The sequence below is a fragment of the Billgrantia montanilacus genome (assembly GCF_003336675.1).
In the GTDB taxonomy this organism is placed as follows: Bacteria; Pseudomonadota; Gammaproteobacteria; order Pseudomonadales; family Halomonadaceae; genus Halomonas; species Halomonas montanilacus.
In genome coordinates this window covers 1-55984 of sequence record NZ_QPII01000008.1, presented here as the reverse complement: position 1 = coordinate 55984, position 55984 = coordinate 1, and the positions used below count along the sequence as shown (strand labels likewise).

The 55984-nt window shown below is 63.1% G+C and carries 53 protein-coding genes and 1 pseudogene (1 of these 54 cut by a window edge); 31 read left to right on the top strand and 23 right to left on the bottom strand.

All coding sequences use genetic code 11. The annotated features are described in order from the left end of the window. The 4 genes in view from DU505_RS12155 to DU505_RS12140 are tightly spaced (at most 45 nt apart) and all read right to left on the bottom strand, a layout consistent with a single transcriptional unit that may run on beyond the window. On the bottom strand, window positions 1-46 hold the beginning of the coding sequence (locus tag DU505_RS12155) for a MarR family winged helix-turn-helix transcriptional regulator (protein ID WP_245947921.1). Its footprint begins 473 nt before the window's first position; only the first 46 of its 519 coding nucleotides appear in the window; it begins with the start codon at window positions 44-46; the stop codon falls past the left edge of the window. Between the two features lie 45 nt (window positions 47-91). After that, window positions 92-1387 (bottom strand): TRAP transporter large permease, encoded by a 1296-nt coding sequence (locus tag DU505_RS12150; RefSeq protein WP_114479256.1) that lies wholly within the window; start codon window positions 1385-1387, stop codon window positions 92-94. Continuing rightward, window positions 1384-1935, bottom strand: a complete 552-nt coding sequence (locus DU505_RS12145) for a TRAP transporter small permease (RefSeq protein ID WP_114479255.1) — start codon at window positions 1933-1935, stop codon at window positions 1384-1386. The genes DU505_RS12150 and DU505_RS12145 overlap by 4 nt, the downstream gene beginning before the upstream one ends. A gap of 24 nt (window positions 1936-1959) precedes the next feature. Next, entirely contained in the window at window positions 1960-3015 is a 1056-nt protein-coding gene (locus tag DU505_RS12140) for a TRAP transporter substrate-binding protein (protein ID WP_114479254.1), read from the bottom strand. Window positions 3016-3389: 374 nt separating this feature from the next. Here DU505_RS12140 and DU505_RS12135 point away from each other — a divergent pair, with 374 nt between their 5' ends. From DU505_RS12135 to DU505_RS12100, 8 genes are all read left to right on the top strand, one after another. Beyond that, a complete protein-coding gene (locus DU505_RS12135; protein WP_114479253.1) occupies window positions 3390-4358 on the top strand; it encodes an MBL fold metallo-hydrolase in 969 nt (322 codons plus the stop codon). 98 nt (window positions 4359-4456) lie between these two features. After that, entirely contained in the window at window positions 4457-6193 is a 1737-nt protein-coding gene (locus DU505_RS12130; protein WP_114479252.1) for an FAD-dependent oxidoreductase, read from the top strand. Next, window positions 6180-6410, top strand: a complete 231-nt coding sequence (locus tag DU505_RS12125) for a DUF2783 domain-containing protein (protein WP_114479251.1) — start codon at window positions 6180-6182, stop codon at window positions 6408-6410. Before DU505_RS12130 ends, DU505_RS12125 begins: the two co-directional genes overlap by 14 nt. Window positions 6411-6436: 26 nt before the next feature. Beyond that, entirely contained in the window at window positions 6437-7747 is a 1311-nt protein-coding gene (gene hmgA / locus DU505_RS12120; protein ID WP_114479250.1) for a homogentisate 1,2-dioxygenase, read from the top strand. 104 nt (window positions 7748-7851) lie between these two features. Next, a complete protein-coding gene (locus tag DU505_RS12115) occupies window positions 7852-8886 on the top strand; it encodes a fumarylacetoacetate hydrolase family protein (protein WP_181872811.1) in 1035 nt (344 codons plus the stop codon). 19 nt (window positions 8887-8905) lie between these two features. Beyond that, window positions 8906-9550 (top strand): maleylacetoacetate isomerase, encoded by a 645-nt coding sequence (gene maiA, locus DU505_RS12110; RefSeq protein ID WP_114479249.1) that lies wholly within the window; start codon window positions 8906-8908, stop codon window positions 9548-9550. A gap of 134 nt (window positions 9551-9684) precedes the next feature. Continuing rightward, entirely contained in the window at window positions 9685-10896 is a 1212-nt protein-coding gene (locus tag DU505_RS12105; protein ID WP_114479374.1) for a multidrug effflux MFS transporter, read from the top strand. A 2-nt stretch (window positions 10897-10898) separates the two neighbouring features. Continuing rightward, entirely contained in the window at window positions 10899-12107 is a 1209-nt protein-coding gene (locus DU505_RS12100) for an MFS transporter (RefSeq protein ID WP_114479248.1), read from the top strand. A 52-nt stretch (window positions 12108-12159) separates the two neighbouring features. Here the strand turns inward: DU505_RS12100 and DU505_RS12095 are convergent, their stop codons facing one another. Continuing rightward, a complete protein-coding gene (locus DU505_RS12095) occupies window positions 12160-12324 on the bottom strand; it encodes a DUF1127 domain-containing protein (RefSeq protein ID WP_114479247.1) in 165 nt (54 codons plus the stop codon). A gap of 167 nt (window positions 12325-12491) precedes the next feature. Here DU505_RS12095 and DU505_RS12090 point away from each other — a divergent pair, with 167 nt between their 5' ends. Together DU505_RS12090 and DU505_RS12085 are read left to right on the top strand one after the other, a co-directional pair. Beyond that, on the top strand, window positions 12492-13916 hold the full coding sequence (locus DU505_RS12090; RefSeq protein WP_114479246.1) for an aminotransferase-like domain-containing protein: 1425 nt from the start codon (window positions 12492-12494) through the stop codon (window positions 13914-13916). A 122-nt stretch (window positions 13917-14038) separates the two neighbouring features. Beyond that, the gene (locus DU505_RS12085; protein WP_114479245.1) at window positions 14039-14494 is read left to right on the top strand and encodes a hypothetical protein; all 456 of its coding nucleotides are present in this window, start codon (window positions 14039-14041) and stop codon (window positions 14492-14494) included. On the opposite strand, the gene DU505_RS12080 is transcribed toward DU505_RS12085, so the two are convergent. Together DU505_RS12080 and DU505_RS12075 are read right to left on the bottom strand one after the other, a co-directional pair. Continuing rightward, entirely contained in the window at window positions 14487-14690 is a 204-nt protein-coding gene (locus DU505_RS12080; protein ID WP_114479244.1) for a DUF2783 domain-containing protein, read from the bottom strand. The two genes, DU505_RS12085 and DU505_RS12080, sit on opposite strands and share 8 nt — an antisense overlap. Window positions 14691-14692: 2 nt before the next feature. Further along, window positions 14693-16414: an FAD-dependent monooxygenase gene (locus DU505_RS12075; protein WP_114479243.1), complete on the bottom strand. Its 1722-nt coding sequence runs from the start codon at window positions 16412-16414 to the stop codon at window positions 14693-14695. Between the two features lie 112 nt (window positions 16415-16526). On the opposite strand from DU505_RS12075, the gene DU505_RS12070 reads away from it, so the two are divergent. Both DU505_RS12070 and DU505_RS12065 read left to right on the top strand, forming a co-directional pair. Beyond that, complete coding sequence (locus tag DU505_RS12070) at window positions 16527-17312, top strand: helix-turn-helix transcriptional regulator (protein ID WP_114479373.1); 786 nt, start codon at window positions 16527-16529, stop codon at window positions 17310-17312. Window positions 17313-17388: 76 nt separating this feature from the next. Beyond that, a complete protein-coding gene (locus tag DU505_RS12065) occupies window positions 17389-18636 on the top strand; it encodes an NAD(P)/FAD-dependent oxidoreductase (protein WP_114479242.1) in 1248 nt (415 codons plus the stop codon). A gap of 164 nt (window positions 18637-18800) precedes the next feature. On the opposite strand, the gene nhaC is transcribed toward DU505_RS12065, so the two are convergent. After that, complete coding sequence (gene nhaC / locus DU505_RS12060) at window positions 18801-20345, bottom strand: Na+/H+ antiporter NhaC (protein ID WP_245947919.1); 1545 nt, start codon at window positions 20343-20345, stop codon at window positions 18801-18803. A gap of 205 nt (window positions 20346-20550) precedes the next feature. Here nhaC and DU505_RS12055 point away from each other — a divergent pair, with 205 nt between their 5' ends. Then, window positions 20551-21033, top strand: a complete 483-nt coding sequence (locus DU505_RS12055; protein WP_114479240.1) for an Lrp/AsnC ligand binding domain-containing protein — start codon at window positions 20551-20553, stop codon at window positions 21031-21033. A 42-nt stretch (window positions 21034-21075) separates the two neighbouring features. On the opposite strand, the gene amaA is transcribed toward DU505_RS12055, so the two are convergent. Next, window positions 21076-22356 (bottom strand): L-pipecolate oxidase, encoded by a 1281-nt coding sequence (gene amaA, locus DU505_RS12050; protein ID WP_114479239.1) that lies wholly within the window; start codon window positions 22354-22356, stop codon window positions 21076-21078. A 76-nt stretch (window positions 22357-22432) separates the two neighbouring features. Further along, window positions 22433-23926 carry an L-piperidine-6-carboxylate dehydrogenase gene (gene amaB / locus DU505_RS12045; protein WP_114479238.1) on the bottom strand — a complete coding sequence of 498 codons (1494 nt, stop codon included), beginning with the start codon at window positions 23924-23926 and terminating at the stop codon, window positions 22433-22435. Window positions 23927-24049: 123 nt separating this feature from the next. Between amaB and DU505_RS12040 the strand changes: the two genes are divergently transcribed. Continuing rightward, the gene (locus DU505_RS12040; RefSeq protein ID WP_114479237.1) at window positions 24050-24979 is read left to right on the top strand and encodes a LysR family transcriptional regulator; all 930 of its coding nucleotides are present in this window, start codon (window positions 24050-24052) and stop codon (window positions 24977-24979) included. Window positions 24980-25036: 57 nt separating this feature from the next. Here DU505_RS12040 and DU505_RS12035 read toward each other — a convergent pair whose 3' ends face one another. The 3 genes from DU505_RS12035 to DU505_RS12025 form a co-directional block, all read right to left on the bottom strand. After that, window positions 25037-25471 carry a hypothetical protein gene (locus DU505_RS12035; RefSeq protein ID WP_114479236.1) on the bottom strand — a complete coding sequence of 145 codons (435 nt, stop codon included), beginning with the start codon at window positions 25469-25471 and terminating at the stop codon, window positions 25037-25039. Window positions 25472-25639: 168 nt separating this feature from the next. Next, window positions 25640-26695, bottom strand: a complete 1056-nt coding sequence (locus DU505_RS12030) for a TRAP transporter substrate-binding protein (RefSeq protein ID WP_114479372.1) — start codon at window positions 26693-26695, stop codon at window positions 25640-25642. A 74-nt stretch (window positions 26696-26769) separates the two neighbouring features. Beyond that, on the bottom strand, window positions 26770-29112 hold the full coding sequence (locus tag DU505_RS12025) for a cytochrome P450/oxidoreductase (protein WP_114479235.1): 2343 nt from the start codon (window positions 29110-29112) through the stop codon (window positions 26770-26772). A gap of 184 nt (window positions 29113-29296) precedes the next feature. On the opposite strand from DU505_RS12025, the gene DU505_RS12020 reads away from it, so the two are divergent. From DU505_RS12020 to DU505_RS12000, 5 genes are all read left to right on the top strand, one after another. After that, window positions 29297-29974 (top strand): IclR family transcriptional regulator, encoded by a 678-nt coding sequence (locus tag DU505_RS12020; RefSeq protein WP_114479234.1) that lies wholly within the window; start codon window positions 29297-29299, stop codon window positions 29972-29974. 88 nt (window positions 29975-30062) lie between these two features. Beyond that, on the top strand, window positions 30063-31094 hold the full coding sequence (pyrB, locus tag DU505_RS12015) for an aspartate carbamoyltransferase (protein ID WP_114479233.1): 1032 nt from the start codon (window positions 30063-30065) through the stop codon (window positions 31092-31094). Window positions 31095-31277: 183 nt separating this feature from the next. Then, the gene (locus DU505_RS12010; RefSeq protein ID WP_114479232.1) at window positions 31278-31925 is read left to right on the top strand and encodes a hypothetical protein; all 648 of its coding nucleotides are present in this window, start codon (window positions 31278-31280) and stop codon (window positions 31923-31925) included. A gap of 267 nt (window positions 31926-32192) precedes the next feature. Further along, a complete protein-coding gene (locus DU505_RS12005) occupies window positions 32193-32948 on the top strand; it encodes an ABC transporter ATP-binding protein (RefSeq protein WP_114479231.1) in 756 nt (251 codons plus the stop codon). Beyond that, window positions 32941-33669 (top strand): ABC transporter ATP-binding protein, encoded by a 729-nt coding sequence (locus DU505_RS12000; protein WP_114479230.1) that lies wholly within the window; start codon window positions 32941-32943, stop codon window positions 33667-33669. The genes DU505_RS12005 and DU505_RS12000 overlap by 8 nt, the downstream gene beginning before the upstream one ends. 6 nt (window positions 33670-33675) lie before the next feature. Here DU505_RS12000 and DU505_RS11995 read toward each other — a convergent pair whose 3' ends face one another. Then, the gene (locus DU505_RS11995; protein WP_114479229.1) at window positions 33676-34521 is read right to left on the bottom strand and encodes a helix-turn-helix transcriptional regulator; all 846 of its coding nucleotides are present in this window, start codon (window positions 34519-34521) and stop codon (window positions 33676-33678) included. Between the two features lie 107 nt (window positions 34522-34628). On the opposite strand from DU505_RS11995, the gene DU505_RS11990 reads away from it, so the two are divergent. From DU505_RS11990 to DU505_RS11965, 6 genes are all read left to right on the top strand, one after another. Beyond that, a complete protein-coding gene (locus tag DU505_RS11990) occupies window positions 34629-35858 on the top strand; it encodes an ABC transporter substrate-binding protein (protein ID WP_114479228.1) in 1230 nt (409 codons plus the stop codon). 73 nt (window positions 35859-35931) lie between these two features. Beyond that, window positions 35932-36819, top strand: coding sequence for a branched-chain amino acid ABC transporter permease (locus DU505_RS11985; RefSeq protein ID WP_114479227.1), 888 nt, complete (start codon window positions 35932-35934; stop codon window positions 36817-36819). A 2-nt stretch (window positions 36820-36821) separates the two neighbouring features. Beyond that, complete coding sequence (locus tag DU505_RS11980) at window positions 36822-37805, top strand: branched-chain amino acid ABC transporter permease (RefSeq protein ID WP_114479226.1); 984 nt, start codon at window positions 36822-36824, stop codon at window positions 37803-37805. Window positions 37806-37821: 16 nt separating this feature from the next. Next, complete coding sequence (locus DU505_RS11975) at window positions 37822-38649, top strand: phosphoenolpyruvate hydrolase family protein (RefSeq protein ID WP_114479225.1); 828 nt, start codon at window positions 37822-37824, stop codon at window positions 38647-38649. A 21-nt stretch (window positions 38650-38670) separates the two neighbouring features. Then, window positions 38671-39111 carry an SRPBCC family protein gene (locus DU505_RS11970; RefSeq protein WP_114479224.1) on the top strand — a complete coding sequence of 147 codons (441 nt, stop codon included), beginning with the start codon at window positions 38671-38673 and terminating at the stop codon, window positions 39109-39111. Window positions 39112-39169: 58 nt separating this feature from the next. Beyond that, window positions 39170-40390: a Tm-1-like ATP-binding domain-containing protein gene (locus DU505_RS11965; protein WP_114479223.1), complete on the top strand. Its 1221-nt coding sequence runs from the start codon at window positions 39170-39172 to the stop codon at window positions 40388-40390. A 35-nt stretch (window positions 40391-40425) separates the two neighbouring features. Here the strand turns inward: DU505_RS11965 and ruvX are convergent, their stop codons facing one another. From ruvX to gshB, 4 genes are read right to left on the bottom strand one after another with little or no spacing between them, the layout of a single operon-like run. Beyond that, window positions 40426-40881, bottom strand: a complete 456-nt coding sequence (gene ruvX, locus DU505_RS11960) for a Holliday junction resolvase RuvX (RefSeq protein ID WP_114479222.1) — start codon at window positions 40879-40881, stop codon at window positions 40426-40428. Continuing rightward, complete coding sequence (locus tag DU505_RS11955; protein ID WP_114479221.1) at window positions 40881-41453, bottom strand: YqgE/AlgH family protein; 573 nt, start codon at window positions 41451-41453, stop codon at window positions 40881-40883. The genes ruvX and DU505_RS11955 overlap by 1 nt, the downstream gene beginning before the upstream one ends. Before the next feature lie 38 nt (window positions 41454-41491). Continuing rightward, on the bottom strand, window positions 41492-42415 hold the full coding sequence (locus DU505_RS11950) for a cell envelope integrity TolA family protein (protein WP_114479220.1): 924 nt from the start codon (window positions 42413-42415) through the stop codon (window positions 41492-41494). Between the two features lie 43 nt (window positions 42416-42458). Further along, window positions 42459-43448 (bottom strand): glutathione synthase, encoded by a 990-nt coding sequence (gene gshB / locus DU505_RS11945; RefSeq protein WP_114479219.1) that lies wholly within the window; start codon window positions 43446-43448, stop codon window positions 42459-42461. Window positions 43449-43613: 165 nt separating this feature from the next. Between gshB and DU505_RS11940 the strand changes: the two genes are divergently transcribed. After that, window positions 43614-44159, top strand: a complete 546-nt coding sequence (locus DU505_RS11940; protein WP_114479218.1) for a VOC family protein — start codon at window positions 43614-43616, stop codon at window positions 44157-44159. Between the two features lie 40 nt (window positions 44160-44199). Here the strand turns inward: DU505_RS11940 and DU505_RS11935 are convergent, their stop codons facing one another. From DU505_RS11935 to DU505_RS11925, 3 genes are read right to left on the bottom strand one after another with little or no spacing between them, the layout of a single operon-like run. After that, window positions 44200-44913, bottom strand: coding sequence for a CvfB family protein (locus tag DU505_RS11935; RefSeq protein ID WP_114479217.1), 714 nt, complete (start codon window positions 44911-44913; stop codon window positions 44200-44202). Between the two features lie 27 nt (window positions 44914-44940). After that, a complete protein-coding gene (locus DU505_RS11930; protein WP_181872810.1) occupies window positions 44941-46224 on the bottom strand; it encodes a sensor histidine kinase in 1284 nt (427 codons plus the stop codon). 53 nt (window positions 46225-46277) lie between these two features. Then, window positions 46278-46949: a response regulator transcription factor gene (locus tag DU505_RS11925; protein ID WP_114479215.1), complete on the bottom strand. Its 672-nt coding sequence runs from the start codon at window positions 46947-46949 to the stop codon at window positions 46278-46280. Between the two features lie 473 nt (window positions 46950-47422). Here DU505_RS11925 and DU505_RS11920 point away from each other — a divergent pair, with 473 nt between their 5' ends. From DU505_RS11920 to DU505_RS22865, 5 genes are all read left to right on the top strand, one after another. Continuing rightward, window positions 47423-48778 (top strand): TolC family protein, encoded by a 1356-nt coding sequence (locus DU505_RS11920; protein ID WP_114479214.1) that lies wholly within the window; start codon window positions 47423-47425, stop codon window positions 48776-48778. Continuing rightward, window positions 48775-49944 carry an efflux RND transporter periplasmic adaptor subunit gene (locus DU505_RS11915; RefSeq protein WP_114479213.1) on the top strand — a complete coding sequence of 390 codons (1170 nt, stop codon included), beginning with the start codon at window positions 48775-48777 and terminating at the stop codon, window positions 49942-49944. Before DU505_RS11920 ends, DU505_RS11915 begins: the two co-directional genes overlap by 4 nt. Further along, window positions 49937-53098, top strand: coding sequence for an efflux RND transporter permease subunit (locus DU505_RS11910; protein WP_114479212.1), 3162 nt, complete (start codon window positions 49937-49939; stop codon window positions 53096-53098). Before DU505_RS11915 ends, DU505_RS11910 begins: the two co-directional genes overlap by 8 nt. Further along, the gene (locus DU505_RS22870; RefSeq protein ID WP_245947916.1) at window positions 53092-53418 is read left to right on the top strand and encodes a response regulator; all 327 of its coding nucleotides are present in this window, start codon (window positions 53092-53094) and stop codon (window positions 53416-53418) included. Before DU505_RS11910 ends, DU505_RS22870 begins: the two co-directional genes overlap by 7 nt. A gap of 71 nt (window positions 53419-53489) precedes the next feature. Next, on the top strand, window positions 53490-53771 hold the full coding sequence (locus tag DU505_RS22865) for a winged helix-turn-helix domain-containing protein (protein WP_245947914.1): 282 nt from the start codon (window positions 53490-53492) through the stop codon (window positions 53769-53771). Window positions 53772-54101: 330 nt separating this feature from the next. Here DU505_RS22865 and DU505_RS11900 read toward each other — a convergent pair whose 3' ends face one another. After that, window positions 54102-54995 carry an efflux RND transporter periplasmic adaptor subunit gene (locus tag DU505_RS11900; RefSeq protein ID WP_114479211.1) on the bottom strand — a complete coding sequence of 298 codons (894 nt, stop codon included), beginning with the start codon at window positions 54993-54995 and terminating at the stop codon, window positions 54102-54104. Between the two features lie 570 nt (window positions 54996-55565). Next, window positions 55566-55984: pseudogene (locus DU505_RS11895) on the bottom strand (aldehyde dehydrogenase (NADP(+))); the annotation flags it as partial.

The following is a 55984-nucleotide window of genomic DNA, read 5'->3' as shown; positions in this document are numbered from 1 at the left end:
CAGTGCTATCCCCGGCGTTATCGGCTTGGGTGTCTTCCATGTTCATCGCGGCCCTCCTCATCCCACGCCCGGTCTGGAATCAATAGAGAAATCAATAGAGCAGTTGCGGCAGGAACAGCACAATAGCCGGGAACAGCAGCACCAGCAACGCGCGGACCATGCCGGCCACCCAGAACGGCGTCACGCCGCGAAAGATGGTGCCCGTACTCACGTCCGGCAGCACCGCCCGCAGCACGAAGACGTTCATCCCCACCGGTGGCGTGATCAGGCTGATCTCGATCACGATCACCACCAGGATGCCGAACCACACCAGGTCGTAGCCCAGGCCTGCCACCACCGGGAAGAAGACCGGCACGGTGAGCAGCAGCATCGACATGCTTTCGAACACGCAGCCCAGCAGGATATAGATGGCGAGTATCACCAGGATTACCAGGAAGGGCGCGATATCCAGTGCGTTGACGAAGGCCAGCAGGTCGCTAGGCAGCCCGGCACGGTTGATGAAGTTGGCGAAAATCAGCGCGGTGAGGATCACCGCGAATAGCATGCCCGTGGTGCGCACGGTGTCCATCAGCACGTTCATCAGCACCTGGGGGGTGAGCGCTCGCCGCCACAGGGCAATCAGGAAGGCCCCCATGGCGCCGATGCCCGCCGCCTCGGTGGGCGTGAACACCCCCAGGTAGATGCCACCGATCACCAGCACGAACAGCGTCAGGGTGCTGCCGACGCTCTTCAATGCCGCCATGCGCTCGGGCCAGGGCACCTTCTCGCCGGCGGGGCCGGCATCCGGGTCGCGCCACATGACCCACTTCACCGACCCCAGGTAGAGGAAGATGCCCAGGATGCCGGGTATGAAACCGGCGGCGAACAGCTCACGGATACTGGTCTCGGTGAGGATGCCGTAGATTACCAGCATCACGCTGGGCGGGATCAGGATGCCCAGGGTGCCGCCGGCGGCAATCGAGGCCGCGGCCAGGGAGTCCTTGTAGCCGTACTTGCGCATCTGGGGCATCGCCACGCGCCCCATGGTGGCGCAGGTGGCGAGGCTCGAGCCGCAGATGGCGCTGAAGCCGCCGCAGGCGACGATGGTGGCCATGGCCTGGCCCCCCTTGCGGTGGCCGAGAAAGCCGTTGGACGCGCGGAACAGCGCATCCGACATCCCCGCATGGGAGACGAAGTTGCCCATCAGGATGAACAGCGGGATCACCGACAGGCCGTAGTCCATGGCGGTATCCACCACCCGACGCGCGGCCATGGCCTCGGCGGCGCCCCAGTTGCCGGTCAGGTAGTAGAAGCCAGCGAAGCCGACGATGCCCATGGCAAAGGCCAGTGGCACGCGCAGGAACGCCAGCAGCAGCAGGGCGGCGAACCCGTAGAGTGCTTCAATCATGTATCGCCTCCCTTGCCTTTCTCAGGACTGAGCGGACCACCGCGCTCGATCACCCGAATGCCCTCGAGGAAGTAGAGCACGCCACGCAGCAGCGTCAGCAGCGCCGACGCCGCCAGCATGATGGAAATCAGATAGATCAGGTAACCGTTGGGAATGCGCAGGAACTCGGTCACGTCCCCCCACTCCATGGCGCGCTCACCCAGCGCCCAGACCCGGCGGGCCATCACCCACAGCGCGCCGGTGACGATCAGGTTGACGATCACCTGGCGGATCCAGATCAGGCGGGGCGGAAAGATGGCGTCGAGCAGGTCGACGCTGACGTGCTCCTCGCGCCAGCACACCACCGGCAGCGACAGGAACACCACCGCCGCCAGCATCAGCTGGGTCAGCTCGACGGTGCCGAGTATTGGCGAATTGAAGAAGTAGCGACCGGTCACGTCCGCCGTGGTCAGCAACATCATGGCGAAGAGGGTGGCACCCGCCACCCCCTCCAGTCCCAGCTGCATGACACGGCCGACCCGTAACCAGGGTGTCGACGAAGTCGGCATGATTGGTCTCCGCTAGCCGGGACGTTACTGGCGCACGACGCGGTCGGCGATGCCTTCGCTCTCGGCGGCCAGGGCAAGCTGTTCGCGGAAGTGCGCGAGTGCGGCATCGGCGTCGACACCGCGCTCTTCCACGGCGGTGGACCAGTCGGCGATGAGCTCCTCGGTCACGCTGCGCAGCATTTCGACATCTTTCTCGGGCACCTGGGTAAAGGTGGCACCGTGCTCCTTGCCGAACTCGACGCCGCTCTCGTCGGAGACATCCATCATGTAACCGAACAGGCGTGACAGGTGCTCGCCGGAAACGCGCTCGATCGCCTCGCGATCCTCGTCGGAGATCTGGTCCCAGACCATCGGGTTCATCACGATGGCGAAGCTGCCGCGGTAGAAACCGCCGTCCACGGTGAGGGTGTGCGGTGCCACCTCGGCCACGCGGAAGCTGCGCAGGCTCTCCAGCGTCAGCATGGCGCCGTCGACCACACCCTGGGAAGCCGCCTCATAGACGCCGGTGGGCGGCAGCGCCACGCCGGTCACGCCCATGGCATCCGCCAGGCCGCTCATCACACCACCGCCGACACGCAGGCGCTTGCCGGCCAGTCCGTCCAGGTTGTCGACCTGGTCGCGGGTGAATATCTGACCGGGGCCATGTACGCCCATGGCCATCACGTCGATGCCGCGGTGCTCGTTGGCCTGGGCCAGGTGCTCCTGATGGGTATGCCAGTAGGCAGCGGCGGCATCCTCGGAGGAGAACTCCTCGAAGGTGGGGAATTCCGGCAGCTGCGTGGCCAGGAAGCGACCCGCCATGTGGGCATGGAAGATCCAGCTGGCATCGGCGATGCCGTCGGCAACGATCTCCATCTGTGCCGCCGGGGGGCCCATGTCGTGCACGACGTCCACGGTCACGCGACCTTCGGTGGCCTCTTCGATCCATGCCTTCCAGCTCGGCCAGACGATGGTATTGACACCATGGTTGGGGCCACCCCAGGTGCTCACGGTAATGGTGGTCTGGGCCAGTGCCGGGGTGCCGAGGCCCAAGCCGAGCGCCGCCAGGGCGCCAGCCATCAGGCGAGTTGTCTTGTTCATGTTGTGCTCCTACGTCGTCACGGGGCGACATGCGCCGAATTACGGTCTTGTCGACTGGGCTCTCGAAACCATCGGCCAAGAGCTTTCAGTCTTCGTATTCTCCGCTGTCACCATGACCGCAGTTACTCTCCCCCGCAACTAATTTGACGAAATTTCGTATTAGACTTAGGTATTAAAAACCAAAGAAATCCATGATCTTAGGCAATTTTTTACCATTCTTTCGGCAGCGCCGCGTGAAACCAATGGCAGGAGAGCTGGACATATAGTTTCAAGAGCAACTATGCTCGATCCACCCTGACACACCTGAATCGGGTCGAGACCGGCTGTCACCGATCGCCTGGCCAGACGCCCCGACGAGACATTGGAGAGGATCCATGAGCAAGAAATTCGCCTCGCACGCCGATACCGAAGAGAAGCAGATCAGCTTCGACAAACTGGCCGAAGGCCTCTATGCCTACACCGCCGAGGGTGACCCCAACACCGGCATCGTGATCGGCGACGACAGCGTGATGGTGATCGACACCCAGGCCACCCCGATCATGGCCCAGGACGTGATTCGCCGGATCCGCGAGGTCACCGACCTGCCGATCAAGCACGTGGTACTGACGCACTACCACGCCGTGCGCGTGCTGGGTGCCTCCGCCTATGACGCCGAGAACATCTACGCCAGCCAGCACACCTATGACCTGATCGTGGAGCGCGGCCAGCAGGACTACGAGTCCGAGGTCGGCCGCTTCCCACGCCTGTTCAAGGGCGTCGACTCCGTGCCCGGCCTGACCTGGCCGAACATCGTCTTCCAGCAGGAACTGACGGTGTACATGGGCAAGCGCGAGGTGCGCATCATTCACCTGGGCCGCGGCCACACCAAGGGCGACACCATCGTCTGGCTCCCCGAGGAGAAGGTGATGTTCTCCGGCGACCTGGTCGAGTTCGGCGCCACCCCCTACACCGGCGACGCCTATCACGAATACTGGCCCGCCACCCTGGACCGCCTGCAGGCCATGGCCCCCCAGAAACTGGTGCCGGGCCGCGGCGAGGCGCTGCAGACCCCGGAGCAGTGCCAGGAAGCGATCCAGGGCACCCGCGACTTCCTCGCCGACATGTACGAAAGCGTCAAGGCGGGCAAGGCCGCCGGCAAGTCCCTCTCCGAGTGCTATGCCGAGACCTACGCCCTGCTCAAGCCGAAGTACGGCCACTGGGTGATCTTCGATCACTGCGTGCCCTTCGACATCACCCGCTGCTACGACGAGGCGGGCGGCGAGTACCCGGATCCGCGCATCTGGACCGCCGAGCGTGACACCGCCATGTGGCACTCGCTGCAGGAAGCCGTCGAGAACCAGTAACGAGCCGTTATCAAAAAAATGCCTGGCGAGCGGCGCCGGGGACAGGCCGCAGCGCACCGCGGCGGCCTGTCCCCGAAGCAACCGCGGTCGGAGGAAACATGCCAAGTACCTACAATAATCCCGTCTATCCATACCATCGTGCGCCGGAGCTGGACCGCGACGACGTGCGCCACTGCCCGGTGGTGATCGTCGGCGCCGGTCCCACCGGCCTGGGCATGGCCATCGACCTGGCCCAACAGGGCATCGCCAGCGTTGTGCTGGACGACAACAACACCGTCAGCGTCGGCTCCCGGGCGATCTGCTTCGCCAAGCGCACCCTGGAGATCCTCGATCGCCTGGGCTGCGGCCAGCCGATGATCGACAAGGGCGTGACCTGGCAGCGCGGTCGCGTGTTCTTCCAGGAGCGTGAGGTCTACGACTTCAACCTGCTGCCGGAAGAGGGCCACCGCATGCCGGCCTTCATCAACCTGCAGCAGTACTACTTCGAAGAGTACCTGGTCGACCGGGCAGACGAACTCTCCGACCTCATCGAACTGCGCTGGAAGCACAAGGTCATCGAGGTCGACAGCCGGCCCGAGCGCAGCGAAATCGTGGTCAGCACCGAGGACGGCGACTACCGCCTCTCCTGCGACTACCTGCTGGTGGCCGACGGCGCCAACAGCAAGATCCGCGACATGCTGGGCCTGGAGAGCCGCGGCCAGATATTCCAGGACCACTTCCTGATTGCCGACGTGATCATGAAGGCGGACTTCCCCACCGAGCGCTGGTTCTGGTTCGACCCGCCCTTCCATCCCAACCAGTCGGTGCTGCTGCACAAGCAGCCGGACAACGTCTGGCGCATCGACTTCCAGCTGGGCTGGGACGCCGACCCGGAAGAAGAGAAGAAGGAGGAGAACATCCGCCCCCGCGTGCAGGCGATGCTCGGCGAGGACGTGGAGTTCGAGCTGGAGTGGGCCAGCGTCTACACCTTCCGCTGCCGCAAGATGGACGACTATATCCACAACCGGGTGTTCTTCATGGGCGACGCCGCCCACCAGGTCTCCCCCTTCGGCGCCCGTGGCGCCAACGGTGCGCTGCAGAGCACCGAGAACCTGGCCTGGAAACTGGCCCGGGTGCTCAGGGGCCAGGCCCCCGAGGCGCTGCTCGCCACCTACAACGACGAGCGCCAGCACGGTGCCGCCGAGAACATCCTCAACTCGACCCGCGCTACCGATTTCATCACGCCCAAGAGCCGCATCAGCCGCGTGTTCCGCGACACCACCCTGGAGCTGGCCGAACACTACCCCTTCGCCCGCAGCCTGGTGAACAGCGGCCGGCTGTCGGTGCCCTGCCGCTATGACGGCTCGCCGCTCAACGACACCGGCGCCGAGGGCTTCCCGCTCGAGCTGCGCCCCGGCAGCCCGGCCAAGGATGCGCCGATTCGGCTCGCCGGGCAGAGCGCCTGGCTGCTCAATCAGCTGGGCAACCGCTTCGTGCTGCTGCTCGATGGCCGCGTCGACAGCGCCCGAGCCGAGAGCCTGAAGACCGAACTGCAGTCGCTGCTGGATGAGCGCGACGACCTCGACCTGGTCATCGTCGGACCCACGCCTCACGCCCTCTCCGAGCTGCCCCGCAGCGTGGTGATCGAGGACGCCGAGAACCTGATCGGGGAGCGCTATGGCCTCACGGCCGGCGCCGGCTACCTGCTGCGGCCCGACCAGCACGTGACCGCCCGCTGGCCCGAGGTCTCGGCCAGGGCGGTGGGCGCAGCGATGGACCGTGCCCTGGGCGCCAACCTTGCCGCCGTTTCCGAAGATCGCCCCGACCATCAGGGAGGCCGCCATGCCACGGCTTGAACTCAACCCCAACTTCACCGACCCGGACGCCTTCTACGCCGCGCTGACCGAAGCGCACCGTGAACGCGACGAGGCGCAGAGCGAACGCATCAATGCCCGGCTGATCCTGCTGCTGGCCAACCATATCGGCGACCAGCAGGTGCTCGAAGAGGCGCTGGAGATCGCCACCCAGGCCGCCGAGCCCCGAGCCACCGAGACCGAAGCCCGGCAACAATAACAGCACGGATGACGAGGATACGCCCCATGACGACCGAGACGCTTGAGTACCAGAGCGGCTTTCGCAACCACTTCTCCACCGAGGCGCTGCCCGGCGCCCTGCCCATAGGCCAGAACTCGCCCCAGCGCTGTGCCTATGGGCTCTACGCCGAGCAGTACACCGGCTCGGCCTTCACCGCCCCGCGCCACCAGAACCTGCGCAGTTGGCTCTATCGCATCCGCCCCTCGGTAGTGCAGAGCGCCTACCGCCCGTTCGCCGTGGAAGGCGTGGCAACCTCGCCGCTGGCCAAGCCCGCCGCCGACCCCAACCAGATGCGCTGGGACCCGCTGCCGATTCCCGCCGAGCCCACCGACTTCGTCGATGGCCTGCTGACGGTGGCGGTCAACGGCGACGCTGGTGCCCAGTCCGGCTGCGGCGTGCACGTCTACGCCTTCAACCGGGACATGACCGAGCGCTTTTTCTACAACGCCGACGGCGAGCTGTTGATCGTGCCGCAGCTGGGCACCCTGCGCCTGCGCACCGAGCTGGGCGAGCTTCAGGTCAAGGGCGGCGAGATCGCGGTGATTCCCCGCGGCATCAAGTTCCAGGTACGCCTGGCGGAAGGCTCAGACGCCGCCCGCGGCTACATCTGCGAGAACTACGGCAGCCCGCTGGAACTGCCCGGCCTCGGCCCCATCGGCGCCAACGGCCTGGCCAACCCCCGCGACTTCCAGAGCCCCGTAGCGAGCTACGAGGACCTCACCGGCGAATACGAGCTGGTGGCCAAGTTCTCCGGTCGTTTCTGGGTGACCCGGCTCGACCACTCGCCGCTGGACGTGGTGGCCTGGCACGGCAACTACGCGCCCTACAAGTACGACCTGGCCCACTTCAACACCATCAACACGGTGAGCTTCGACCACCCGGACCCGTCGATCTTCACCGTGCTGACCTCGGCCTCCGACACCCCGGGGATGGCCAACCTGGACTTCGTGATCTTCCCGCCGCGCTGGATGGTGGCCGAGAACACCTTCCGCCCGCCCTACTTCCATCGCAACCTGATGAGCGAGTTCATGGGCCTGATCCACGGCGAGTACGACGCCAAGGCCGAGGGCTTCCTGCCCGGCGGCGCCAGCCTGCACAACTGCATGTCGCCCCACGGACCCGACGCCGATACCTTCGAGAAGGCATCGAACGCCGAGCTGACACCGCAGCGCCTGGATGCGACCCTGGCCTTCATGTTCGAGAGCCGCTACGTCTACCATCCGACCGAGGCGGCGCTGGACGCCGAGATCCGCCAGCGCGACTACGTCGATGTCTGGTCGACCCTGCGTTCGCACTTCGATCCGGAACAGCCTTGAGCGGAATAGACAGCCCTGAGCGCGATAAAAACGCCCTGAGCGACAAGACGAATGAACGGACGAGGCCCACAGGGCCTCGCCTCTGACGAAAGGACCCAACGACGATGAAACTCGCAACTCTGAAGCTGGAAACAAAAGAGCATGGCCGCGACGGCGAACTGATCCTGGTCTCCCGCGACCTGACCCGCGCCGTGCGTGTCAGCGACATTGCCGCCACCCTGCAGCAGGCGGTGGAGAGCTGGGACAGCCTCGCACCCAAGCTGGAGCAGCGCTATGCCCAGCTCAACGATGGCCAGGCCGAGGGCGCCTTTGCGCTTGACCAGAGCCAGCTGCACTCGCCGCTGCCGCGCAGCTACCACTGGGCCGACGGCTCCGCCTACCTGAACCACGTCAAGCTGGTACGCCAGGCGCGCAACGCCGAGATGCCCGAGACCTTCTGGACCGACCCGCTGATGTACCAGGGCGGCGGCGACCGCTTCCTGGCCCCGACAGAAGACATCGAAGCCGTGAGCGAGGAGCACGGCATCGACTTCGAGGGCGAGATCGCGGTGATCACCGACGACGTGCCCATGGCGGTAACCCCCGAGCAGGCCGCCGGGCACATCAAGCTGGTGATGCTGGTCAACGACGTCAGCCTGCGCGGCCTGATTCCCGGCGAGCTGGCCAAGGGCTTCGGCTTCTTCCAGGCCAAGCCGGCCTCGAGTTTCTCGCCCATCGCGGTGACCCCGGACGAACTCGGCGACGCATGGCAGGACGGCAAGGTGCACCTGCCGCTGACCGTGCACTTCAACGGCGAGAAGTTCGGCGAACCGGAAGCCGGTCCCGACATGATCTTCAGCTTCCCGCAGCTGGTCGCCCATGCGGCCAAGACCCGCTACCTGGGCGCCGGCGCGGTGGTCGGCTCAGGCACCGTCTCCAACCCCGACCCCGACGGCGGCCCCGGAAAGCCGATCGCCGATGGCGGCGTGGGCTACAGCTGCCTGGCCGAGGTACGCATGGTCGAGCAGATCCTGCACGGCCAGGCCAAGACCTCCTTCATGCGCTTCGGCGACCGAGTGCGCATCGAGATGTTCGACCGCGAGGGCAAGAGCATCTTCGGCGCCATCGATCAGCAGGTGGTCAAGTACCAGCCCAAGTAAATGGCAGGGAGAGGCAACCATGACCACGCTATACGGCTATTTCCGCTCGTCGGCGGCCTACCGGGTGCGCATCGTACTCAACCTCAAGGGCCTGACCTTTGAGCAGGTACCGGTCAACCTGGTGAAGGGCGAACAGCGCAGCGAGACCTTCCGCGCCCATAACCCCCAGGGGCTGGTGCCGGCGCTGGTTACCGACGACGGCACCACCCTGACCCAGTCGCTGGCGATCTGCGAGTACCTGGACGAGCTCCACCCCAGCCCTGCGCTGCTGCCGCTCGAGCCGGCAGAGCGGGCCCGGGTGCGCGCCCTGGCCCAGCTGGTGGCCTGCGAGATCCACCCGCTCAACAATCTGCGGGTGCTAAAGTATCTGGTCCAAGAACTCAAACTGGACGACGAGGCCAAGCTGGCCTGGTATCGCCACTGGGTGACCGGTGGCTTCGACGCCCTGGAGGCGATGCTCTCCCGGGAGGCGGGCAGCGGCAACTTCTGCCACGGCGACACCCCGACGCTCGCCGACGTCTGCCTGGTGCCCCAGGTGTTCAACGCCGAGCGCTTCGAGTGCGACCTCTCCGCCTATCCACGGATCCAGCGCATCGTCGCCAACTGCCGGGCACTCGATGCCTTCCACCAGGCGTCCCCGGAGGAGCAGCCGGATGCCAACTGAGAAACGCCACGGCTTTTAGGCTATACTAAGCAGGCTAACGACCAGCGGGCATCTCTCCGAAAGCGTAAGCCGGTAGGAGAGGCGCCCGCTGGTCGTTGTTCGCCCCCCGAGGCGCCCTTCGAGAAGAGGTCAATGTGCTGAGGCTGACATCCCCCGCCACGGTGGTGACCCTGGCGGCCCTGACCGCGCTGGGCCCGCTGGCGACCGACATGTATCTGCCCGCCATGCCGGCCATGGCCGAGGCGCTCGACACCGGCCCCGACCAGATACAGTTGACACTGAGCCTCTACATGGCCGGCTTTGCCGTGGCCCAGATCTTCTGCGGGCCCATTTCCGACCGGTTCGGACGCAAGCCGGTCATGGTCGCCGGTTTCAGCCTGTTCCTGCTGGCCAGCGTGCTCTGCGCCGTCGCCCCCAGCATCGAGTGGCTGCTGGCCGGGCGCTTCCTGCAGGCGCTGGGCGGTGCCGCCGGCCCGGTCTTGGGCCGCGCCGCCGTGCGCGATATCTACGGCCCCATCGAGGCCGGACGGGTGCTCTCCTACATGGCCAGCACCATGGCCCTCGCCCCGGCCCTGGCCCCCGTGGTCGGGGCCGGGCTTCTGCTGTTCTTTGGCTGGCAATCGATCTTCGTGCTGCTGACGTTCTATGCCGGCATCATGCTGCTGGTGCTCGCCTTGCTGATGCCCGAGCCGCTGTCACCGGCGAATCGGCAATCGATCAGCCCCCGGGCCATCCTTCGCAACTACCGCATGCTGCTGACTCAGCGCGCCTTCATCGGCTATACGCTGGTCAATGCCAGTGGCTTCGCCAGCCTGTTCGCCTTTCTCTCCGGCTCCTCCTTCGTGCTGATTGAGTTCATGGGCATGACACCCTTCGAGTACGGGATTGGCTTCACGCTGATCGTGGCCGGCTTCTTCTCGGGCACGATATTCAGCGGCCGCTACAGCCATCGGCTGGGACGCGATCGCCTCCTGTTGCTGGCCACGCTGTGCTGCGCCCTGGCCGGCTGCATCATGGCGGGGCTGGCACTGGCCGGCATCTATGCGCCCTGGGCCGTCATCGGCCCGCATATCCTGTTCCTGGTAGGCTTCGGCATCGTGATGCCGCAGAGCATGTCCGGCGCCCTGGCGCCCAATCCCCAGTGCGCGGGGGCGGCCTCCTCGCTGTTCGGCTTCCTGCAGATGACCATCGCGGCGCTTGGCGGCGCGCTGGTGGGCCAGTTCCACGACGGCACGTCCCGCACCATGGCCATCTCCATCGGCCTCGGCGGGGTGTTCGCACTGGTGGCGTACCTCGGCATCGTGCGACCGGCAAGCCGGGCCGCCGCCAGCCAGGCACGGAGCTAGCCATGAGGGACGCCGCCCCTCCCCGCCTCGTCATCCTGCTGCTGGCCCTGGCCGGCTTCGCCAGCATGGCGTCGATGCGGGTCACCGATGCCATGCTGCCGGCGCTGTCGCAGGCCTTCGAGCGCCCGGTGGCCGACGTGGCGCAGAACATCACTTTCTTCGCCATCGCCTATGGCCTGATGCAGCTCTGCTATGGCCCGCTGGGCGACCGTCACGGCACCCTCCGGGTCATCGGCCTGGCCACGGTGGCCTGCGCACTGGGTGCCCTGGGCTCGGCGCTTTCCGGGTCGCTATCGACGCTGCTTGTGTTTCGCACCCTGACCGGCGCCACCGCCGCCGCGATCATCCCGCTCTCCATGGCCTGGGTCGGCGACAACGTGCCCTATGAGAGCCGCCAGGTAACCCTGGCCCATATGCTCTCTGGCGCGGTGATGGGCCTCATCACCGGCCAGGTGGCGGGCGGTTTCCTCGCCGATACGCTAGGCTGGCAGGCCGCCTTCTATCTCCTGACGACCCTCTTCCTGCTGGCCGGGGGGCTGCTGCTGACGATGCTCCAGCGCCGCCCCGGCCTCTCCCCACCCAAGGCGGAACAGGGTGGGGTTGCCTTCCTGTCGCGGCTGCGCGAGATCCTGTTGATCGCCCGGGCCCGTCGCATCCTGGTGCTGGTGTTTCTCGAGGGGATTGCCGCCTTCGGCGCCCTGGCCTTCGTCGCCAGTCACCTCTACGAGCGACTCGGCGTCTCGCTGACCCGTGCCGGGCTGATGGTGGCGCTGTTCGGGGTGGGGGGGCTGATCTTCGCCGCCCTGGCCAGGCCGATGGTCAGGCGCCTGGGCGAGCCGGGCCTGGCCGCCGGGGGCGGTGTGCTGATGGGGGCGGGCTTCGTCGGGCTGGCGCTGGCCCAGCAGCCGATAGCGGCCGCGGCCGCGGCCTTTGCCGCCGGGCTGGGCTTCTACATGATGCACAGCACCCTGCAGATCAACGCCACCCAGATGGCACCCGCCACCCGCGGCACCGCCATGGCGGTGTTCGCCGGCTGCCTGTTCCTGGGCCAGTCGGTGGGTGTCAGCCTGGGCGGGGTGATACTGCGCCTGGCCAATAGCCTGTGGCTGCTGGCCGGGGCCGGCGTATGGCTGCTGCTGCTGGGCATGGCCTTCGCCTGGCTGCTGCGCCAGTGGCACAGCGAACAGGCGGCGGCTACCGCGCTGCCATAGGCCGCCGTTGACGGGTTCGTCCCGCGCGGGCTCCGCCCGCCATGCCGGTGCGTCATCGCCAGAACGGTTTGCTCACTTCACGCTCGGCCGTGGTTCGGTCAAGCCCGATATCGGCCAGCAGGCGGTCGTCGAGATGTCGCAACTGGCGACGAGAACGATGGCGCTGCCGCTGGGCTCTGAGGCGGTCGGGCAGGTATAAGAGGTGTTCGAGAATCATGGGGGCATCTCCTGTCAGGCGTACTGACAGGCTACGGCCGCTCGACCATACCAATACAGATTCAAGAAATGTTTATTTAATCAGTACAGAAAGAACTATTCTGTCTCTGTATCGCCCGCTGACGCGCCTTCTGTATCGAAGCAGGAAACCAACGCCATGGATCTGTCATGAAGCGTTACGACCAGGTCGCCCAGACCCTGACCCAGCGCATCGAGCAGGGCCAGTATCGCATCGGCGACCGGCTGCCCTCCGTTCGCCTTCTCTGCCGCGAGCTCGGCGTGAGTATTTCCACGGTGCAAGAGGCCTACCGTCGCCTGGAGGCATTGGGGCTGGTCGAGGCGCGCCCCCGCTCGGGCTATTACGTGCAGCCCCGGCCGACGCCGAACGTGCTGCCGAAGGTGTCGCGTCCCGCCCAGCGCCCGCTGGACGTCTCTCAGTGGGATCAGGTGCTGGAGTTGGTGGCACGCGCTCCCCAGGAGGATCGCCTGGTGATGCTGGGGCGCGGCATCCCCGACCTCACTGCCGCCAGCCTGCGCCCGCTGCTGCGCCAATTGGCCACGCTGCATCGGCACGCGGCGGCCCACGCGCTCAACTACGACAGCCTGCAGGGCAGCCTCGAGCTGCGTCGGCAGGTGGCTCGCCTGGCCGACAAGTCGGGCTGCCTGTTGCATCCCGACGATATCCTCGTCACCACCGGCTGCCAGGAGGCGCTCTCGCTGGCCCTGCGCACCCTGACCGAACCCGGCGACGTGGTCGCCGTGGACTCGCCAAGCTTCTACGGCACCATGCAGATCCTCAAGGCGCAGAAGCTCAAGGCGCTGGAGATTCCCACCGACCCGCGCACGGGGATCAGCCTGGAGGCGATGGAACTGGCGCTGGAGCAGTGGCCGATCAAGGCCATCCAGATCACGCCCACCTGCAACAACCCGCTCGGCTACACCATGCCCGAGGCACGCAAGCGCGCCCTGGTCGCCCTGGCCCAGCGCTTCGACGTGGCCATTGTCGAAGACGATATCTACGGCGATCTTTCCTACGACACGCCCAGACCGCCTACCCTCAAGAGCTTCGATGACGATGGCCGGGTACTGCTGTGCAGTGCCTTCTCCAAGACGCTGGTGCCGGGGCTGCGGGTCGGCTGGATGGCCCCGGGGCGCTACCGCGACCAGGTGCTGCACATGAAGTACGTTTCCACCGGCGCCTCGGCTACGCTGCCGCAGCTGGCGGTGGCCGAATTCGTTCGGCACGGCCACTACGAGCGCCACCTGCGCGAGATGGTCCGCCAGTACAGGCAGCATCGCGATATCATGATCGATTGGGTTACACGCCACTTCCCGCCCGGCACCGGCGTCAGCTATCCACAGGGTGGATTTCTGCTCTGGATTGAGCTGCCCGACTCGATCGACTGCGTGCGCCTGAAGGAGCGCCTGGTCGGCGAGGGGCTGCACATCACGCCGGGCTCGCTGTTCTCGGCCTCGGGCAAGTTCCGCCACTGCCTGCGGCTGAACTACGCCGCCGCGATGACGCCCGCCGTCGAGGCAGCCATCAGACGCGTCGGCGAAGCGGTAGCCGAACTGATGCCAAGCCCGGCCTGAGTGGTGGGTTCGGGGTGAGCCACCAACCCTGTCGGCCGCTTGCCCGAGAACATGATATCGATCAAGGCGGCGATGGATCGTGTCGACCATAGTGAAAGTGGGTCCGGCAGAGAACAGCGACTATGAGCTCACCCAAGCACCCTGCCGACGACACCCCGTCAGCCGGCCAGGAGCCCATCAATGACTACCTCGAGGGGCAGCGCACCCTGCTCGAGCTCAAGTGCTGTGCGCCGAAGACGCTGAGTGTCCTGATCCATGACCTGTCACAACCGATGAGCCGCTCCCTGGAGCAGGCGCTGGCCCGCAGCCTGGCCGCGGGCGATATCCCGGGTTTTCAGCCTACCGATACCCTGATGCCGGCGATGATGCGCGCCCTGGGGCTTGCCCGGGAGGACCTTGACCAGGACCCCATCATCCACGCCTTGCGCACCACCTGTAATTCCTGTTCGAAGGTGGGTACCTGCTGGCTGGCCCTGCGTTACCAGGCACCGCGGGAGGAGTGCCGGCGTTTCTGCCCCAATGCCAAGGCCCTCGAGGCGCGCGCTGCAGATCCAGATAGCCGCGGCCCCGCTAACTAGCGGCAACCGCCACCCCTCGCCTGGCTTCCTCGATCGCTTCCCTTACCAGGGCTACATCGGGTACCCGATGCGCCAGCGCCAGCGCCAGCTGGGCTAGAAACAGCCGTTCCTGCTCCTTGGACAAGGCATCCAGCGTGGTCGCCAACGTCTCGTAAACCTGCTCCAGGTCGGCAAAAGGCAGTGTCGGTGCGGTCATGATCATTCTCCTCCCAGGGCGGTCGTGAGTGCGGCATCGAGGTCGGCGGAGTCGAGGGTTTTCCAGCGCGCCGCCACATGGCGGTCGGGGCGTACCAGGTAGGCCGTGCCATCGACGGCGCCATAGGCCTCGAACACGCCGCCCTCTCTATTCACCCGGCTATCCACCCAATTATCGACCTGGCTAGCTCCCAGGCCCCTGCCGAGCGCCTGGGGTGACGGCTCACGGCCGATGATCAGCACGTCGAGGCCAGGCTCCCGGGCTTGCAGGCTGGCCACTTGCTCCTGCCGCGCCGGCGCCAGAGAACCATCGTCGCTGAACAGCAGCAGCGTGAAGCCCCGGCCAAGATGGTCGAGCAAGAAGTCATCCTCGCCCAGGCGACGGTTGATCAGCGGAGCCCCGGGGATCGGCCCGGCGGCGAAGTCGTCGCCATCGGCCAGGGTCAGGGGACTCTCGGCGTAGGTGTAGGGCGTGACCTGGCGGGGATCGGCGAAGTCGCTGGCATAGTCGTTATCCACCGCCAGCGACAGGGCGGCATCGCGCATCAGCCGATAGCCACGGGTCGGCGGGGTCATGAAGCGGGTGCTCTTGCCGGCGTTGGCGAACACGTCCAGGGTGGCGCCACGCCGCTCCGGGCTGTAGCTGTCGAGCAGCCGATCCGGCGCCCTTCCGTTCAATACCCAGGCCAGTTTCCAGGCCGCATTCGCGGCATCGGCGATACCGTTGTTGAGCCCGCGCACACCGAAGATCGGCACCAGGTGGGCGCTGTCGCCGATGAACAGCACCCGGCCGTGACGGTAGTCATCCAGCGCCAGGGTGTAGGCCTTGTAGAGACTCCACCACTCCAGCTCCCAGTCATCGCCTTCGCCGAGCATGTCAATGATGGTGCCGACCCGCTCACGGATGCTGGCCTCCTCCACCGCCTTGTCGGGGTCCTCATCCGGCAGCAGCTGATAGTCGATCCGCCAGATACCGTCGGGCTGCTTGTGCACCAGCAGGGTGGAATCGGGCATCACCGAGGGGCTGAAGAAGGCGCGCCGTTCGGTGGGGAAATCGGATCTCAGCCGCACGTCGGCGATCACGTAGCGCCCTTCGTAGGCCTCGCCGTGCAGTGGGAGGCCGAAGGCCTTGCGCACCACGCTGCGGGCACCGTCGGCGGCCAGCAGGTAGTCGCTCTGCAGGCGGTAGTCGCCCTCGGGGGTCGCGACCTCCAGGCTCACGCCGCTGCCATCCTGGCTCACCCCGGTCACCGCCTGCTGCCAGCGCAGCTCGATCAGCGACGACGCCATCGCCTTGTCGATCAGGAACTGCTCGATGTACTGCTGCTGCAGGTTGACCATGGGCAGGAAGCGCTCCTGCTCGGAGTGGGGCATCTCGAAGCGGTAGATCTCGCGGTCGCGAAAGTAGGTACGCCCGCGGGTCCAGCCGAGCCCCTTGTCGGTGAAGCACTTATCCACACCCAGTTGCTGGAGGATCTCCAGGCTGTGGCGGGAGATGCAGATCGCCCGCGAGCCGTCGTTGACACTGTCCTTGTCGTCGAGCACCACCGAGGCGATGCCATGGCGTGCCAGCTCCAGGGCGGCGGTCACCCCCACCGGACCGGCGCCGACGATGGCCACGCGATGACGAACCTCGCGCCTCTCCAGCTCGGCAGGACGCACGAATGGGAAACGGGGATAATCGAAGTACAGCGAATCGTGTTCGTCTCTTCCGGCGGGGCGCATGCTCACTCTCCAGTCAGGGTTATTATCGAGCCTGACGACAGCCTATCCTGAAGCAGACAGGGGCACTGTCCTGCAAAAGAGGGGACAGGCGATAACCATGATCGAGGCCAGCATGGCAGATAGGCGCGAAGACAGGCACGCATCCAGCTGGCCATCGCTGGTTCCGGCGATGGGCGCCTGCGTCGATGCCATGGGCAGCGAAGGCTTCGATGAGGCCCTGCTCGACCTGCTGCGCCGGGCGGTGCGTATCGAGCAGTGCATGATCTTCGCCTATGACAGCAGCGACGAGATCGACTGCCTGCTGGCCGCCAACGAGCGCCAGCCCCGGGTCGCCGGCCGCCTGGCCCAGCTCTACGCCGACGGCCTGTTCCGCCAGGACCCCAACTACCAGCGCTTGCGGCAGCTGATCGACGATGAGGGCAAGCTCACCGCCACCGAGCTGACGACGATGCAGCCCGAGGCCATGTCGCCGACCTATCAGAGCCACCTCTTCGCCTTTCCCGACCTGGTCGACAAGGTCTCCTTGACCATCCCGGGGCAGGACAGCATCTACTATCTCAACCTCTACTGTGGCGTGACGGCGGGCCCCTTCACCGAGGATGACCTGGCCTGCCTGGACGGCCTTGCGCCGCTGCTGGCCAGCCTGATCCGGCGACACTACGGCAGCACCCGCCCCCTCTCCCAGCGGCCCAGCGCCCAGGAAACCGCCGTGCTGACCCCGCTCTCCGAGCGGGAACGCCAGCTCTGCCTCTATCTGCTGCGTGGCCACACCCTCAAGACCGCCGCCGCCGAACTCGATATCGCGCTGTCCACCGCCGAGACCTACCGCAAGCGCGCCTACGCCAAGCTCGGCGTGCCTTCCAAGGCGCGGCTGGTGGCGCTGTGTCGGCCGAGTTGATTGGCGGCCGTTTGATACATGACTTGGCAGGAGCGTTCACAATCGTGCGCACCTGCTTCTACTCAAGGAGTATCCGATGAGCGTCGCTCCATCCACTGTGGTGATTGGTGGAGGTATCGTGGGGGTCTGCTGCGCCCTCTATCTCCAACGGGAAGGCCACAACGTCACACTGGTGGATGCTGCAGCACCGGGTGAGAGTACGGCCAATTGGAGCTGTGGCCAGATGGCCGTCAGTGAAGTCGTGCCCCTGTCCAAGCCCGGCATCCTCAAGAAGATCCCGGGCTGGATGCTGGACCAGAGGGGCCCCTTGGCGCTGAGGCCGACTGCGGTGCCGGCGCTATTGCCCTGGATGATGCGGTTCCTGGCCAACGCCCGCCGCTCTCGAATCGAGACCATTGCCAAGGAGCTCGCCTCTCTGACGAGCAAGGTCTACCAGGATTACGAAAGCCTGTTCGCACAATGCGAGGACAAGGCGCTGCTCGGTTCGCAGCCGACCCTGGAGGTCTTCGATACGCCTGCGGGCCTGGCACATGAGCAAGCCTACATCGCGCTGAGGCGCGAACTCGGCTTCAAGGTGGAGTCGCTCGGGGCGGGCGAGATCGGCGAGCTCGAGCCGGCCCTGGCGGGAAAGTTTTCCCATGGGCTGCTACTCTCCGACTGGCGAACGGTTCGTGATACCAAGGGCTTCATCGCCGCGCTGACGAAGCGTTTCGTCGACCAGGGTGGGACAAGGCTGCAGGACTCGGTCAAGCGTATCGAATCGAGTCAGGGGAAAGCGACGGGCATCCGCCTCGAGAGCGGCCGCGCCGTTGCGCTGGACCAGCTGGTGGTCGCCGCGGGCAACGGCAGCAAGCGCTTCTTCGATGCGCTGGGCGTCAAGGTGCCGCTGATAGGTATCGGCGGCTATCAGGCCGTGGTGCGCCACGGCGGGGTCGAACTGAAGCATGCCACGGTCTATGCCGATGGTGGCTTCCTCTTCGTGCCCATGACCCGGGGGCTACAGATTGGCGGCACCATCGAGTTCGCCGGTGACGATGCCGAGCCCAACTACGAGCGAGCCCGTATCATCCTGGAGAAGGCAAAGCGGATACTGCCATCACTTGACACCTCCGATGTCGAGTTCGGCGCGGGCTTCCGCCCCTTCCTGCCCGACACCAAGCCTGTCATCGACAAGTCCCCGAAGCTCGCGAATGCGGCCATGGCATTCGGCCACGGCCAGCTCGGCCTGACGCTGGGTGCCACTACGGGTCGGCTGATCGCCGACCTGCTGCAGGGCAGAAGGAGCGCCGAGGACATCTCGCCTTTCCGTGCGTCGAGGTTCTAACGGATGTCGCCTTCAGCCGCAGCGTCGAGTGCCTCGTCAATGGCCAGGTTCTGAAGGCCTGATGGCACGATGGCCCCGTGGAATTCGGTTCGTAGAACAAGAAGCCCAGCAGGCATGGCCTGCTGGGCTTGAGTCGTGGCCCCGCCGATGGCGTGGCGGTGATTTCAGCTCGTGGGTCGCGGCGTGGCAGTAGCGACGTCGACGGCCTCGCCGGCAGCCCCCAGGTCGGTGGCGATGGCCTCGCCCTGCTCCTCCCAGAGCTGGCGCTCCTCCTCGGTGGCCTTGGGTGAGAACAGGCCGGCCTGCGCATAGATCAGGCCGATCACCGGCGACAGCCAGCAGGCGAAGGCCAGCGGGATATAGAGCAGGTTCTCGACATTGCCGTCGGCGATACCCAGTGCCAGGGCACTGATCACGAAGGCGCCGCCAGCGTTCCAGGGAATCAGGGGAGAGATGAGCGTCCCACCCTCCTCGATGGCCCGCGACAGGTTAAGGGTTGAATAGCCCATGCCGCGGTAGGTGGGCGCATACATGCGACCGGGCAAGGCGATGGAGAGGTAGGGGTCGCCGGCGACCAGGTTGGTGGAGACAGAGGTCAGCACCGCCGAGGTCTGCAGGCCCTTGAAGGTGCTCACCTTGGTCATGATGGCGCTGATGATCGCCTGCAGGCAGCCGGTCTTCTCCAGCGCACCGCCGAACCCCAGCGCGATGAGCACCAGCGAGATGGTCCACATCATCGACTGGATACCGCCCCGGTTGAGCAGGCTGTCGATAGCGGCGACGCCGGTCTCGATCGAGTAGCCGCTGTTGGCATAGGTGAGCACGTCATGCACACCCACGCCCTGCACGATCATGGCGGTGACCGCGCCAGCCAGGACGCCGGCAAACAGCGACGGGATGGGCGGCATGCGCTTGACCGCGAGCGCAATCACCAGCACTGCCGGCAGCAGCAGCCAGGCAGAGATGGTGAAGTTCTGCTGGAGTGCAGCGGTGATGGCGTCGATCCGCTCGAAGGAGGCAGTGGCATCGTCGATCATGGTAAAGCCCGCCACCAGGTAGATGACAAAAGCGATCAGCATCGCCGGAACCGTCGTCGGCATCATGTTCTTGATATGGGAGAAGACGTCTGTACCGGTGACCGCCGGGGCAAGGTTCGTCGTATCCGAGAGCGGCGAGACCTTGTCGCCGAAGAAGGCGCCCGACACCACCGCACCGGCGGTCCAGTACATCGGGATATCGAAACCCGCACCGATGCCCATCAGCGCCAGGCCCACCGTACCCACCGTGCCCCAGGAGGTACCCAGCGCCAGCGAGACGATCGAACAGAGCAGCATGGCCGCCGCCAGGAAGATGGCCGGCGAGAGCAGCGTCAGGCCGTAGTAGATCAGGGTCGGCACGGTGCCACTGGCGATCCACACGCCGATGATCATGCCGACGCAGATCAGTACCGAGACGGAGGGCAGGGAAACATGGATGACGTGAAAGATGCCCTCTTCGATCTGTTTCCAGCGGAACCCGAGCTTGACCCCCACCAGCGCCGTGATCGCCAGCCCGATGGCCAAGGGGATGTGCGGCGTGAAGTCGCCGAAGTAGAACAGCTGCACGCCGAGCACCAGCAACGTCAGGACGACGGGGGTAAGCGCCAGCATCAGGCCGGGGCGTTGGTATTCGATGGGCTTTTTTGGAATGGATGTTTTTGGAGTTGTCATAACAATTACCTTGGTTTGATATTTATCGAGCGACTGTCGTTCGATAACAGGAATCGCTTGGTTAGTTTGTTCTCAAATAAATCACTCCTCTTATTTCACCGGATTACCTTCCAGGCTCATTGTTGGCCAATTTTCCTAGGAATTGGCTCCAAATATCGCTAAATTGGTTTACCTTTGTCCTTGATAACAAGAAATGGTAGGTAATATGGCTAATAAGCTGGACCGTATCGATCGCCGTATCCTGAACCAGTTGCAGGAGCATGGGCGCCTCTCCATCGTGGAACTGGCCCATCGTGTGAACCTCACCAAGACGCCCTGCGCACAGCGAGTGCGCCGCCTAGAGCAGGACGGCATCATCCGTGGCTACCGTGCCGACCTGGACCCGGAACAGCTCGGGGCGGGCAACGTCCTGGTGGTACTGGTGACGATGGAGAAGACCAGCGAAGACGCCCTGGACCGATTCAACAAGGCCGTACGTCTGATTCCCGAAGTGCAGGGCTGCTACATGGTGGCGGGGAACTTCGATTACCTGCTAAAGGTGAGAACCCACGATATTTCGCATTACCGTGCCGTGCTGGTGCAGCAGATCGGACGACTGCCGAACGTCCACCAGACACACTCCTTCGTCGTGATGGAACTGGTGAAAGACGACGTGACGGTACCGGTTCCCATCGATCCCCTCCCCTGAGCGGCATCGCATTTGGCCAAGTTCAACTCAGAACAGTTCAGTTCAGCACAATACCCGCAGGCACTGCCCCGTGTGATAGAGCGTAAAGCCCCCCTCATAGCCTGAACTTCTAAGAGACCGGGCACGTATCGGCTGGGGGGCTCGGATCGGCAGGGGTAACAGGGCGTCATCGCCCGAGATCAGGTACCGGGCGAAGCCCTTGCCCACCACGGTGCCGGTGGTGATGCCGCGTCCGTTGTAGCCCGAAACCCCCAGCACACCGGGGGCGAGTTCGAAGAGACGCAGCGTATGGTCGGGCGTGAAGGCGATTCGCCCCGTCCAGGTGCACTCCCATTCCACGTTCCCCAGCTGGGGAAAATAGTAACGCTGAATGCGGTTGGCCCAGCAGCGCAGGAACGCCGCGGGCTTCCCCTCCCCCTTGCCCAGGCTACCGAGAATCAACCGGCCTTCTGGATCGCGGCGCAAGCTGCTCAATACCATGCGGGTATCCCAGGCGCCCTGGCCCTCGGGCAGGATGTCGCCGGCGAGTGCCGCGGGTAGCGGCCGGGAGGCGACCTGGAAGAAATGGCCGGGAAAGAAGTGATGGCGGACTTCGTTCCAGCGGTCCTCGGTGTAGGCGTTGGTGGCGAGCACCAGCCGCGAGGCCGTGACGCTGCCGCGGTCGGTGGTCACCCGCCAGTCATCCCCCGCCCTGGCGACGCCCACCACGGCGCTGTGGGTATGCAGGCGAGCGCCGGCCGCCTTGGCAGCACGCGCCAGGCCCCGGGTATAGGCGGTGGGGTTCAGGGTGCCGGCGCGCCGGTCGAGCAGTGCCCGGCGAATACGCCGTGTACCCACGCGCTTCCGGCAGGCGTCTGCCTCGAGTAGCTCCACGGGAGCGCCGCGCTGCTGGAACTGTTCCGCGCGACGCGCCAGCTCCTGCTCCCCCCTGCCATTGTGGGCCAGGTGCAGCGTACCCGTGCGGGTTGCCTGGCAGTCGATGCCATGCCGCTCGATCAGCGAAAAGACGTCCGCGGGGGCGGCACCCAGAATGGCGTTGGCACGCTCGCCATCCTCCTCGCCCAGAGCCGCCATGATGTCATCCGGTGGAATCCACAGCCCCGCATTGACCAGGCCGACGCTGCGTCCCGAACCACCGCTGGGGATATCTCCCGACTCGACCAGGGCCACGTCGACACCGCCCTCGGCGAGGTGCAGCGCGGTGCTGAGTCCGGTGATGCCACCGCCGATCACCACCACATCGGCGCTGTGGTCGCCCTGCAGCGCATCCAGGCTCAAGGGCGGTTCCAGCGACGTGGATTGCCAGAGACAGCGCTCCTTCATGGTGCCTCCCATGCTTGGGCTGGTGGTAAAGGCCTCGGCAGGCCACGGTACCGAGGCCGGATGGACGCCGCCCGGGTCAGTCGAACCGGATGCCCTGGGCCAGGGGCAGCTCGCGGGAATAGTTGACGGTGTTGGTCTGGCGGCGCATGTAGCTCTTCCAGACGTCCGAGCCTGACTCACGCCCACCGCCGGTCTCCTTCTCGCCGCCGAAGGCGCCGCCGATCTCGGCGCCGCTGGGGCCGATATTGACGTTGGCGATCCCGCAGTCGCTGCCCTGGTCGGAGACGAAGGCCTCCGCCTCGCGTACATCGGTGGTGAAGACGCACGACGACAGGCCCTGGGGCACGCCGTTGTTCAGCGCCAGCGCCTCGTCGAAGTCGCGATAGCTCATGACGTAGAGAATCGGGGCGAAGGTCTCGTTCTTGACCAGCTCGTCCTGGCCTGGGACCTCGACGATGGCCGGTGCCACGTAGTAGCCGTTGGGGTAGGTCTCGGCCAGCTGGCGTTCGCCGCCGAATACCCGGGCACCCTGCTGGCGAGCCCGATCCAGGGCGGACTGCATCTGATCATAGGCCTGGGCGTCGATCAGCGGCCCGACGAGATTGCCCGCCATGGGGTCGCCGATGCTGATGCCCGTGTAGGCCGTCTTCACCCGCTCGAGCACCTCGTCGCGAATGGACTCATGGACGATCAGGCGGCGCAGGGTGGTGCAGCGCTGGCCGGCGGTACCCACGGCCGAGAAGAGAATCGCGCGCACGGCCATGTCCAGGTCGGCGCTGGGCGCCAGGATCATAGCGTTGTTGCCGCCAAGCTCCAGGATGCTGCGCCCGAAGCGGGCGGCAACCCGCGGCGCGACCTCGCGGCCCATGCGGGTGCTGCCGGTGGCGCTGATCAACGGCACGCGGGGGTCGTCGGCCAGCCGCTCGCCGGCCTCGCGGTCGCCGAGAATGACCTGGCTGAGATCCGCCGGGGCTTCGTCGCCGAACTCGGCCATGGCGCGCTCGAGCAGGGCCTGGCAGGCTAGCGCGCTGAGCGGGGTTTTCTCGGAGGGCTTCCACAGCAGGCTGTCGCCGCACACCAGGGCCAGGGCGGCGTTCCAGGCCCAGGGGGCGACCGGGAAATTGAAGGCGGTGATCAGGCCGACCGGGCCCAGCGGATGCCAGCTCTCACGCATATGGTGGCCGGGGCGCTCGGAGGCGATGGTCAAGCCGTAGAGCTGACGCGACTGACCGACCGCCAGGTCGCAGATGTCGATCATCTCCTGCACCTCGCCGAGGCCTTCCTGAAGGATCTTGCCGCACTCCAGGGTCACCAGGGTACCGAGGTCTTCCTTGTGGCGACGCAGCTGCTCGCCGAACAGGCGGACCAGCTCGCCACGGCGCGGCGCCGGCACCCGGCTCCACTGCTCGAAGGCGTGCCGGGCTCGGGCGATACGGGACTCGACCGCATCCGCACCCTCGAGGGCGATGCGGCCGATCTCGGCGCCGTCGGTAGGGGAGGTGACGGGGTAGTCGCCTTGGCGGTACAGGGCCTCGGGCACACCAAGGCGCCCCATGACGGCATCGATCATTCTTCCTCCTCCTGCGACTCGTTATGAACATGATGATCGCAAGCAGTATTGCCGTCGTGATTGACCTGCCTCAAACGACGTTTTATACGAAGGTCATTCCTTTTTTTCCGATTGGGTACTGATATGAGCCGCCGCCACCTGCCGACCCTCACCGCCATGCAGTGCTTCGAGGCTTCGGCCCGCCACCTCAGCTTCACCCGCGCGGCCGATGAACTGAGCCTGACCCAGAGCGCGGTCAGCAAGCAGGTGGCCCAGCTCGAGTCGGTGCTCGAGCATCCGCTGTTCCGCCGCGTCCGCAAGCGACTGCAGGTTACCCCCGAGGGCTCGCTCTACCTCACCGAGGTGCGCAAGATCCTCGCCCAGGTCGAGATGTCGACCCGCTACATGCAGTCCTACGGCGGCCAGAGCGAGGTGCTCAACGTCACCACGCTGCCGACCTTCGGCGCCCGCTGGCTGATCCCCCGGCTCAATGGCTTTCGCTTCCGCCATCCCAATGTCTACCTGAACATCAGCAATCGGATGGAGCCATTCGACCTCGAGGAAGAGCGCGTCGATGTCGCCTTCTTCTTCGGCCATGGTGCCTGGCCGAAGGCCGAGTGCATCAAGCTGCTCGATGAGGAAGTCGTGGCTGTCTGCGCCCCATCGGTGGTGCCGGAGGGCGGGATCGGGGATCCCCTGGCGCTGACCGAACTGGTGCTGCTGCAGAGCGCTAGCCGTCCGGAGGCCTGGCACGACTGGTTTGCCGCCCAGGGGGCCTATACCGAGCACAGCTATCACGGCCCACGATTCGATACGTTCTCCATGTCGCTACGGGCAGCCCGGGCGGGTTGCGGCGTGGCGCTGGTGCCACGCTTCCTGGCCGAGGAGGAACTGAAGGCAGGGCAGTTGATCATTCCTTGGGCGTTCTCGCTGACCAGTCGCGATGCCTACTACCTGGCCTACCCCGAGTACAAGGCGGAACAGGCCAAGGTGAAGGGGTTCATCGATTGGATCCTCGAGCACCTCGACGCGCAGGCCAAGGAAACCGATGCCAAATGGCCTGCCGGCGCGTAACGCCAGCAGCCACTTAGCAGGAATATTTGGAATGGAATCGTTGAATCGGCCTGGCCTTCAGGTCAGCTCGGCCTGGCGATCGAAGGCCGCGGCGTTGGGGCAGAAGGCGCGGCACTCATCGACGTCAGCGTCGCGGCGCATGGCGTGCCAGCAGTAACCCGCCACCGGACAGGCGTTGCAGTTGCCACGCAGGCTCGGATAGCTGACATGCGCGGCAACGGTCGACTTGTCCAGGCCGAAACGCTGCAGCATGGCCGGCATCAGGGTATCGGCCGGCACGAAGGCGCGATAGCCGCCACGGTCAAGATGCCTCGCGACTTCACGTTCGAAAGCGGGCTCGAGAGGCGTCTTGAGGTCCTTGAGCATCTCGCTATAGGCACCGGGCGATTCCGCCTCGATCTCGCGCACCAGCCGAGGAGTGGTGGCACGATAGGTGCGCTCACAGAGACGATCCCACCATGAGCTCCGCGATGACTTCGGTGTGTGATTCATGAGGACTCTCCCGTCAGGTACGTTTCCGACAGTATCGTCCCCTGGCCTCCTCCCGACATTGACACGGGTCAAAATAGTTTCAAATGAAACAAATTGGGTTGGCGACTGCCGTAACGCAGCAAGCACGGCCATGGGCCGTGCTCGCAGGTCGTTCGCTGGCTAGCCGAATCAGGCCTCGGGGTCGATCACCTCGTCGGCGGCGAGCCCCTCTTCCTCGCCGACCGCCTCGAGCTGCTCAAGGAAGTAGGCACGGGCCGCCTCCCCGTCGACGCCCTTCTGTTCCGCCTCTGCCTTCCACTTGCCCGGCAGTTCCGCCGCCATCTGCTGGAAGCGATCGACCTCTTCGGCCGGCAGCTCGATGAAGGTGTTGCCCTGCTGTTCGGCGAACTCGATGCCGCGCACGTCGACCACGTCCATCATGTAGCCGAACAGGCGCGACAGCCGCTCACCGGAGACGCTCTCAATCGCCTCGCGATCCTCCTCGGAGAGCGAGGCCCAGGTGTCGGGGTTGATCACCAGCGAGAAACTGCCGCGATAGAAGCCGCCCGGCATCTGCACCGTGTAGGGCAGCACTTCGGCGAGGCGGAAGCTCTTGAGGCCCTCCAGCGTCAGCATGGCGCCATCGACGACGCCCTGGGTGGCGGCCTCGTAGGTGCCCGCCGGGGGCAGCGCGACGCCGGTGAGCGCCAGGGCGTTGGAGATGTCGGCCATCACGCCGCCGCCGATGCGTACGCGCTTGCCGTCGAGGTCATCGAGGCTGTCGATCGACTCGTCGAGGAACAGCGTGCCCGGGCCGTGTACCCCAAGGCCGATCACCTCGACGCCGCGATGCTCGCCGGCCTCGGCGAAGTACTCGTTATGGGTCCGCCAGTAGGCCACCGAGGCATGCTCGGACGGAAAGTCCTCGAAGGTGGGCAGCTCGGGCAGCTTGGTCAGCTCGAAGCGCCCCGGCATCAGGCCGTGGAACAGCCAGGTGACGTCGGCCACGCCATCGGCGATCAGCTCCATCTGCGCTCCCGGCGGGCCCATGTCGTGCACCACGTTGACGGTGACGCGGCCTTCGGTGGCCTCCTCGACCCAGCTGGCCCAGGTCGGCCAGACGATGGTGTTGACACCATGGTTGGGCCCGGCCCAGGTGCTGACCTGCAGCTCGGTGGCGGCGGCGCCCTGGAAGGCGCCGAGAGAGAGCGCGGTGAGTGTCGTCAGTGTCGCGAGTTTGTGCATTTTCATTGTCGTTCCTCGTGAGTCCCGATGGTCAGGGTTGGCGTACGTTATTTCTGCGTTATGGTTTTTCTGGGTCAAAGGGCCAGCACCAGCTTCTTGCCTTTGGCTCTCGAACAGCAACTCATCAGCCGATCCTCGCTGGCCCGCTCGGCGGCGGTGAGCACCTTGTCGCGGTGGTCGACCTCGCCCTCGACCACCTCGACCTGACAGGAGCCGCACAGGCCCTCCTCGCAGTCGCTGGGTACGTCGATCCCGGCGCTGCGCAGGACCTGGAGCAGCGTCCGGTCCGGTGGTACCTCCACGGTGAGTTCGGAGTCGGTGAGCACGACCTGGAAGGCGTGCTCGTTCTTCGGATCGAGCAGCGCACCCTCGGCCGTGAAATGCTCCACGTGCAGGCTGCCTTCCGGCCAGTGGGCGGTGCCGGCCTCCAGCGCCGAGAGCAGCCGCTCTGGGCCGCAGGCGTAGAGCAGGGTCTCCTCGCAAGGCTCGGCGAGCAATTCGGACAGGTCGAGCCGCTGATTTTCAGCCTTGGGATAGAGCCGCAGCGACTCGCCGTGGTCGCGCTCGAGCCGTTCGATAAAGGCCATGCTGGTACGTGAGCGCCCCGCGTAGTGCAGCTCATAGGACTTGCCCAGCCGCCTGAGGCGGTCGGCCATGGCGATGATCGGGGTGATGCCGATGCCGCCGGCGATCAGCAGGTAGTGCTGTGCCGATTCGTCGAGGCGGAAGTGGTTCTTGGGCCCGCGCACGCGCAGCTCGATGCCCTCACGGACCGACTCATGCATCCAGCGCGAGCCGCCGCGGCCGGCCTCCTCGTTCAGCACGGCAACGCGCCAGTCGCCGGCATCTGGCGGGCCGCACAGCGAATACTTGCGCGCCTCGCCGATAGGCAGCACCACGTCGAGGTGGGAGCCAGGTGTCCACGCCGGCAGGTCGCGCCCGGCGGGGTCGGTCAGGGTCACGCCGAGCACGCCCTCGGCCTCTGGCTCGGCGCGGGCCACGCGAACTCGCCGCACGATACTGTGGGCTTCCGGCGCCCCCACCGGAAAATCGTGCTGGGCAGTGCGCACGGCGGGATCTTGCCGCTCGGGGTTCTTTGCCGGGTCCCAGCGCACCCAAAGCGCCTCGGGGCCGCGGAATGAGGTATTGGGCAGGAAGGTGAACGCCTGCTCCTCGAGTTCCAGGTGCGGCAGCCGCCGGGTGAACTCCTCGAGGAAGATGCGCATCTCCATGCGCCCCAGGTTCTTGCCCATGCACTGGTGGCTGCCGTAGCCGAAGGTCAGGTGGTCGACGGCATTGTCGCGGTAGATGTCGAGCTCGTCGGGGTTCTCGAAGTGGCTCGGGTCGTGATTGCCCGAGGCAGTGACCATGAGGATCTTGCCGTCCTCGGGAATGGTCACACCGCCCACCGATACCTCTCGGGTAGCGCGCCGCCGCCAGGCCACCACCGAACCGGAGTGGCGCAGGCACTCCTCGGCCGCCGCGGGGATCAGCTCGGGGTTGTCGCACAGCTCGTCCCACACCGCCGGGCGCGAGAGCAGCTGACGGAAGGCGTTGGCGGTGGCCAGCGCCGTGGTCTCGTGGGCCGCGACGATGATCGCCATCATCATCGAGTGCAGGTAATTGTCGGTGACGACATCGGGCTTCTGCCGATTCTTCTCGATCATGTCGTACATCCAGCCCTTCCCCTGGGTCTGGCGCTGCATCTTCTCGAGCACCTCACCGGAGTACTGCCAGAACTTGCCGACGCCCTCGGCTACTTCAACCTGCTGCTCGGGCGAAGGCCGCCCCCAGGTATTGAGCGTATGGGCCACCGAGAAACGGCGCAGCTGTTCCATGTCCTCCTCGGGCACACCGAGGAAGTGCAGCGCCACGGTAAGCGGGACCTCCCAGAACATCTCGGCGACCAGGTCGGCGCGGCCGCGGTCGACGATGGCGTCGAGCTTCTCGCGCACCAGGCGGCGCACCATGGGCGCGTGGGCCTCGAGCGCCTCGGGGGAGAAGGCCTCGAGCAGCTCGCGGCGCCGCGCCATGTGCGCCGGTTCATCCTCGTTCACCAGGGTACGGTTCATGCCGTAGTCGTAGCGTTCGAGCACCGCCTGGGCCTCTTTGCTCGCCGGGGTGATCTTCTCCAGGGCGATCGACGGCGAGAAGGTGTGGTTATCGCGGAAGATCGCCTTGATGTCGTCGTAGCGGCTCACGATCCAGTAGCCGAGCCTGGGGCTGTAGAAGACCGGCTCCTGCTCGCGGGACCAGCGCAGCGCCTCGGCGGGGTCGAGCTGATAGGGCGCCTCGAAGGGGTCGAACTCCGCGGCACGGGGCGAGACGGGGCAACCCGTGGGCGATACCGCTTCTTCCTGGCTCGCCTGATGGAAGGGGCAACCGCCCGCTTCGGCACGATGGGAAACTGGCGTCATGGTGGCTCCAGGTGCACGGTCTGGTTTTTCGACGGCGTGTGCTATTGTTAATTTACTTTTATCGCACACATGGTATCGTTTAGCGAACTCAGTGGAGAAAATAGGCAGTTTCTCGTGTCACGTCAAACCCGGGTGCCGCTGCGCTACCATTGCAGTGCCACTCGCCATCCGAGGTACCGCGCCGATGTCCACTACCCTGCAGACCCTGGATCGTGGCCTGAACGCCCTGGCACTGATCGCCGAGCACAGCGAAGGCATGACGATTGCCGAACTCGCCAGACAACTGGACGTCCATCGCGCCATCGCCTATCGCATCGTCGCCACCCTGGAGAGCCACGCCCTGGTCACGCGCACCAGCGAGGGGCCGATTCGCCTGGGGGCGGGTGTCGCCCTGCTCGCCTCGCGTTTCGAACCACAGCTGCGCGCGGTGGCCCAGCCGCTGCTGCAGGCGCTGGCCAAGGCGACCAGGGCCACGGCATTCATTTCGGTCGCCCAGGGAGAGGAGTGCGTGGTGCTCCTGGTGGCCGAGCCCGACGAGGGGCTGCTGCGGGTCGGCTATCGTGTGGGCAGCCGCCACCCGTTGACCCAGGGAGCGGCTGGGATTGCCATCCTGGCCGGGCGCCCACCCCGCAAGGATGACAGCGAGGCGGTGCGCCAGGCCCGTACCGACGGCTTCAGCCTGACGCGTGGCCAGCTTCAGCGTGGCGCCGTGGGCGTGGCCAGCGCCATCGCCACCCCCCAGTTCCGTGCCGGTGTGGAGGCGTGTATCGGCGTGGTGGCCATGGACGACCTGGATACCGAGCGGGCGAGCCACGAGGTGGTCACCCATGCGCGCCACCTCGCGGAACTGATCGGCCAGTAACCGCTGATAGTCAGCGACATTCGCTCGTGATGCGGACCGCGTGGAGGGTTACACTACGGCCATTCCCGCTGCCAAGCCGAGGCCTGTGATGAGTCCCCATCTGCTCTCCATCGACCCCCTGACCCGAGACCATGTCGATCACCTGCTGCGTGTCGCCGCGCGCATGGAGCCCATCGCCCAGCGGCGGCAGGTCACCCGGGTACTGGAGGGGGCAGTGCTCGGCAATCTCTTCTTCGAGGCCAGCACCCGGACCCGGGTCAGCTTCAATGCGGCCTTCTGCCGGCTGGGCGGCAGCGTCTGCGACACCACCGGCTTCACGTTTTCCTCCATGGCCAAGGGGGAGTCGCTCTACGACACCAGCCGGGTGATGAGCGGCTACTGCGACGCCATCGTCATGCGCCACCCGGACCAGGGCTCGGTGGCCGAGTTCGCCGCCGCCACTCATGTGCCGGTGATCAACGGTGGCGATGGCCCCGGCGAACACCCCAGCCAGGCGCTGCTCGACCTCTACACCATCGACAAGGAGTTCGCACGCCTGGGCAAGAAGCTGTCAGGGTCCCATATCCTGCTGACCGGCGACCTGAAATACGGGCGTACCGTCCATTCGCTGATCAAGCTGCTGTCACTCTACGACCCGATGCGCATCACCCTGGTCTCGCCGCCGGGCCTGGAGATGCCGAGCCATGTGATCGACCGGGTCGTCTCCCGGGGCCACCGGGTCGAACAGCGCGACAGCCTGGCCTGCGACTTCTCCGACCTGGACGTGGTCTATACCACCCGCATCCAGAAGGAGCGCTTCACCGAGGAGATGAGCGAGAGTTTCGCCGGGGTCTCGCAGGACTTCAGCGTGGGCCGCGACTTCCTTGATGCGCACTGCAACGACACCACCATCGTCATGCACCCGCTGCCCCGTGACAGCCGGCCCGGCGCCAACGATCTCAACGTCGACCTCAACGGCGACCCGCGTCTGGCGATCTTTCGCCAGACCGACAACGGCATTCCCATGCGCATGGCGATCTTTGCCGCCCTGCTCCGGGTGGAGGACCTGATCGAGAAGGACCTGCGCCCGGTGCGCTGGTTCGTGCCCGAGCGGGTCGGCGTGGACGACGCCGATCACTAGCGCGGTGCGTACAGCGTTGGTCAGCGCTATGCTGATCGCAGCCGAGGAATGTGCGAAGCTAAGGGCAGCCTTGGCGCTGCCACCCCCATGACGACAGAGCTGGCGCCACTTGCAGCTAGCCACCAAGCGTTCGACAACAACAGGCGTTGCCGGCCGGCAACCCGGAACAAGGAGACGTTACGCATGAACCTGCATCGCGCGTACATTTTACTGGCGGTTTTCTACAGCGTGCTGGTGCTGTTGGGAGCCATTGCCCTGCTGGTGGGCGGGGGACCGCTGTGGGCCCTGATCTCTACCGGCGTGGGCGTCCTGGTGGCAACGGGGCTCTGGGGCCACACCCTCGGCAAGCCCTTCCTCAATCCACGCATGTGGCGTCCGCTGGCCGGCCTGCTCGCCGTCGGTATCGTCGTGCAGCTGCTCGCGGTATTCACCGGTGGGCTGTCCGGTGGCGAGCTGACCTGGGTGCTGAGCGGTGCCATCTTCTCCGTCCTGCCGATCATCATGCTCTACCAGTATGGCAACCGGGATCAGGAGGTCTGGGCCACGCCGGAGGAGCGCGAAGGCGGCAAGATGCTGGGTGAGATGCTGTCGAAGCAGCGAGAACTGGTGCTGGAGAAGCAGGAGGCCGACAGCCAGGCCAAGGTCAAGCTGACCAAGGCCGGTGATACCTACCGGGCCAGCGTCACCCGTGGCCGCGGCGCCCAGGTGGAGCAGTTCGAAGAGACGTTCTCCTGCCCCGCCACCCTGGCCTTCTTCGTCATCAAGTACACCTGCATCTCGGTCAGCGATATCGCCGCCCACTACGATGAGGAGCGGGTGCTGACGACCTGAGCCGGCTACGACCGAGCTCTTCCCTTCAATCCCGCCGATGTGCATCGCATATCGGCGGGATTTGCCATTGTCTGCTACCCATCCATCCACATACCGGTCTGGTTTAACCAATCCAGGTAGAACCTGGACAGCAGCATGTGGTTTTTGGACAGGCTAAAGTGCCCCGTAGCCATGGCCCTATTCCCCGTGAAGACCAAGACTAGATAGAGGGCAGCACGACTCCGCCCAGGGATCCGACTCCAATAACAACGCCAAGCGGAGCACTCCATGGCAGAAGCAATCGTCGAAACCGCCAACCTGACCAAGAGCTTCAAGGGTTTCAAGGCGGTTCATGGCATATCCATGCGCATCGAGACCGGCACCATTCATGCCATGATCGGGGCCAATGGAGCAGGCAAGACCACCTGCTTCAATCTGCTCACCAAATTCCTCGAACCCACGTCGGGAACGATCCGCTACCAGGGTCAGGACATCACCCGGCTCAAGCCGGACCAGATCGCTCGCCGGGGAATGGTTCGCTCGTTTCAGATCTCCGCCGTTTTCGGCAAGCTGACGACCCTGGAAAACGTCAAGCTGGCGCTACAACGGCAGCGTGGCGAGTCCTACGATTTCTGGCGCTCCCACCACCGCCTGGATCATCAACGACAGCGGGCCCTGGCCCTGCTCGAAGACGTCGGCCTGGAAGAGTGGGCGGATACGCCCGCAGCCGAACTGCCCTACGGGCGCAAGCGTGCGTTGGAGCTCGCCACCACCCTGGCGCTCGACCCAGAGGTGATGCTGCTCGACGAACCGCTCGCCGGCATGGGCACCGAAGACGTGGGGCGAACCGCCGAGCTGATACGCAGCGTTGCCAAGGGCAGGACCGTGCTGATGGTGGAGCATAACCTGGGCGTGGTGGCCGATCTCTGCGACCGCATTACCGTACTGGCCCGTGGCGAGGTGCTGGTGGAGGGCGATTACGCCACGGTCTCGCAGGATGCACGCGTGATCGAATCCTATATCGGAGGCGCCCGCCATGACTGATGCAGCGGCTGTCCGTGTCCCCCAACCCATGCTTGCCATACGCGACCTTCACGCCTGGTACGGCGAGAGCCATGTGCTGCATGGCATCGACCTGGAGGTGCCGACGGGGCAGGTCGTCACCCTGCTCGGCCGAAACGGCGCAGGCAAGTCCACCACGCTGAAATCGATCATGGGCATCGTGCCTCGACGCCGCGGCAGCATTTGCCTGCAGGGCACCGAGACCATTGGCCTGCGCCCCTACCACATCGCTCGCCACGGCGTGGCCTTCTGCCCCGAGGATCGCGGCATCTACGCCACCCTGGACGTCAAGGAGCACCTCGAACTGCCGACGCGAGTCGACGACAGGGGGTTGAGCACGGCTGAGGCCCTGGATCTCTTTCCCAACCTGCGTGAACGATTGCACAGCCCCGGCACCAAGCTCTCTGGCGGCGAGCAGCAGATGCTTGCCATCGCCCGCATTCTCCGAACCGGTGCGCCTTTACTGCTGCTCGACGAGCCCACCGAAGGGCTGGCTCCCAGCATCGTCGAGCAGATCGGCGACATCATTCAACAGCTGAAGGCGCAGGGCTACACCATCTTGCTGGTGGAGCAGAACCTGCGTTTCGCCATGGACGTTGCCGACCAGTTCTATCTGATCGACCACGGCCAGGTGGCAGCTCACTACGACCGTGATGGCATCGAGCGCGATGTCGATGCACTGTTGGCGCGGCTCGGCGTCTAGCCGGAGTTACTCGCGGGTGTGCAGGCGGAAATGTGACGGCGAGACACCGTTCATGCGCTTGAAGGTCTTGGAGAAGGCGAAGGGGCTCTGATACCCCACCCGCCCGGCGATCTCCTCCACCGGGAGATCGCTGGTCGCCAGCAGATGCGACGCGTGCTGCATGCGCAGCTGCGTCAGCTGCTGCATGGGGCTGCGGCCGAATACCTTTCGGCTGATACGGCGCAGATGTTCGGTGCTGACATGGGCGATCTCCGCCATCTCCTCGATGGTCCACTGGCGCTCCAGTGTCGGCATTATCGCATCGAAGACGGCGACGATCCGCGGATCGCGCCGCCACGGGTCGGCAAAGCGGGCGATGTAGCGCTCGATGGTATCGACCCACATGACGCAACTGGCCGCATCCCCCTTGCCCTGAAACACCTCGCTGTAGAGACCCAGGATGGCGTACTTCATGGGCTCGGGATCGAAGTCCTGCATGATCGGCGCGATGGTGCCCACCACCGAGCGTGGTGCGCTGGGCAGATAGCGCAGCCAGCAGTACTGCCAGCGCTTCTCCGGTACGGCGTGGAAGGCATGCAGCGCGTGGGCCGGGGCGAAGGACATCATGTTGCGCCGCATGGTGCACCAGCGCCCATCGAGCAGCATGCGCCCTTCGCCGCCCAGAGAGCCGTGGATATAGGCACCGCTCAGGCGGGTGCGCACGATGCGGTAGGGCACCGCAGCATCACCGAAGCCAACGTGGGAGATATGCCGCTGCTCGAGGACGGGACAGTCCGCGGCGCGCACTATCCACTGCTGGGTATCGTCGCCAACTATGTGTGTTTCGGATAGCTGTTCGTGTTCTGCAGCCATGGCGCAATCGCTCTTTATGGCCCTAACTGATAATGGCAACGGAAAATAACCACGTTCGAGTCAGAGCAAAGTACAACAATAACTTCCCATGAGAACAGGAGAAAACAATGCCAGCTAAAAACTCCTTGAAAACGCTGATGGTGTCTTCAGCCGTAGTCAGCCTGGGGGGCCTCGCCAGCGGCATGGCGAGCGCCGACTATTCCGACGATGTGGTGCGAATCGGCGTGCTGACGGACATGTCGGGTATCTACACCGACCTCTCCGGCGAAGCGGCGGTGGAGGCCGTGCGAATGGCCGTCGAGGACTTCGGTGGCGAGGTGAACGGCGTACCCATCGAGGTCATCTATGGCGATCACCGCAATCGCGCCGACACCGGTGCCAGCCGTGCACGAGAATGGTACGACAGCGAGGGCGTGGACATGATCAACGATCTGTCCAACTCCGGTGTCGCGCTCGCCGTGGCCGCCGTGGCCGACGAGCAGCAGCGCCATGCCATTTCCAACTCGGCGTCCAACATCGGGCTGACCAACGACTACTGCTCGCCCTACGTTACCCACTATACCTATGACGCCTACTCACTGGCGCACGGCACCGGCAAGTCGATCGTCGAGGACGGTGGCGATACCTGGTTCTTCCTCACCGTGGACTTCGCCTTCGGCATCGGGCTCGAGGAGCAGGTTTCCAACGTGGTACGCGAGGCCGGCGGCCAGGTGGTCGGCGCCGCACGCCACCCACTCGACACCACCGACTTCTCCTCCTATGCCCTACAGGCCCAGGCCTCCGGCGCCGAGATCATTGGTATTGCTTCCACCGGTGCGGATGCCATCAACGCCATCAACGCCCTGGCGGAATTCGGCGTCACCCCGGATCAGCGGCCGGCTGCCCTGCTGCTTTGGTACGACGACATCGTCAGTCTGGGTCTCGAGACCGCCCAAGGCCTGCTGCTGACCAACGCCTTCTACTGGGACGCCAACGAGGAGACTCGCGAATTTTCCCAGCGCTTCCATGAGCGCACCGGGCGAATGCCCAACATGGCCCAGGCCGGCAACTACTCCTCGACCATGCACTACCTGAACGCCGTAGAGGCCGCCGGTACCGACGATGCCGACGCCGTCTCCGAGCAGATGCGACAAATCGAGATCAACGATTTCTTCGCCTCTGGCGGCTATATCCGCCCCAACGGCCGCATGGTGCACGACCAGTACCTGTGGGAGGTGAAATCCCCCGACGAGTCGGAGTATGACTACGACTTTCTGCGCCTGGTAAAAACTATTCCCGGCGAAGAGGCCTTCCAGCCGCTGGAAGCCAGCACCTGTCACCTGCTCGATAACGATTGATGCGCGACTGCGTGCCCGGCCTCGGCCGGGCACCACCACTCTCTCTTACCGTTAGCCTCGCGAGCACGTGATCATGGATATTTTCGGTATTCCCATTCAGGCCCTGCTGGGGCAACTCATGCTGGGCATCGTCAATGGCTCCTTCTATGCCGTACTCAGCCTTGGCCTGGCGATCATCTTCGGCGTCCTCAAGATCGTCAATTTTGCCCACGGCGCCTTCTTCATGCTGGGTGCCTTTGCGGCCTTCCTGCTGGCCCAGTACATGGGCGCCAGTTATTGGCTGACGCTATTCATCGCGCCACTGGCCGTGGCCGTGTTCGGCATGCTGTTCGAGTTCCTGTTCCTGCGCCGGCTCTATGGACTCGATCCAATCTACGGGTTGCTGCTGACCTTCAGTCTGGTGCTGGTATTGGAGGGCGGCTTCCGGGTCGCCTTCGGCTCCTCCGGCCAGCCCTTCGCCACGCCGGAGCAGCTGCGCGGAACCATCAACCTGGGCTTCATGATCCTGCCGATCTATCGCGGATTCGTGATCGTCTCGGCACTGACGCTGTGCCTGGCCACCTGGTTCATCATCGAGCGTACCTCGCTGGGCGCCAGCCTGCGTGCCGCCACCGAACGCTCCGAGCTGACCCAGGCCTTCGGCATCAACGTGCCACGCCTGATCACGCTGACCTATGGCGTGGGTGTGGGGCTGGCGGCGTTTGCCGGTGTGCTGGCCGCGCCGATCTTCCATGTCAATCCCTCGATGGGATCCAGCCTGGTGATCATCATCTTCGCCGTCGTGGTCATCGGCGGGCTGGGATCGATCATGGGCGCCATCGTCACCGGCCTGGGGCTTGGCGTCGTGGAGGGCTTCACCCGGGTCTTCTACTCGGAGTTCTCGTCGACCATCGTCTTCCTGGTCATGGTGCTGGTACTGCTGCTACGGCCGGCCGGCCTTTTCGGCAGGGAGGAGGGCTGACCATGCGTACCCTTTCCTTCGCTGCGATCGCCGTCGTCCTGCTGGCGCTGCTGGCCGTTCCCTTCGTACCCCAGCTCATCTATTCCGTCTTCGTCATGAAGATGCTGTGCTTCGTGCTGTTCGCCTGCGCCTTCAACCTGTTGCTGGGGCACACCGGCATTCTTTCCTTCGGCCACGCCGCCTTTTTCGGCACCGGTGCCTACGTCACCGGGATACTGGTCAAGGAGTACGGCGTTCCCACCGACCTGGGTATCCTGGCCGGCGGCCTGGTGGCGGCTGCTCTCGGTACGATCATTGGCGCACTGGCCATTCATCGCAGCGGCATCTACCTGGCCATGATCACTCTGGCCCTGTCGCAGCTGGTTTTCTTCTTCTTCCTGCAGGCGCCCTTCACCGGCGCCGAGGACGGCCTGCAGCGGATTCCCCGCGGCACCTTCCTGGGTGTGATCGACCTGCGCAACGACACGGCGCTCTACTACGTGGTGTTGGGCATCGTCGGTGCCGGCCTGTGGCTGGTGTGGCGAACCGTCAATTCCCCGTTCGGCAACGTGCTGCGTGCCATTCGCGAGCATGAGCCCCGCGCCATCTCGCTGGGCTACCCCGTGGCCCGCTACAAGGTGCTGGTGTTCACCATCTCGGCCGGCCTCGCCGGAATCGCCGGCTCGCTCAAGGCGATCGTCTTCCAGCTCGCGGCGCTCTATGACGTGCACTGGCACACATCGGGCGACGTCATACTGATGACCCTGCTGGGCGGCATGAATACGGTCTTCGGCCCCGCCGTGGGTGCCGCCCTCGTCTCCGCACTCAACCACTATCTCGACCCCTTCGGCGCCTGGGTCACGGTGATCATCGGCCTGGTCTTCATGACCTGCGTGCTCACCTTCCGCCAGGGCGTGGTGGGTCAGCTCAATCAGTGGTTCAGCTCTCGTCGTGCCCCTATACCTTCAGCCAAGGGCCAGCCTCGTTCACATGCCCATCAGCAATAACAAGGAGAAACTCGCCATGCCCCCCTTCGACCGCAACACCCTCATGGCCCGCTTCCAGGAAATGGTCGCTCGCGGCCAACCGATCATCGGCGGCGGCGCCGGTACCGGTATCTCGGCCAAGTGCGAGGAAGCCGGCGGCATTGACTTGATCGTGATCTACAACTCGGGGCGCTACCGCATGGCGGGGCGGGCCTCTTCCGCCGGCCTGCTGGCCTACGGCAACGCCAATCAGATCGTGCAGGAGATGGCGCTGGAGGTACTGCCGGTGGTCAAGCACACCCCGGTGCTGGCCGGCGTCAACGGCACGGATCCCTTCGTGATCATGCCCAAGCTGCTGCGCGAGCTGAAGGAACTGGGCTTCTCGGGGGTTCAGAACTTTCCTACCGTGGGCCTGATCGACGGTACCTTCCGCGTCAGCCTGGAGGAGACCGGCATTACCTACGGCAGCGAAGTGGACATGATCCGCCTCGCCCACGAGATGGACATGCTCACCACACCCTACGTGTTCTCGGCCGACGAGGCCGTGGCCATGGCGGAGGCGGGCGCCGATATCATCGTGGCGCACATGGGCGTGACAGTGGGCGGCACCATCGGCGCCGAGTCGGCCAAGAGCCTCGACGAGTCGGTGCGCTTGATCGACGAATGGGCCGAAGCGGCCAGGCGCGTGCGTCGGGAGGTGATCATCCTCTGTCACGGTGGCCCCATCGCCACCCCCGAGGACGCCACCTATGTCATGAAACAGAGCGAGCACTGCAACGGGTTCTACGGCGCCAGCAGCATGGAGCGCCTGCCCACGGAAATCGCGCTCACCGAACAGATTCGCCGGTTCAAGGCCATTGCCTGATCGACTCAAGGAGACGCCACCATGACCAGGGTCTACGTCAGCGCCGTCATGCCCATCACCCTCGAGCAGGCCTGGAGCGTGCTGCGCGATTTCAACGGCTTGCCGGACTATCACCCCTTCTTCGCCAAAAGCGAGATCGAGGAAGGCAGGCCCGCCGACCAGGTCGGCTGCGTACGCCATTTCCACGACCACGATGGCAATCACATCCGCGAGGAGCTGCTCTCGCTCTCGGACCGCGACCACCTCTGCTGCTACCGGATCCTCGAAGCCCCTGCCCTTCCTGTACAAGGCTACTTGGCGGAAATGCGCCTCAAGCCGATCACCACCAGCGGCCAGTGTTTCGGCGAATGGTGGGCGGAGTTCGAGGTCGCAGAGGCTGATCGCGAGGATGTCATGCAGCGGGTGTCGGACACCTTCCGGCTCGCCTACGAAGGGGCCACCGAGCGCTTTGCCAAGGGCTGATAGGCCCCGATCCGAAAAACAACGAGGCCAGCGCGACGAACGCTGACCAGGAGGCACCATGGGACAGAAAGCCTTCATCATCGGCACCTGTGATACCAAGGCAGAGGAGTTGCGCTACCTTCGCGAGCTGCTGCAGGCTGCGGGCGTCGAAGCCTTGATCGTCGATGTCGGCACCAGCGGCGGCGCTGCTCCCGACGCAGACATTCCCGCCAGCCAGGTGGCTGCCTGCCACCCCCAGGGCTCGCAGGCGGTCTTCGTCAATGACCGGGGTCGCGCCGTGGCGCATATGGCCGAAGCGTTGCGCAGACTGCTGGCGCAACGCGACGACGTGGGCGGCATCATCGGGATCGGCGGCTCCGGCGGCACGGCCCTGATCACGCCGGCCATGCGCGACCTCGACATTGGCGTGCCCAAGGTGATGGTCTCCACCATCGCCTCGGGCAACGTGGCACCCTATGTCGGGCCCAGCGATATCGCCATGATCTACTCCGTGACCGACGTGGCGGGGCTCAACCGAATCTCGCGCCGGGTTCTGGGCAATGCGGCCCATGCCCTGTTCGGCATGTTGAAGGGAAGGATACCCGAGGTTGTCGAAGACAGGCCGGCGATCGGCCTGAGCATGTTCGGCGTAACCACCCAATGCGTGAACAGGATCACCGAGGCACTATCGCCGGACTACGACTGCCTGGTCTTCCATGCCACCGGTACCGGTGGGCGCTCGATGGAGAAGCTGGCCGCGAGCGGCATGCTGAAAGGGCTGCTGGATATCACCACCACCGAAATCTGCGACCTGCTGATGGACGGTATCTTCAGTGCCGGTGAAACACGGCTGGACGTGCTGGCGCAGACCGACCTGCCTTACGTGGGCTCCTGCGGCGCTCTCGATATGGTCAATTTCGCCGGCCCGGAAACGTTACCGGAGAAATACCGACAGCGGCTTGTCTACGAGCACAATCCCCAGATCACCCTGATGCGCACCACCCCCGAGGAGAACGCGCAGATGGGGCGCTGGATCGGGGAAAAGCTGAACCGTTGCCAGGGGCCGGTGCGCTTCCTGCTCCCCGAAGGCGGCGTCTCGGCACTGGATGCGCCGGGACAGCCTTTCCACGACCCGGAGGCAGACGCCGCTCTGTTCGCGGCCCTGGAAGACACCGTACGTCAGACGCCCGAGCGTCGGCTGATCCGCTGCCCCTGGCATATCAACGACCCGGAATTTGCCGCCGCGGCCGTTGCGGCGTTTCACGACCTGATGTGTAACCGGCCAATACTCCAGGGGTAACGCAATAAAGGGGACGCGATGGGGCCGGCCTGCGCTCAACTCGCCGGCAGCCCCTCCTGGCGGGCGAACCAGCTTTCGAGTATCAATACCGCCGCGATGCCGTCGACGCCGTCGTCGCGATAGCTCTTGTCACGGTCGCGCAGGTGTCCCGCCTCGCGGGCGATGGCCTTGGCCTCGCGGGTGGAGCCACGCTCGTCGACCATCTCGCAGGGCTTGCCGTAGCGGCCGTAGAGCCGCTTGCCGAACTTGCGCGCACGCAAGCTCATCGGCGACTCGGTGCCGTCCATGTTGAGCGGCAGCCCCACCACGAACAGGTCCGGCCGCCACTCTTCCACCAGGCGCGTGACCCGGTTCCAGTCGGGAATGCCATCGCGGGCCGGCAGCGGGTCGAGGGGGCGGGCACTGGCGATCATCTCGTTGCCCACCGCCACGCCGATGCGCCGGGTACCGAAGTCGAAGGCCAGGATCAGGCGCTTGCCAGCCTCGGCCATTACGAGTGGCCGGCTTCCCGCGACATCAAATTTAGGTCCACGCCGAGGATACCGGCGGCGGCCGTCAGGCGCTGCTCCGGCGGCACCTCGAAGAGGATGTCGGCGCGCCCTTCCACGGTCAGCCAGGCGTTGTCGAGCAGTTCGGCCTCTAGCTGTCCCGCCTCCCAGCCGGCACAGCCCAGGCAGACGAGGAACTCCTTCGGTCCGCGGCCGGACGCCAGCGCCAGCAGGATATCCATGGAGGTGGTCAGGGCGATATCGCTGTCCACCTGAATACTGGAATCCCAGCCTTCGCTTGAACCACGATGCAGGATAAAGCCGCGATCCTTGTGCGTGGGACCGCCGTAGTAGACCGGTGCATTGCGGTGTGGGCTCTCCTCCGCCTCCAGCTCCAGCTGCTCGAACAGGGCATCCAGGCTGATATCCAGCGGCCGATTGACGATAACACCCATGGTGCCATTCTCGTCGTGGTCACAAAGGTAGCTGAGAGAACCGGCAAAATTCGGATCTTCCAGATGGGGCATCGCCATCAAAAAATGGTGTTTCAAGCCTAAGCTTTGCGCTGATTGCATGTGACTCCCGGACGGCAGGCCCTGCTCGTGACTGGACCCTACCGCACGCCGAAATGATTGCCTTGTCCGAACCGCCAGACCCGGGTAATGGAGAGGCTGTCCAGCTCTCCCATGCCGCTATCGAAGGGCCGGTAGGGGCCCGCGCCATGGACGGTATCCAGTGCCGCCTGGTCGAGTTCGGTATGTCCTGACGATTGTACCACCTCCGCCTGACGGAGCTGACCATCTCGTCCAATCACCACGCGGATGCGCAGCTGTCCGTCCAGATGGCGAGGTGCCGGGTGAACCCGGTTGCCGTAGTCCTCTACCCGTCGCGTCCAGTCGTCGATGTAGCGGGCCTCGGCGGCGCGCTGAGCCGCCGGTCGCTGCGCATCGGCAGAAGGCCCGGCCACGTTGGGCGCCAGGCCCTGCTCGCGGATGCTGCTGGTGGCCTGGGCCAGCAGGTCGCGGCCCGATGCCGATGGAGCCGCCGTGGCTGGCGCAGTGGGCGACTCGCTGGCCTGGGGAGCGCTTTCACGAGGCTCGGGCACGACGGTCTCCTCCCGGGCCGCCTCGGCGGACGGAGGGGCCTGCTCCGATGGGATCGGCTCAGGTTCGGCGCGGGCGGCACTGTCCGGCTCCGCCGTGGTGGCCGGGTCCACCGCACTATCCGGCGCTTCCAGCACGGGCATCTCTTCCATGGAGGCAGCCCGTGCCTCGGCGGCCGTCTCATCGGAAGGTTCCCCGGCCGCCTGCTGGTCGGCCTCGGCCATGGCATCGGCCTCGACCGGCTGCTCGGCACGCTGCGTCACCAGTACCACATCCAGGCTCGAACGCTCCGCCGGGGCAGGCGCGAACGGGAACCTGGCCACCACACCGATCAGCATCAGGTGCAGCAGCAGCGCTGCCGACAGCGCCAGCCAGCGGCGATAGGAGCGGGTGACCGGGGCATAGCGAATGGGATCGCTGATGGTAACCGCCATGGTATTCGCAGGCTCTCCTCGTACGAGACATGTGGCTATCTGGCTAGCTGGACCGATCCAGGCGTCGCTCGATGGCGTCCATCAGCAGTCCGGCGATGTCGGTGCCGCGCTGGTCATCGATCTCACGCACGCAGGTGGGGCTGGTGACGTTGATCTCGGTGATGTAGTCGCCGATCACGTCGAGGCCGACGAACATCAGCCCCCGCTCGCGAATCATCGGCTGCACCTGCTCGATCAGCCAGTAGTCGCGCGCGGTCAGCTCACGGGTGACGCCCGTGCCCCCGGCGGCCAGGTTGCCGCGGGTCTCGCCGGCCATGGGCACCCGGGCCAGGCCAAAAGGCACCGGCTCACCGTCGATCAACAGGATGCGGGTATCGCCATCCCGGATCTCGGGAATGTAGCGCTGGGCCATGATCTGTCGCTGGCCACGCTCGGTGAGTGTCTCGATGATCGCCCCCAGGTTTCGCCCTTCCGGCTGCACGTGGAAGATGCCGCTGCCGCCCATGCCGTCCAGCGGCTTGAAGATCACGTCGCCGTGCTCAGCGTGGAAGTCGCGCAGCACCGGCTCGCTGCAGGAGACCAGGGTCGGCGTACAGCACTGCGGAAACTCCTGGGCGAAGAGCTTCTCATTGCAGGCGAGCAGCGCCACCGTAGGGTTGACCACCAGTACGCCCTCACGTTCGGCGAAGCCCAGCAGGTGCACCGCGTTGAGGAAATGGCCATCCACCGGCGGATCCTTGCGCATCAGGATCACGTCGAGCTCGGCGAGCGGGGTGGGTTCCGGTGCGCCCAGGGCATACCAGCGCTCGGGATCGCGAAAGGCGGTCAGGTCGCGCATCCGCGCATGAGCGCGGCCATCCTTCAGGAACAGGTCCTCCTGCTCCATGTAGTGCAGCGACCAGCCGCGCTCCTGGGCGGCCCACAGCATGGCCAGTGTCGTGTCCTTCTTGTAGGAGAGGTCGGCGATGGCATCCATCACCACCCCCACCCTGAGGGCACGTCCGCTTGTCGGCTTGCTACTCGGCTTGCTCATCGGCTCCGGGCTTCCACGAAGGTGATTGGTGTGGGCGAAGTATGCCGCAGGCTCGAGGGCAACACCAAGGTGGACCCGATCTGTTGCGCTTGACTTTGGCCATAACGGTCACTAGATTTAGTTTCATGTGAAACTGTTTCAGCACACCGCCACGAGGCCCATGCCATGATCGATATCCAGCAGATTCATCACGTCGCCTATCGATGCCGCGATGCCAAGGAAACCGTCGAGTGGTACCAGGACAAGCTCAACATGGACTTCCTGGTCGCCATCGCCGAGGACCGGGTCCCCTCCACCAAGGAGCCCGACCCCTACATGCACCTGTTCCTCGATGCGGGCAACGGCAATATCCTGGCTTTCTTCGAGATCCCCAATTCGCCGCCCATGGGACGCGACCCCAACACCCCGGAGTGGGTCCAGCACATTGCCTTCCGCGTGGCCGATGAGGCCGCCCTGCTGGCGGCCAAGGAGGAGCTGGAGAGCAAGGGCGTGAAGGTGCTGGGCCCCACCGAACACGGCATCATCCGCTCGATCTACTTCTTCGATCCCAACGGGCATCGCCTGGAGCTGACCTATGAGAAGGGCACCCCCGCCCAGATGAAGCAGCTTCAGGAAGTGGCCCCGGCCATGGTCGAGGAGTGGTCGAAGACCAAGCGTGCGCCGAAGCACGCCGCCTGGCTGCATGAGGAGGAGTTCAAGGCGCTCGACTGAGCGCCCCTTCGAGGAAGACCGGCTCTGGCGATCCGGGGGGTCAGGCTGGGTCGCTCGTTGCCCCGGGCACCAGGCGAATACCGCTCGCCTCGATGACGATCAGGCGTCGCTTGTAGAGCCGCCCGATGGCCTGCTTGAAGGCATTCTTGCTCACCCCCAGCCGGGCCTTGATCACGTGGGCCGGGCTGGCATCGGAGAGCGGCAGGTAGCCGCCGCTTTCCCGCAGCGCCTTGAGCACCTGCTCCCCCACCACATCGAGCCGGGCCGGCCCCGGCGGCAACAGCGAAAGGTCGAGGCGACCATCCTCGCGCAGCCGCTTGACGAAGCCGGGCACACGCTGGCCCCGGCGCAACGGCCTAGTCACGTCATCCTGGTAGAGCAGGCCCCAGAAGCGATGGTCGACCACCGTCTTGTAGCCGAGGTCGGTGCGGTCGGCGATGACCAGCACGACCTCGTCACCCGCAGCGTAGCCGGTGGCCTCGTCCTGTATGAAGCGGTCGAGCTTCTGGGAGGCCACCGGCCGGCCCTGCTGATCCTCGTAGATAATCACCAGCACCCGCTTGCCGGGCGTGGGCCGGAAACGCTGCTCACCGTAAGGCAGCAGCAGGTCCCTCGGATGCCCCCAGTCGAGGAAGGCACCGGTCTCGTTGACCGTGACCACCTCCAGGTAGGCGACCTGGCCGACCTCGGCTTTTGGAGTGGGACGGCGTGAGCGATCGCCACGTTGCGGGGGATGCTGAGAAGTAGCTGACATATGACCTTCCATGCAGTTAGGCCTTCATTATGGCGCCCTTGAGATAGCATCTACAAAGCCCATGGCTGAACACCGCAACTCGATGTAGATGCGATGCCCCATTGGGCCGGGCTGGTTCGTGTAGGGCCAGCCCAACTTATCGGCCAACTGCTCGGTCAGCTTCAATCCCAGGCCGAAGCCCTGGTCGGTATGGGAAGGGCCGGTGTCGCTATCACGGGCAAGAGCACTCTGCTCATTCTCGATCCACACCTGACAGCCCTCCTGGCGGATGGCGATCTGTCCTTCCCAGGTGTGCAGGAAGGCGTTGCGAATCAGGTTACCCAGTATAATGCGTGCCGGCGCCTCGGGGAGCAATGTGGCGAAGCGCTCGGTGTCGACCGTGACCTCGACACACTTCTCCTCCAACAGGTAGCGCAGCTCCTCAATTACCTCTTTTATCAGCTTGTCCAGATCAAGCTCATGGCTGGGCAGTGGTTCATGTTGGTCGCGGCTCAACCAAAGTAGTGTCTCGGTGAGGTGTTTCATGGTCAGGCTGGCACGCTCCATCCGAGCAAGCACCTGCTCCTGACGGAACGTACTCTCCTCAGGTTCGCATTGCTGCATCTTGCGCATTAGCTCAAGGTTACTTCTGACCACGCTAATAGGCGTACGCAGCTCATGGCTGGCAAACGCCAGGAAACGTTGCTCACGGGCTAGGCTCTCCTGGGCAGAGGAGAGGCTCGAGCGTACCAGGTGGGCCATCTCGTTGAGTTCTGGATAAACAAAATCGGGCGGCAACTCAGCCAACTTGGCCGCATCCAGCGTACGTGCCCATTGGCCCAAGGCGTTAACTGGCCCAGAGACATGGCGCCACAGCCACCATAAGCTGGCAGTAAGCAACAGTACGATGGCCAAGCCAATCGCGATAAGCGCCAGCAGGCGATGAATGGCGTCGAGACTGGCCACTTCATGGTCTGGCGCCATCTCATGTGTCATTCGCATAGCAACATAGAGTGGAAAATCATCCGGCTGAAGGTGGATGGCGATGTTAAGCGCATCGGGCGGGCCTAACCGAGCCCCCTCCACACGCTTGTAGAGAACATTGGGTTCCCGGGGCGGCTGGTCGAACGCCTGGCGAATCTCCTCCGGCATTTGCAGCCAGTCGCGGGTGATGGTGAAGCCGCTGAACTCATTGCGAACGTCATGCTGCGTGGCCGGCACTCGCTCGATAAAACTTTGCGCAGCCTGGGACATGTTGGCCATCATGATATTGTCCATGCCGCGCGTGAAGTAATAAGCGCTGAGCAGCGAATAGCCGATGACCAGCAGCACCCCCAGCGTCAGAAACGCCAGACTAACCAACCATCGGAGGCTTAGCCGGCGTTTCATTCAGGATCTCTCAGGGCTATACCATGTCCTGGCAAGGTGTGAATCAACGCCACTTCGAAGGGGGCATCGACCGCTTGGCGTACATGATGGAGGTGTACCTTGAGGCTATTGCTGTCGGGTATGTTATCGCCCCAGAGGGCACTCTCCAGGGCCGGGCGTGAAATGATCCCCGGCGAGGCCCGCATGAGCGCCTCCAGCAAGCGCCAGCCGATGGGCGAAAGCCTGAGAGACCGACCGGCACGGCGGACGCTGCGCTCGCTGAGATTCATCTCAAGATCTGCGCAGCGCAGCAGCAGAACCTGGCCGCTGCGGCGGCGCGCCAATGCTTTCATGCGCACCACCAGCTCCTGCAAATCGAATGGCTTGACCAGATAGTCGTCGGTGCCGGCGCGAAAGCCATCGAGCATGGCCTCCAGACCGTCTCGTGCGGTAATCATCAATATCGGCCTATCGTTACCCACCTCGCGTAAGCGCTGGCACACCCCAATTCCATCCAGGCGTGGCAGGTTGAGATCCAGCAGAATCACATCATAGTGCGCCCGCTCGATAAGATTTAGCCCAGCGACGCCGTTGCTGGCGTGGTCACAACGGATCCCTTCGAGTTCGAGGTAGTCGATCATGGTAGCGGCGAGATCAAGATCATCTTCAATCAACAGAACATTGAGCATCGCGTATCGCTCCCCCTGAATGGTTGCAGTTTCTTGAATGTACGAGTGACGCTGCGGCTGATGTCATATTGGATCATGAGCAGCACGGAGCTCGTTGAAGCTCGAAACCGCTAGCAGGCTGTCGTTTCCCCCCAGACCTCTCAGCGCAATGATGCCCCCCGAGCCATCAGTTTATACGCAACTGGGCCGGAAGGTTCGAAATTGTCTGCGATGCGACTCTCCGCAACGATAGTCGAAAGTATCTCCTTACCCCGGCAGCCGGTAAGCGTCAACGCTCGTCATCGGCCTGCTCAACGCCATATCTGGGGATATACAAATTTAATTGATGATACCTGAGTTTCTGAAAGGTACTTTTCTCGATCTTTCAACGGGAGAAGTGGTTGGTGGCACTGCAATCTTAACCCTTCTTTAACCCCCCTATATTTAAGCTGTCCATCATTTTCTAAATACCCTATTTTTAGCGGATAAAATTAATGCCAACGCACCTTCTTATTTCGATCTTATTGGCACTCACCTTAGTTTCGGGCTGCTCCAGCGTTGGTGGCCAAAAAGATTACTCTGACCGGGCAAGTATCATGCCAAAGTCAGTGCCTGACTGGTCAGATGATGTTTCGTTAGGTTCTGCCACCCATTTGACGGAAATAATAAGTAGCCAGGAGCTTCAGTCACTGGTTTTCGAAGCTCTGGACAATAACCCCGGACTGCAGAAAACCTTATTGGCTCTCAAGCAGAGCCAAGCTCAGTTGCGCCAAAAACACGGTGATCGATATCCAGAGCTAAACGCCGGATTCAGCGCAAGCAAATCAGAGGATTCCAATACTCAATACGCCGGAACACTGACGCTTAACTGGCAACTGGATTTATGGCGACAGATTGAAGACGGCATTAGCGCGGTAGAACAAAGTCTGTTCAGGCAACAGGCGACCTACCAGGCTGCCAGGGACACGCTGGCAGCCGAAACAATGAGTAGTTGGCTAAGCCTGGTGTCGCAAAAACGCTCCCTGGTGATAGAGCAGCAACGGCTGAACACCTTGGAAAAAAACGAGGAAGTTATCTTGCAACGGTACCAGCGAGGCCTCGGGACTCTAGATGACCTTGACAGTGCCCGTAGCTCAACGTTTAGCACGCGTGCTTCTTTACGCGAGCTGGAGCAGTCAATTCGCCAGGGCGAGCTTGCCCTAAACAGCCTGCTGGGCCGTGTGACCGACGACCAATATCAGGTGCCGGATCAGTACCCCATAGTAGAGCAGCCACTGACCGATTTGCCGGAACAGACTCTGGCGCGTCGCCCTGACCTACAAGCGGCGTGGCATGCCATCTCGGCAGCCGAAAGTGATGCTCGCGTTGCCTACAAGGACCTGCTACCAAGAATCGATATTCAGGCGACCATAGAAGACATATCAAACTCCCCAGGTAATGCGCTACTTAATGACCCAGTCTGGACTTTATTGGGCCAACTCACAGCTCCAATTTTTCAAGGTGGAAAGTTAAAAGCCGCTGCCGAAATCGCCGACCTGGAGAGCGCTATTCAATACCAGGATTATCGCGAAACCCTGCTCACTGCTGTTGAGGAAGTTCGGAATGCCCTGGCCCGTGAACAGGAACTTTCCGAAAGGCAATCCTACATACAGCAAGCCTTGGAAAAGCAGCGGCTTACATCAAGTCGTTATGAGGACAGATACAGAGCAGGTAACGCCACGATCCTGGAGCTTTTGAATGTTCAGGGACAGACCTACGATCTGGAAACACAGCTCGACACCCTTACATTTAACCGCCTCGATAATCATATCACTCTGGCACTCGCCCTAGGACTGGGAGTCACCGAATGAGCCGCAAAGCCATCCGAAACATGACCCTATTGCTGGCCGCAGCGTTTATAGTCGCCGTCTCTATTTATAACATCGAACGAATGGCCGATCACAGTAAAAGCATCCAGCAGATACCACAACCCCAAGAGTCTCAAAGCCCAAATGTTGCCGTGGTAGAGGTGGCAGCTGCCACCCACCAAGCCTATGTCGAGGGAGTAGGAAGCGTCGAGGCCCGATTCGATCTAGCACTGAATAGCCGTGTCAGCGGACAGGTTAAAACAGTACTCGATGATTTTGAATCCGGCCGACTAGTTACTAGTGGCTCCCTTCTCGCCACTTTGGAGGACAGCGAGTTTCGAGCATCTCTAGAATCAGCTCGTGAAACGCTGGCCAATGCTCGTGTCAGTTATCTGGAAGAGCAGCAAGAGTTGCAGCAGGCGCAACAGGAATGGACATCGTCCGGGTTGACGGGAGAACCAACATCGTCTCTCGTACTGCGAGAGCCACAGTTGGCTGCTGCCGAAGCGGCATTGGAAAGCGCACGAAAAGCCGTTGCTGCGGCAGAGGAAAATCTAGACAGCACCCAAGTCAAAGCGCCATTCGACGCCATCGTGGTAAGCCGCGATATTGCTCCTGGTAGCTACATACAAGCTGGCAATGAGATCGGACACTTGTTAAGTGCCGATATGGTGGAAATATCCATTCCGTTGTCCGCGAGCAACTGGTCGATTCTGGCAGACGAGGCTGAATTTTTGTCAGGGGATTACTCGGTGGAGCTGCGCCAAACCGAGACTGGTGAGAGCTGGACCGGGGATGTAGCTCGTGTCGAAAAAAACCTGAACGTTAACACTCGCCAACGGTCGCTGATCGTAAAAATTGAAGATCCGTTAAGCCAAGAAACACCATTATATCCAGGCACTTTCCTTAAAGCCCGAATTCCAGGCCGAGCGGTGGAGGGTTTGTGGCGGCTACCTGCATCAGCGCTGAGTCAACGTGGCGAGATATGGATAGTCACTGAGGATAATTTACTGCAAGCCCATGACGCTAACACCCGGTTCTCCGATCCAGAATATATTTATGTGGTCCCCCCTGATGGGTACCGCGAGGCGCATGTCCTTGTTCAGCCGCTAAGTAGTTACAGCGAAGGAATGAAGGTTGTTCCTCAAAGGGAGCTAACCAATGAGTGATCAACATAACTATAAAGGGGTGATCCCCTGGTTCACCGCCAATCCGGTGGCCGCCAACCTGCTTCTAATACTCATCATCGTCGCAGGCCTGTTGACCGTCGGCGACTTACGCAAGGAAGCCTTTCCAGCAGCCGATCCAGAGAGCATCACGGTTTCGGTCACCTATCTCAGTGGCTCCGCCCAGCAAAGCGAGGAAGGTGTCGCCATAAAGGTTGAGAATGCCCTGGAGGGTGTCACCGGTATCAAAACCATCACAACTACTTCCAATAGCCAGGGCGTTACGGTCACCGTGGAACGGCAGTCAGACTATGACTTGGATACGCTGCTGCGGGATGTCAAAAACAAAGTAGATGCTGTTTCGAATTTACCAGCGAATGCCGAAAAGCCAGTGGTGGAAAAAGATCAGCGAGAATCCCATGCCATCACCCTCCAGCTTTATGGCGATGTCGGTCGTCAAACTCTGCAGCAACTTGGCGAACGGCTGAAGACGGACCTCCTGGCACAGCAGAATATAAGTCGCGTGACTTACTCCGGCTGGATTGATCCAATTATGGCAATTGAGATCGATGAATCAAGGCTACAAGCCTATGGCTTGTCCCTGACGGACGTTCAGGATGCCATCAATGATTTTTCCACGAATGCTTCGACGGCAATCCTTCGTCATGAGCGCCTTTACCTTCAAATAAATGCATCGGAGCAAGCTTACTACGTCACAGAGTTTTCAAAAATCCCTCTAATCGCTACAGCCCAGCAGGGCATCGTCTCGTTAGGCGACGTGGCCAAAATTCGGGATACCTTTAATGATACCACACCAGTTTTGTCCCGTTTTAATGGCCAGAGCAGCCTTGCTTTGGATGTAGTTAGTGTCGGCGATGATGACATTCTGAAAACGGTAGCCGCCACTGCAGAGGTTATCAATAAATGGCGAGAGAGCGGGACACTCCCAGTAGGGGTTGAGCTGGCGAGATGGAGCGACAGCAGTGAAAATATCTCCAGCAGGCTGGCATTATTGGCTGAAAACGCTCTGATGGGAATCGTGCTCGTCTTCCTGTTGCTGGCTATTTTCCTCAATCTGAAGGTGGCTTTCTGGGTGGCGATGGGATTGCCGTTCATCTTCTTTGGAACATTCTTTTTCATGGGAAAAAGCTTTGTCGACCTTAGCTTGAATGAATTCACCACATTCGGTTTTATCATTGCCTTGGGAATCGTGGTAGACGATGCCGTGGTTGTGGGCGAGAGCATTTACGCCGCACGTGAAAAGCATGGCGACACCTTAGCCAATACCATTAAAGGTACAATGGCGGTGGCGGTGCCGACTCTGTTTGGCGTCTTTACTACTGTGGCCGCTTTTGCTGCCTTGTCGCAAATCAGTGGCACGCTAGGACAGCTGTATGCACAGTTTGCAGCGGTGGTCACCATTTGCTTGCTATTGTCCGTCGTGGAATCGAAGCTTATCCTTCCAGCTCACCTGTCCCACCTGCGCACTCATCGCAATGGGGGACGCGGAAACTGGGCCACTCGTGGATGGCAGATGATACAGAACGGAGCGGATCGGTTTTTGGCCTCGTTCAATAACCGCATCTATACACCCCTCATTGAGCAAGCAATAGTCCACCGTTACGCAGTCGTTCTGTTCGGCATCGGCATATTCGCACTGGTAATCTCCATGCCCTTCAACGGCACGGTGCGAACCAGTTTTTTCCCGGATGTACCTGCGCAAACCGTGACGGCCAGTCTAACTATGCAGAGGGATGCAAGCTACGGATTGACTCATAGCGCACTGCGCCAGCTGGAAGCCCAGGCATTCCAGGTTGACGACGCGTTGCGAGCAGACAGCGGCTATGATGAAGTAGCCATTGCTAACCTACAGGTTATCTCCGAAACCGACCAGAACGGCTCAGTGACCGTTGAGTTGGCGGGTAGTGCGCCTTATACATTAGACGAATTTACCCGGCATTGGCGGCACCTGGCAGGCAATCCCGAGGGCGTAAAAACGCTGAGCATCCAAAGTCGTCAAATGATGGTGGATGCGTTGCGCATTGAGCTTCGATCCAGCGACGATGAAGTGCTCAATCGCGCGGGGAGCAAGTTGAGAGAGCACCTTCAAGGCATCGCGGCGATCAGCGGCCTGGATGATAACCTGACGCCCACTCAGCCTCAGCTCAACCTGAAGCTGACTGACCAGGGTAAAGCTCTAGGCATCACGACCGATAATCTGGCAGCGCAGATATACCAGGCGTTCAGTGGCCAGGTCGTTCAGCGTTACCAGCGCAGCGGCGATGAAGTGGAAGTAAAGGTTCGTTATCCGGAAGCGGACCGAGGCAGTGCCGGCGATGTCCTAAGAGCCAATGTCCGCACCTCGTCTGGCCATGTGGTTCCGGTTTCCACTGTGGCGGAAGTAACGTACGGTTTTTCCCGTGATAGCATCACCCGTATTGATGGAAAACGAGCGGTTTACATAACTTCCGACGTGGACAAGGAAACCAGATCCGTGACCGAACTCGTCCGGAGTCTGCAAATGACCGTCGCCAATGACCTGCAAGAACAGTACCCCGGCCTCGATATTCATTTTGGTGGCGAGGCGGAACAGCAGCAGGAAACATCATCGTCCATGGCTGCCATGTTTATGCTTGCCCTGCTCGTGATCTACATGTTGCTGGCAATTCCGCTGAAATCCTATGTCCAGCCCATCGTGATCATGACCGCAATTCCTTTCGGCGTTGTTGGTGCAATTCTGGGCCATTGGTTATATGGCCTCCCCCTGAGCATCTTGTCCATCAATGGTGTTATCGCACTCAGCGGTGTGGTTGTAAACAACAGTCTGCTATTGGTTAGCCAGTACAATCAGGAAGCTCGGCAAGCCAACGATCATAAACAAGCCATGATAACCGCATGCACTAGTCGCTTACGACCGGTACTTCTTACATCGGCCACAACGTTTGCCGGGCTTCTACCGATACTAAGTGAGACTTCAATACAAGCACAATTCCTGATTCCAGCTGCCGTTTCACTGGCTTATGGCATTTTATTTTCTACGGTAGTAACCTTGATTCTAATACCATCACTTATCGCCATTCAGGAGGACATGTCTTTTTTTCTGAAGCGGTTGATGACAGGTGGCGCAGATAGCGAAGGAGACCAAAAGCCATGTTAGATGTGTTGTTGGTCGAAGACGATTATGACCTGGCTACCACCGTGGCGCAGTACCTGGAACTTGAAGGCATTCGATGTGATCACGCCAGCAACGGCGTTAGAGGGCTTCAACTTCTTCTGGACCATGACTACGACGCACTCCTGCTAGACCTCAATCTGCCAAGGCTTGATGGGCTTACGCTTTGCCGGAAGCTGCGGGATATGGGGTATGATATCCCAGTACTTATGTTGACTGCGCGGGATCAGCTCCAGGACAAGCTAGATAGCTTTCGTTCTGGTACTGATACTTCGTTACCAAACCATTTATGCTTGACGAACTAGTGGTTCGGGTGCATGCACTTACTCGTCGCCGGAGTGGCCAGGCCCGGATTTTGCGCTACGGTGAGCTGACAATGGATCTGAACAAACGAGAGGTTTGTCGCGCAGGCCGCCCTCTGAAGCTGTTCCCTACAGGTGGGAAACTGCTGGAGGCACTCTTGAGAGAAGCACCTGCAGCCATATCCCGGCAGAAGCTGGAGGCAACCATATGGGGGGATAGCTTACCTGACAGCAGTGCATTGAAAGTTGACGTTCATCTTATACGCAAGGCAATAGATATTGGTTTTTTGTTCCCCATGGTCCAGACCGTACCCGGTTACGGTTTTGCGTTGCGAGATAGCGATGATCAAACTTAACTGCAGCCTCCGAGGGTCGCTGGCCCTTGCGTTTGCTACCATCGCCCTGACACTCGTCATGGGATAAAGCTTTTTGTCCGTTCAATATTTCCTGAAAGGCATGGATACTTCTTTTACCGACAACATGGTTCGAGCTGCTATTGCTGTCAAAAACGATAAAGGGCATGCCGAAGCCAGCGACTTGGAAGGATACACGGTAACTCACGAGTGCCTGGACCAGCCCCATTCGATCGTTTCAGCAGTGTCCACTCCGCCCAAAATTCTAACTGACTTCAGAAGATAAATTTAGATGGGGCGAAAGAGGAGGTAGATCAGTTGACGGTGCCCTCATCAACCATTAAATGCATCGGCGCCAACCTCCAGCGCATTTACCGTCATGCCTGGCCGATAGCTGTTCAGGGGTCGCATTATGACCTGCTGGGGGGCGTCTACCAGGTGCTCGGGAACTGATACGTAGATTGCCTCCTCATCTACGAACAACACCTGTGCCGCAAAGCTGTCCAATGTGCCATCTTTATGCACATACCAGACCTCACCATGCTGACTCAGTGACGCGGCTGGGATCTTCCAGACTCCCGGCATGCTACGCCCGGTCAAATTGACTTCGACGAAGGTGCCAGGCAGCAAGTCCAGCGACCGTTCCAGGGGTCGGTCTATGGCGACAATCAGCGAGCGCTCGCGGGTCTCGTCGAGTTGACACTCGATGCGCTGCACATAGCCCAGCCAACGCTCCCCCGTCTCGACCTCGATCAATTCAACTGGCCAGCGCGCCTCGGTCAGTGCCAGATCATTAGGCAGCTTTCCCCATGCGCTGGGCGATAAAGGCACGGCTACCTCGACACGATCAATTCTATAGAATGCAGCAATCTCGCTGCCTGCTTGATCGTAGCTACCCAGTGCCTCCTGGCGAGCCAGCAGCGTGGCCTGCGCGACTTCGTGGCCCGTTTCAAAATCTTTAGCCAACTCGCTCATTTGGTCCGATACTTGAGCGACGAGAGTCAGTGCATCACGAGACCGCACTTCGCCGTATCCCTTCACACGTGCTTTGTGACGTGCCGCCGCCACATGCAATACAGCCACGCTGGGAGGCGAGATCAACGACGGTGACGCCGGGAGCGCGCGCTCGACATCGCTGCGTATCGCATGCAAAAGGTAACCGGCCACCACGGCAGCGAAACCCAAAACACAGATTAAGAGCAGAAGCAGTGCGCGTTGACGGATCATGTGGAGACTCCAGGCCCAGTGCCAAGCCAAGGCGACTCGATTGGCCAGACATTCATAGATGAATAGGCCCTGCGTCGCCGCACCCCAGCAAACTCGATCGCTGCGTAGACAGCCTGCAAATCATTCAAGACCAGCCATACGATGTGGTTCAGCCAGACATAAACAGAGGTCATAGACCACTGACTCCAGTAACCAGCACACGAGTAGCGCTGATAGTTTCGACAACCCTAAAGGCATGGGGGTTAACATGTGGTTATGGGCGGTAAGAAAACAAAAAAAGCCGCCCCAGACGGGGCGGCAAAGGGGAACGCATCCACTCGCATGAAGGATGCGATAACAATTTAGCGAGGATGGCGTTAAGAAAGGGTTAAGTAACGAGCAATTTGACAATAGCTGGCCAGACCAACGATATCGAAATGGCTGTCACCGTACTAGCGAAGCAATTATGGCTTGTTAAGTAGAAGCTCGGCTTATACCAATATTACCAAGAAATTCCAGCGCACTAATTTGTCGATCAACACAGCAAATGCCACACGAAGATAGGTGAGTACCAGGCACAAGAGTCTGACGTCAACCCTCGCGCTTGCCATCCACCAGCCGCGACACACCCCAGGGGTTGCCGTCCTTGAGCGGCGCCGGCAGCAAGCCTTCCGGCAGCGCCTGGTAACACACCGGGCGCAGGAAGCGGAAGATCGCCGCGCTGCCCACCGAGGTGGTGCGGCTGTCGGAGGTCGCCGGGTAGGGCCCGCCGTGAACCATGGCGTGGCACACTTCGACACCCGTCGGCCAGCCGTTGGCCAGGATCCGCCCCGCCTTGCGCTCGAGAATGGGCAGCAGGCCCTTCGCCACGGCGAGATCGCCGTCGTCTATCTGCAGGGTAGCGGTGAGCTGGCCTTCGAGCTGGGCCGCCACGCGCTGCATCTCCTGCGCGTCCCGGCACGCGATCACCAGCGAGGTGGCGCCGAACACCTCCTCCTGCAGTTCGGGCT

What these genes read in the sequence shown, in the direction of transcription:
- DU505_RS22865 (WP_245947914.1), top strand. Translation starts at nt 53,490, where the DNA reads ATGGATCTGAACAAACGAGAGGTTTGTCGCGCAGGCCGCCCTCTGAAG.
- DU505_RS11955 (WP_114479221.1), bottom strand. Translation starts at nt 41,453, where the DNA reads ATGCAATCAGCGCAAAGCTTAGGCTTGAAACACCATTTTTTGATGGCG.
- DU505_RS12115 (WP_181872811.1), top strand. Translation starts at nt 7,852, where the DNA reads ATGAAACTCGCAACTCTGAAGCTGGAAACAAAAGAGCATGGCCGCGAC.
- DU505_RS12125 (WP_114479251.1), top strand. Translation starts at nt 6,180, where the DNA reads ATGCCACGGCTTGAACTCAACCCCAACTTCACCGACCCGGACGCCTTC.
- DU505_RS12130 (WP_114479252.1), top strand. Translation starts at nt 4,457, where the DNA reads ATGCCAAGTACCTACAATAATCCCGTCTATCCATACCATCGTGCGCCG.
- DU505_RS12075 (WP_114479243.1), bottom strand. Translation starts at nt 16,414, where the DNA reads ATGCGCCCCGCCGGAAGAGACGAACACGATTCGCTGTACTTCGATTAT.
- DU505_RS11980 (WP_114479226.1), top strand. Translation starts at nt 36,822, where the DNA reads ATGCGTACCCTTTCCTTCGCTGCGATCGCCGTCGTCCTGCTGGCGCTG.
- DU505_RS11970 (WP_114479224.1), top strand. Translation starts at nt 38,671, where the DNA reads ATGACCAGGGTCTACGTCAGCGCCGTCATGCCCATCACCCTCGAGCAG.
- ruvX (WP_114479222.1), bottom strand. Translation starts at nt 40,881, where the DNA reads ATGGCCGAGGCTGGCAAGCGCCTGATCCTGGCCTTCGACTTCGGTACC.
- DU505_RS12055 (WP_114479240.1), top strand. Translation starts at nt 20,551, where the DNA reads ATGGCTAATAAGCTGGACCGTATCGATCGCCGTATCCTGAACCAGTTG.
- DU505_RS11985 (WP_114479227.1), top strand. Translation starts at nt 35,932, where the DNA reads ATGGATATTTTCGGTATTCCCATTCAGGCCCTGCTGGGGCAACTCATG.
- pyrB (WP_114479233.1), top strand. Translation starts at nt 30,063, where the DNA reads ATGAGTCCCCATCTGCTCTCCATCGACCCCCTGACCCGAGACCATGTC.
- DU505_RS11935 (WP_114479217.1), bottom strand. Translation starts at nt 44,913, where the DNA reads ATGTCAGCTACTTCTCAGCATCCCCCGCAACGTGGCGATCGCTCACGC.
- DU505_RS12085 (WP_114479245.1), top strand. Translation starts at nt 14,039, where the DNA reads ATGAGCTCACCCAAGCACCCTGCCGACGACACCCCGTCAGCCGGCCAG.
- DU505_RS12005 (WP_114479231.1), top strand. Translation starts at nt 32,193, where the DNA reads ATGGCAGAAGCAATCGTCGAAACCGCCAACCTGACCAAGAGCTTCAAG.
- DU505_RS12145 (WP_114479255.1), bottom strand. Translation starts at nt 1,935, where the DNA reads ATGCCGACTTCGTCGACACCCTGGTTACGGGTCGGCCGTGTCATGCAG.
- DU505_RS12040 (WP_114479237.1), top strand. Translation starts at nt 24,050, where the DNA reads ATGAGCCGCCGCCACCTGCCGACCCTCACCGCCATGCAGTGCTTCGAG.
- DU505_RS11975 (WP_114479225.1), top strand. Translation starts at nt 37,822, where the DNA reads ATGCCCCCCTTCGACCGCAACACCCTCATGGCCCGCTTCCAGGAAATG.
- DU505_RS12030 (WP_114479372.1), bottom strand. Translation starts at nt 26,695, where the DNA reads ATGCACAAACTCGCGACACTGACGACACTCACCGCGCTCTCTCTCGGC.
- gshB (WP_114479219.1), bottom strand. Translation starts at nt 43,448, where the DNA reads ATGAGCAAGCCGAGTAGCAAGCCGACAAGCGGACGTGCCCTCAGGGTG.
- DU505_RS11915 (WP_114479213.1), top strand. Translation starts at nt 48,775, where the DNA reads ATGAGCCGCAAAGCCATCCGAAACATGACCCTATTGCTGGCCGCAGCG.
- nhaC (WP_245947919.1), bottom strand. Translation starts at nt 20,345, where the DNA reads ATGACAACTCCAAAAACATCCATTCCAAAAAAGCCCATCGAATACCAA.
- DU505_RS11910 (WP_114479212.1), top strand. Translation starts at nt 49,937, where the DNA reads ATGAGTGATCAACATAACTATAAAGGGGTGATCCCCTGGTTCACCGCC.
- DU505_RS12065 (WP_114479242.1), top strand. Translation starts at nt 17,389, where the DNA reads ATGAGCGTCGCTCCATCCACTGTGGTGATTGGTGGAGGTATCGTGGGG.
- DU505_RS12140 (WP_114479254.1), bottom strand. Translation starts at nt 3,015, where the DNA reads ATGAACAAGACAACTCGCCTGATGGCTGGCGCCCTGGCGGCGCTCGGC.
- DU505_RS11965 (WP_114479223.1), top strand. Translation starts at nt 39,170, where the DNA reads ATGGGACAGAAAGCCTTCATCATCGGCACCTGTGATACCAAGGCAGAG.
- DU505_RS12080 (WP_114479244.1), bottom strand. Translation starts at nt 14,690, where the DNA reads ATGACCGCACCGACACTGCCTTTTGCCGACCTGGAGCAGGTTTACGAG.
- DU505_RS12070 (WP_114479373.1), top strand. Translation starts at nt 16,527, where the DNA reads ATGGCAGATAGGCGCGAAGACAGGCACGCATCCAGCTGGCCATCGCTG.
- DU505_RS11950 (WP_114479220.1), bottom strand. Translation starts at nt 42,415, where the DNA reads ATGGCGGTTACCATCAGCGATCCCATTCGCTATGCCCCGGTCACCCGC.
- DU505_RS12025 (WP_114479235.1), bottom strand. Translation starts at nt 29,112, where the DNA reads ATGACGCCAGTTTCCCATCGTGCCGAAGCGGGCGGTTGCCCCTTCCAT.
- DU505_RS11925 (WP_114479215.1), bottom strand. Translation starts at nt 46,949, where the DNA reads ATGCTCAATGTTCTGTTGATTGAAGATGATCTTGATCTCGCCGCTACC.
- DU505_RS12000 (WP_114479230.1), top strand. Translation starts at nt 32,941, where the DNA reads ATGACTGATGCAGCGGCTGTCCGTGTCCCCCAACCCATGCTTGCCATA.
- DU505_RS12010 (WP_114479232.1), top strand. Translation starts at nt 31,278, where the DNA reads ATGAACCTGCATCGCGCGTACATTTTACTGGCGGTTTTCTACAGCGTG.
- DU505_RS12150 (WP_114479256.1), bottom strand. Translation starts at nt 1,387, where the DNA reads ATGATTGAAGCACTCTACGGGTTCGCCGCCCTGCTGCTGCTGGCGTTC.
- DU505_RS12095 (WP_114479247.1), bottom strand. Translation starts at nt 12,324, where the DNA reads ATGATTCTCGAACACCTCTTATACCTGCCCGACCGCCTCAGAGCCCAG.
- DU505_RS11990 (WP_114479228.1), top strand. Translation starts at nt 34,629, where the DNA reads ATGCCAGCTAAAAACTCCTTGAAAACGCTGATGGTGTCTTCAGCCGTA.
- amaA (WP_114479239.1), bottom strand. Translation starts at nt 22,356, where the DNA reads ATGAAGGAGCGCTGTCTCTGGCAATCCACGTCGCTGGAACCGCCCTTG.
- DU505_RS12020 (WP_114479234.1), top strand. Translation starts at nt 29,297, where the DNA reads ATGTCCACTACCCTGCAGACCCTGGATCGTGGCCTGAACGCCCTGGCA.
- DU505_RS22870 (WP_245947916.1), top strand. Translation starts at nt 53,092, where the DNA reads ATGTTAGATGTGTTGTTGGTCGAAGACGATTATGACCTGGCTACCACC.
- DU505_RS12135 (WP_114479253.1), top strand. Translation starts at nt 3,390, where the DNA reads ATGAGCAAGAAATTCGCCTCGCACGCCGATACCGAAGAGAAGCAGATC.
- DU505_RS12090 (WP_114479246.1), top strand. Translation starts at nt 12,492, where the DNA reads ATGAAGCGTTACGACCAGGTCGCCCAGACCCTGACCCAGCGCATCGAG.
- DU505_RS11995 (WP_114479229.1), bottom strand. Translation starts at nt 34,521, where the DNA reads ATGGCTGCAGAACACGAACAGCTATCCGAAACACACATAGTTGGCGAC.
- DU505_RS12100 (WP_114479248.1), top strand. Translation starts at nt 10,899, where the DNA reads ATGAGGGACGCCGCCCCTCCCCGCCTCGTCATCCTGCTGCTGGCCCTG.
- DU505_RS12035 (WP_114479236.1), bottom strand. Translation starts at nt 25,471, where the DNA reads ATGAATCACACACCGAAGTCATCGCGGAGCTCATGGTGGGATCGTCTC.
- maiA (WP_114479249.1), top strand. Translation starts at nt 8,906, where the DNA reads ATGACCACGCTATACGGCTATTTCCGCTCGTCGGCGGCCTACCGGGTG.
- DU505_RS11920 (WP_114479214.1), top strand. Translation starts at nt 47,423, where the DNA reads ATGCCAACGCACCTTCTTATTTCGATCTTATTGGCACTCACCTTAGTT.
- hmgA (WP_114479250.1), top strand. Translation starts at nt 6,437, where the DNA reads ATGACGACCGAGACGCTTGAGTACCAGAGCGGCTTTCGCAACCACTTC.
- DU505_RS11900 (WP_114479211.1), bottom strand. Translation starts at nt 54,995, where the DNA reads ATGATCCGTCAACGCGCACTGCTTCTGCTCTTAATCTGTGTTTTGGGT.
- DU505_RS11940 (WP_114479218.1), top strand. Translation starts at nt 43,614, where the DNA reads ATGATCGATATCCAGCAGATTCATCACGTCGCCTATCGATGCCGCGAT.
- amaB (WP_114479238.1), bottom strand. Translation starts at nt 23,926, where the DNA reads ATGATCGATGCCGTCATGGGGCGCCTTGGTGTGCCCGAGGCCCTGTAC.